The organism is Halalkalibacter nanhaiisediminis (assembly GCF_007830185.1).
In the GTDB taxonomy this organism is placed as follows: domain Bacteria; phylum Bacillota; class Bacilli; order Bacillales; family Bacillaceae_D; genus Halalkalibacter; species Halalkalibacter nanhaiisediminis.
In genome coordinates this window covers 251,619-308,128 of sequence record NZ_VLKZ01000005.1, presented here as the reverse complement: position 1 = coordinate 308,128, position 56,510 = coordinate 251,619, and the positions used below count along the sequence as shown (strand labels likewise).

General features: G+C 37.2%; 64 protein-coding genes, 5 pseudogenes and 1 riboswitch (2 of these 70 cut by a window edge). Of the genes and pseudogenes, 28 read left to right on the top strand and 41 right to left on the bottom strand.

Features of this window, described 5'->3' with window-relative positions; genetic code table 11:
- The 3 genes from IQ10_RS11130 to gpr all read right to left on the bottom strand — a co-directional run.
- Positions 1-112 carry the beginning of a DUF3679 domain-containing protein gene (locus IQ10_RS11130; RefSeq protein WP_144450580.1) on the bottom strand. The gene continues 233 nt to the left of window position 1, outside the view, so the window shows 112 of its 345 coding nt (coding positions 1-112); it begins with the start codon at positions 110-112; its stop codon lies off the left edge, out of view.
- A gap of 1 nt (position 113) precedes the next feature.
- A complete protein-coding gene (spoIIP, locus tag IQ10_RS11125; RefSeq protein WP_144450579.1) occupies positions 114-1,301 on the bottom strand; it encodes a stage II sporulation protein P in 1,188 nt (395 codons plus the stop codon).
- 192 nt (positions 1,302-1,493) lie between these two features.
- Positions 1,494-2,609, bottom strand: a complete 1,116-nt coding sequence (gene gpr, locus IQ10_RS11120; RefSeq protein ID WP_144450578.1) for a GPR endopeptidase — start codon at positions 2,607-2,609, stop codon at positions 1,494-1,496.
- A 221-nt stretch (positions 2,610-2,830) separates the two neighbouring features.
- Between gpr and rpsT the strand changes: the two genes are divergently transcribed.
- Positions 2,831-3,097 (top strand): 30S ribosomal protein S20, encoded by a 267-nt coding sequence (gene rpsT, locus IQ10_RS11115; protein WP_144450577.1) that lies wholly within the window; start codon positions 2,831-2,833, stop codon positions 3,095-3,097.
- A gap of 47 nt (positions 3,098-3,144) precedes the next feature.
- Here the strand turns inward: rpsT and holA are convergent, their stop codons facing one another.
- Positions 3,145-4,173 (bottom strand): DNA polymerase III subunit delta, encoded by a 1,029-nt coding sequence (gene holA / locus IQ10_RS11110; RefSeq protein ID WP_144450576.1) that lies wholly within the window; start codon positions 4,171-4,173, stop codon positions 3,145-3,147.
- A 402-nt stretch (positions 4,174-4,575) separates the two neighbouring features.
- Here holA and IQ10_RS11105 point away from each other — a divergent pair, with 402 nt between their 5' ends.
- On the top strand, positions 4,576-4,713 hold the full coding sequence (locus IQ10_RS11105) for a YqzM family protein (RefSeq protein WP_144450575.1): 138 nt from the start codon (positions 4,576-4,578) through the stop codon (positions 4,711-4,713).
- Positions 4,714-4,860: 147 nt separating this feature from the next.
- On the opposite strand, the gene IQ10_RS11100 is transcribed toward IQ10_RS11105, so the two are convergent.
- The 5 genes and pseudogenes from IQ10_RS11100 to IQ10_RS11080 form a co-directional block, all read right to left on the bottom strand.
- Positions 4,861-7,167 carry a DNA internalization-related competence protein ComEC/Rec2 gene (locus tag IQ10_RS11100; RefSeq protein WP_158640036.1) on the bottom strand — a complete coding sequence of 769 codons (2,307 nt, stop codon included), beginning with the start codon at positions 7,165-7,167 and terminating at the stop codon, positions 4,861-4,863.
- A gap of 4 nt (positions 7,168-7,171) precedes the next feature.
- A complete protein-coding gene (locus tag IQ10_RS11095; protein ID WP_144450573.1) occupies positions 7,172-7,750 on the bottom strand; it encodes a ComE operon protein 2 in 579 nt (192 codons plus the stop codon).
- 154 nt (positions 7,751-7,904) lie between these two features.
- Positions 7,905-8,129: pseudogene (locus tag IQ10_RS11090) on the bottom strand (PLP-dependent transferase); the annotation flags it as partial.
- Positions 8,129-8,322, bottom strand: a pseudogene (locus IQ10_RS11085) (PLP-dependent transferase); the annotation flags it as partial. The pseudogenes IQ10_RS11090 and IQ10_RS11085, both read right to left, overlap by 1 nt.
- An 84-nt stretch (positions 8,323-8,406) precedes the next feature.
- Positions 8,407-9,018 (bottom strand): helix-hairpin-helix domain-containing protein, encoded by a 612-nt coding sequence (locus IQ10_RS11080; protein ID WP_144450571.1) that lies wholly within the window; start codon positions 9,016-9,018, stop codon positions 8,407-8,409.
- 103 nt (positions 9,019-9,121) lie between these two features.
- Between IQ10_RS11080 and IQ10_RS11075 the strand changes: the two genes are divergently transcribed.
- Together IQ10_RS11075 and comER are read left to right on the top strand one after the other, a co-directional pair.
- Positions 9,122-9,373: a DUF2533 family protein gene (locus IQ10_RS11075; RefSeq protein WP_144450570.1), complete on the top strand. Its 252-nt coding sequence runs from the start codon at positions 9,122-9,124 to the stop codon at positions 9,371-9,373.
- A 117-nt stretch (positions 9,374-9,490) separates the two neighbouring features.
- On the top strand, positions 9,491-10,318 hold the full coding sequence (gene comER, locus IQ10_RS11070; protein WP_144450569.1) for a late competence protein ComER: 828 nt from the start codon (positions 9,491-9,493) through the stop codon (positions 10,316-10,318).
- Between the two features lie 47 nt (positions 10,319-10,365).
- On the opposite strand, the gene IQ10_RS11065 is transcribed toward comER, so the two are convergent.
- From IQ10_RS11065 to IQ10_RS11025, 9 genes are read right to left on the bottom strand one after another with little or no spacing between them, the layout of a single operon-like run.
- Positions 10,366-11,124, bottom strand: coding sequence for a class I SAM-dependent DNA methyltransferase (locus tag IQ10_RS11065; RefSeq protein ID WP_144450568.1), 759 nt, complete (start codon positions 11,122-11,124; stop codon positions 10,366-10,368).
- Positions 11,121-11,981, bottom strand: a complete 861-nt coding sequence (locus IQ10_RS11060; protein WP_144450567.1) for a CvfB family protein — start codon at positions 11,979-11,981, stop codon at positions 11,121-11,123. Before IQ10_RS11060 ends, IQ10_RS11065 begins: the two co-directional genes overlap by 4 nt.
- Positions 11,981-12,334: a ribosome silencing factor gene (gene rsfS, locus IQ10_RS11055; protein WP_144450566.1), complete on the bottom strand. Its 354-nt coding sequence runs from the start codon at positions 12,332-12,334 to the stop codon at positions 11,981-11,983. The genes IQ10_RS11060 and rsfS overlap by 1 nt, the downstream gene beginning before the upstream one ends.
- 4 nt (positions 12,335-12,338) lie before the next feature.
- Complete coding sequence (yqeK, locus tag IQ10_RS11050; protein ID WP_144450565.1) at positions 12,339-12,911, bottom strand: bis(5'-nucleosyl)-tetraphosphatase (symmetrical) YqeK; 573 nt, start codon at positions 12,909-12,911, stop codon at positions 12,339-12,341.
- Entirely contained in the window at positions 12,880-13,476 is a 597-nt protein-coding gene (locus tag IQ10_RS11045; protein ID WP_144450564.1) for a nicotinate-nucleotide adenylyltransferase, read from the bottom strand. The genes yqeK and IQ10_RS11045 overlap by 32 nt, the downstream gene beginning before the upstream one ends.
- A 24-nt stretch (positions 13,477-13,500) precedes the next feature.
- Complete coding sequence (gene yhbY, locus IQ10_RS11040; RefSeq protein ID WP_144450563.1) at positions 13,501-13,794, bottom strand: ribosome assembly RNA-binding protein YhbY; 294 nt, start codon at positions 13,792-13,794, stop codon at positions 13,501-13,503.
- Complete coding sequence (gene aroE, locus IQ10_RS11035; RefSeq protein ID WP_144450562.1) at positions 13,788-14,633, bottom strand: shikimate dehydrogenase; 846 nt, start codon at positions 14,631-14,633, stop codon at positions 13,788-13,790. The genes yhbY and aroE overlap by 7 nt, the downstream gene beginning before the upstream one ends.
- A gap of 42 nt (positions 14,634-14,675) precedes the next feature.
- Complete coding sequence (yqeH, locus tag IQ10_RS11030; RefSeq protein ID WP_144450561.1) at positions 14,676-15,785, bottom strand: ribosome biogenesis GTPase YqeH; 1,110 nt, start codon at positions 15,783-15,785, stop codon at positions 14,676-14,678.
- A gap of 2 nt (positions 15,786-15,787) precedes the next feature.
- Positions 15,788-16,303 carry a YqeG family HAD IIIA-type phosphatase gene (locus IQ10_RS11025; protein WP_144450560.1) on the bottom strand — a complete coding sequence of 172 codons (516 nt, stop codon included), beginning with the start codon at positions 16,301-16,303 and terminating at the stop codon, positions 15,788-15,790.
- A 454-nt stretch (positions 16,304-16,757) separates the two neighbouring features.
- Here IQ10_RS11025 and IQ10_RS11020 point away from each other — a divergent pair, with 454 nt between their 5' ends.
- On the top strand, positions 16,758-16,898 hold the full coding sequence (locus IQ10_RS11020; protein WP_144450559.1) for a sporulation histidine kinase inhibitor Sda: 141 nt from the start codon (positions 16,758-16,760) through the stop codon (positions 16,896-16,898).
- Between the two features lie 54 nt (positions 16,899-16,952).
- Here the strand turns inward: IQ10_RS11020 and IQ10_RS11015 are convergent, their stop codons facing one another.
- Positions 16,953-17,183, bottom strand: coding sequence for a hypothetical protein (locus tag IQ10_RS11015; protein ID WP_144450558.1), 231 nt, complete (start codon positions 17,181-17,183; stop codon positions 16,953-16,955).
- Between the two features lie 348 nt (positions 17,184-17,531).
- Between IQ10_RS11015 and IQ10_RS11010 the strand changes: the two genes are divergently transcribed.
- The 8 genes from IQ10_RS11010 to IQ10_RS10975 all read left to right on the top strand — a co-directional run bounded on the left by IQ10_RS11010 (position 17,532) and on the right by IQ10_RS10975 (position 23,838).
- Positions 17,532-19,949: a Na+/H+ antiporter subunit A gene (locus tag IQ10_RS11010; RefSeq protein WP_144450557.1), complete on the top strand. Its 2,418-nt coding sequence runs from the start codon at positions 17,532-17,534 to the stop codon at positions 19,947-19,949.
- Entirely contained in the window at positions 19,946-20,380 is a 435-nt protein-coding gene (locus IQ10_RS11005) for a Na(+)/H(+) antiporter subunit B (protein WP_199757416.1), read from the top strand. Before IQ10_RS11010 ends, IQ10_RS11005 begins: the two co-directional genes overlap by 4 nt.
- Positions 20,380-20,718, top strand: a complete 339-nt coding sequence (locus tag IQ10_RS11000) for a Na(+)/H(+) antiporter subunit C (protein ID WP_144450556.1) — start codon at positions 20,380-20,382, stop codon at positions 20,716-20,718. The genes IQ10_RS11005 and IQ10_RS11000 overlap by 1 nt, the downstream gene beginning before the upstream one ends.
- Positions 20,711-22,192, top strand: a complete 1,482-nt coding sequence (locus IQ10_RS10995; RefSeq protein ID WP_144450555.1) for a Na+/H+ antiporter subunit D — start codon at positions 20,711-20,713, stop codon at positions 22,190-22,192. Before IQ10_RS11000 ends, IQ10_RS10995 begins: the two co-directional genes overlap by 8 nt.
- Before the next feature lie 5 nt (positions 22,193-22,197).
- The gene (locus IQ10_RS10990; RefSeq protein ID WP_144450554.1) at positions 22,198-22,674 is read left to right on the top strand and encodes a Na+/H+ antiporter subunit E; all 477 of its coding nucleotides are present in this window, start codon (positions 22,198-22,200) and stop codon (positions 22,672-22,674) included.
- Positions 22,674-22,949 carry a Na(+)/H(+) antiporter subunit F1 gene (locus IQ10_RS10985; RefSeq protein ID WP_144450553.1) on the top strand — a complete coding sequence of 92 codons (276 nt, stop codon included), beginning with the start codon at positions 22,674-22,676 and terminating at the stop codon, positions 22,947-22,949. The genes IQ10_RS10990 and IQ10_RS10985 overlap by 1 nt, the downstream gene beginning before the upstream one ends.
- A complete protein-coding gene (gene mnhG, locus IQ10_RS10980) occupies positions 22,936-23,292 on the top strand; it encodes a monovalent cation/H(+) antiporter subunit G (RefSeq protein ID WP_144450552.1) in 357 nt (118 codons plus the stop codon). Before IQ10_RS10985 ends, mnhG begins: the two co-directional genes overlap by 14 nt.
- Positions 23,293-23,379: 87 nt before the next feature.
- Positions 23,380-23,838, top strand: coding sequence for a small multi-drug export protein (locus IQ10_RS10975; RefSeq protein ID WP_144450551.1), 459 nt, complete (start codon positions 23,380-23,382; stop codon positions 23,836-23,838).
- A gap of 52 nt (positions 23,839-23,890) precedes the next feature.
- Here IQ10_RS10975 and IQ10_RS10970 read toward each other — a convergent pair whose 3' ends face one another.
- The 4 genes from IQ10_RS10970 to IQ10_RS10955 form a co-directional block, all read right to left on the bottom strand.
- Positions 23,891-25,234, bottom strand: coding sequence for a (Fe-S)-binding protein (locus tag IQ10_RS10970; RefSeq protein ID WP_144450550.1), 1,344 nt, complete (start codon positions 25,232-25,234; stop codon positions 23,891-23,893).
- Positions 25,231-26,643: a glycolate oxidase subunit GlcD gene (gene glcD / locus IQ10_RS10965; protein WP_144450549.1), complete on the bottom strand. Its 1,413-nt coding sequence runs from the start codon at positions 26,641-26,643 to the stop codon at positions 25,231-25,233. The genes IQ10_RS10970 and glcD overlap by 4 nt, the downstream gene beginning before the upstream one ends.
- A gap of 134 nt (positions 26,644-26,777) precedes the next feature.
- A complete protein-coding gene (locus tag IQ10_RS10960) occupies positions 26,778-27,908 on the bottom strand; it encodes a CdaR family transcriptional regulator (protein WP_144450548.1) in 1,131 nt (376 codons plus the stop codon).
- 28 nt (positions 27,909-27,936) lie between these two features.
- On the bottom strand, positions 27,937-28,716 hold the full coding sequence (locus tag IQ10_RS10955; RefSeq protein ID WP_144450547.1) for a phosphatidylserine decarboxylase: 780 nt from the start codon (positions 28,714-28,716) through the stop codon (positions 27,937-27,939).
- Between the two features lie 152 nt (positions 28,717-28,868).
- Here IQ10_RS10955 and pssA point away from each other — a divergent pair, with 152 nt between their 5' ends.
- The 5 genes from pssA (at position 28,869) to IQ10_RS10930 (ending at position 33,387) form a co-directional block, all read left to right on the top strand.
- The gene (gene pssA / locus IQ10_RS10950; RefSeq protein WP_144450546.1) at positions 28,869-29,408 is read left to right on the top strand and encodes a CDP-diacylglycerol--serine O-phosphatidyltransferase; all 540 of its coding nucleotides are present in this window, start codon (positions 28,869-28,871) and stop codon (positions 29,406-29,408) included.
- Between the two features lie 287 nt (positions 29,409-29,695).
- Positions 29,696-29,971: an HU family DNA-binding protein gene (locus IQ10_RS10945; protein ID WP_144450545.1), complete on the top strand. Its 276-nt coding sequence runs from the start codon at positions 29,696-29,698 to the stop codon at positions 29,969-29,971.
- A gap of 324 nt (positions 29,972-30,295) precedes the next feature.
- Entirely contained in the window at positions 30,296-31,729 is a 1,434-nt protein-coding gene (locus IQ10_RS10940) for a carbon starvation CstA family protein (protein WP_144450544.1), read from the top strand.
- Positions 31,730-31,897: 168 nt separating this feature from the next.
- Complete coding sequence (locus IQ10_RS10935; protein WP_144450543.1) at positions 31,898-32,776, top strand: SDR family oxidoreductase; 879 nt, start codon at positions 31,898-31,900, stop codon at positions 32,774-32,776.
- Positions 32,777-32,914: 138 nt separating this feature from the next.
- Positions 32,915-32,999, top strand: a riboswitch (cyclic di-GMP riboswitch).
- A 76-nt stretch (positions 33,000-33,075) separates the two neighbouring features.
- Positions 33,076-33,387, top strand: coding sequence for a hypothetical protein (locus IQ10_RS10930; protein ID WP_144450542.1), 312 nt, complete (start codon positions 33,076-33,078; stop codon positions 33,385-33,387).
- A gap of 56 nt (positions 33,388-33,443) precedes the next feature.
- Here IQ10_RS10930 and IQ10_RS10925 read toward each other — a convergent pair whose 3' ends face one another.
- Positions 33,444-34,004, bottom strand: coding sequence for an FAD-dependent oxidoreductase (locus tag IQ10_RS10925; protein WP_144450541.1), 561 nt, complete (start codon positions 34,002-34,004; stop codon positions 33,444-33,446).
- A 206-nt stretch (positions 34,005-34,210) separates the two neighbouring features.
- Between IQ10_RS10925 and IQ10_RS18040 the strand changes: the two genes are divergently transcribed.
- Positions 34,211-34,369 (top strand): hypothetical protein, encoded by a 159-nt coding sequence (locus IQ10_RS18040; protein ID WP_158640035.1) that lies wholly within the window; start codon positions 34,211-34,213, stop codon positions 34,367-34,369.
- Between the two features lie 634 nt (positions 34,370-35,003).
- Here IQ10_RS18040 and IQ10_RS18790 read toward each other — a convergent pair.
- The 3 genes and pseudogenes from IQ10_RS18790 to IQ10_RS10900 all read right to left on the bottom strand — a co-directional run bounded on the left by IQ10_RS18790 (position 35,004) and on the right by IQ10_RS10900 (position 37,663).
- Positions 35,004-35,480 (bottom strand): annotated as a pseudogene (locus IQ10_RS18790) (gamma-glutamyl-gamma-aminobutyrate hydrolase family protein).
- Positions 35,481-35,526: 46 nt separating this feature from the next.
- Positions 35,527-36,051: pseudogene (sigK, locus tag IQ10_RS10905) on the bottom strand (RNA polymerase sporulation sigma factor SigK); the annotation flags it as partial.
- Positions 36,032-37,663, bottom strand: coding sequence for a recombinase family protein (locus IQ10_RS10900; RefSeq protein WP_144450539.1), 1,632 nt, complete (start codon positions 37,661-37,663; stop codon positions 36,032-36,034). The pseudogene sigK and the gene IQ10_RS10900, both read right to left, overlap by 20 nt.
- Positions 37,664-37,865: 202 nt before the next feature.
- On the opposite strand from IQ10_RS10900, the gene IQ10_RS10895 reads away from it, so the two are divergent.
- Complete coding sequence (locus IQ10_RS10895) at positions 37,866-38,195, top strand: hypothetical protein (RefSeq protein WP_144450538.1); 330 nt, start codon at positions 37,866-37,868, stop codon at positions 38,193-38,195.
- The gene (locus IQ10_RS10890) at positions 38,185-38,529 is read left to right on the top strand and encodes a hypothetical protein (RefSeq protein ID WP_144450537.1); all 345 of its coding nucleotides are present in this window, start codon (positions 38,185-38,187) and stop codon (positions 38,527-38,529) included. The genes IQ10_RS10895 and IQ10_RS10890 overlap by 11 nt, the downstream gene beginning before the upstream one ends.
- 7 nt (positions 38,530-38,536) lie before the next feature.
- Here IQ10_RS10890 and IQ10_RS18035 read toward each other — a convergent pair whose 3' ends face one another.
- Positions 38,537-38,689 (bottom strand): hypothetical protein, encoded by a 153-nt coding sequence (locus IQ10_RS18035; protein WP_158640034.1) that lies wholly within the window; start codon positions 38,687-38,689, stop codon positions 38,537-38,539.
- 167 nt (positions 38,690-38,856) lie between these two features.
- Between IQ10_RS18035 and IQ10_RS10885 the strand changes: the two genes are divergently transcribed.
- Genes IQ10_RS10885 through IQ10_RS10875 form a run of 3 tightly spaced genes read left to right on the top strand, consistent with a single transcriptional unit; the run spans position 38,857 to position 40,328 of the window.
- A complete protein-coding gene (locus IQ10_RS10885; protein ID WP_144450536.1) occupies positions 38,857-39,804 on the top strand; it encodes a hypothetical protein in 948 nt (315 codons plus the stop codon).
- Positions 39,805-39,844: 40 nt separating this feature from the next.
- Positions 39,845-40,078: a hypothetical protein gene (locus IQ10_RS10880; RefSeq protein ID WP_144450535.1), complete on the top strand. Its 234-nt coding sequence runs from the start codon at positions 39,845-39,847 to the stop codon at positions 40,076-40,078.
- A 55-nt stretch (positions 40,079-40,133) separates the two neighbouring features.
- The gene (locus tag IQ10_RS10875; protein WP_144450534.1) at positions 40,134-40,328 is read left to right on the top strand and encodes a hypothetical protein; all 195 of its coding nucleotides are present in this window, start codon (positions 40,134-40,136) and stop codon (positions 40,326-40,328) included.
- 435 nt (positions 40,329-40,763) lie between these two features.
- Here IQ10_RS10875 and IQ10_RS10865 read toward each other — a convergent pair whose 3' ends face one another.
- The 5 genes from IQ10_RS10865 to IQ10_RS10845 all read right to left on the bottom strand — a co-directional run bounded on the left by IQ10_RS10865 (position 40,764) and on the right by IQ10_RS10845 (position 46,875).
- Positions 40,764-41,150 carry an AlwI family type II restriction endonuclease gene (locus tag IQ10_RS10865; RefSeq protein WP_144450532.1) on the bottom strand — a complete coding sequence of 129 codons (387 nt, stop codon included), beginning with the start codon at positions 41,148-41,150 and terminating at the stop codon, positions 40,764-40,766.
- A 364-nt stretch (positions 41,151-41,514) separates the two neighbouring features.
- Positions 41,515-42,441 carry a response regulator gene (locus IQ10_RS10860; RefSeq protein ID WP_158640033.1) on the bottom strand — a complete coding sequence of 309 codons (927 nt, stop codon included), beginning with the start codon at positions 42,439-42,441 and terminating at the stop codon, positions 41,515-41,517.
- Positions 42,431-44,734, bottom strand: coding sequence for an ATP-binding protein (locus IQ10_RS10855; RefSeq protein WP_144450530.1), 2,304 nt, complete (start codon positions 44,732-44,734; stop codon positions 42,431-42,433). The genes IQ10_RS10860 and IQ10_RS10855 overlap by 11 nt, the downstream gene beginning before the upstream one ends.
- Complete coding sequence (locus IQ10_RS10850; RefSeq protein ID WP_144450529.1) at positions 44,734-45,999, bottom strand: DNA cytosine methyltransferase; 1,266 nt, start codon at positions 45,997-45,999, stop codon at positions 44,734-44,736. The genes IQ10_RS10855 and IQ10_RS10850 overlap by 1 nt, the downstream gene beginning before the upstream one ends.
- A 294-nt stretch (positions 46,000-46,293) precedes the next feature.
- The gene (locus tag IQ10_RS10845; RefSeq protein WP_144450528.1) at positions 46,294-46,875 is read right to left on the bottom strand and encodes a hypothetical protein; all 582 of its coding nucleotides are present in this window, start codon (positions 46,873-46,875) and stop codon (positions 46,294-46,296) included.
- 109 nt (positions 46,876-46,984) lie between these two features.
- On the opposite strand from IQ10_RS10845, the gene IQ10_RS10840 reads away from it, so the two are divergent.
- Positions 46,985-47,371 (top strand): response regulator, encoded by a 387-nt coding sequence (locus IQ10_RS10840; protein WP_144450527.1) that lies wholly within the window; start codon positions 46,985-46,987, stop codon positions 47,369-47,371.
- 843 nt (positions 47,372-48,214) lie between these two features.
- Here IQ10_RS10840 and IQ10_RS10835 read toward each other — a convergent pair.
- Complete coding sequence (locus IQ10_RS10835; RefSeq protein ID WP_144450526.1) at positions 48,215-48,913, bottom strand: hypothetical protein; 699 nt, start codon at positions 48,911-48,913, stop codon at positions 48,215-48,217.
- Positions 48,914-49,162: 249 nt separating this feature from the next.
- Here IQ10_RS10835 and IQ10_RS10830 point away from each other — a divergent pair, with 249 nt between their 5' ends.
- From IQ10_RS10830 to IQ10_RS10820, 3 genes are all read left to right on the top strand, one after another.
- Positions 49,163-49,444 carry a hypothetical protein gene (locus IQ10_RS10830; RefSeq protein ID WP_144450525.1) on the top strand — a complete coding sequence of 94 codons (282 nt, stop codon included), beginning with the start codon at positions 49,163-49,165 and terminating at the stop codon, positions 49,442-49,444.
- 418 nt (positions 49,445-49,862) lie between these two features.
- The gene (locus tag IQ10_RS10825) at positions 49,863-50,357 is read left to right on the top strand and encodes a hypothetical protein (protein ID WP_144450524.1); all 495 of its coding nucleotides are present in this window, start codon (positions 49,863-49,865) and stop codon (positions 50,355-50,357) included.
- Positions 50,358-50,373: 16 nt separating this feature from the next.
- Positions 50,374-50,589, top strand: a complete 216-nt coding sequence (locus tag IQ10_RS10820) for a hypothetical protein (RefSeq protein ID WP_144450523.1) — start codon at positions 50,374-50,376, stop codon at positions 50,587-50,589.
- A 40-nt stretch (positions 50,590-50,629) separates the two neighbouring features.
- On the opposite strand, the gene IQ10_RS10815 is transcribed toward IQ10_RS10820, so the two are convergent.
- The 7 genes and pseudogenes from IQ10_RS10815 to IQ10_RS10785 form a co-directional block, all read right to left on the bottom strand.
- The gene (locus IQ10_RS10815; protein ID WP_144450522.1) at positions 50,630-50,926 is read right to left on the bottom strand and encodes a hypothetical protein; all 297 of its coding nucleotides are present in this window, start codon (positions 50,924-50,926) and stop codon (positions 50,630-50,632) included.
- 6 nt (positions 50,927-50,932) lie between these two features.
- A complete protein-coding gene (locus IQ10_RS10810; protein WP_144450521.1) occupies positions 50,933-53,278 on the bottom strand; it encodes a hypothetical protein in 2,346 nt (781 codons plus the stop codon).
- 307 nt (positions 53,279-53,585) lie between these two features.
- A complete protein-coding gene (locus tag IQ10_RS10805) occupies positions 53,586-53,975 on the bottom strand; it encodes a hypothetical protein (RefSeq protein ID WP_144450520.1) in 390 nt (129 codons plus the stop codon).
- The gene (locus tag IQ10_RS10800; protein WP_144450519.1) at positions 53,972-54,244 is read right to left on the bottom strand and encodes a helix-turn-helix domain-containing protein; all 273 of its coding nucleotides are present in this window, start codon (positions 54,242-54,244) and stop codon (positions 53,972-53,974) included. The genes IQ10_RS10805 and IQ10_RS10800 overlap by 4 nt, the downstream gene beginning before the upstream one ends.
- A 371-nt stretch (positions 54,245-54,615) precedes the next feature.
- A pseudogene (locus IQ10_RS10795) lies at positions 54,616-54,834 on the bottom strand (RNA polymerase subunit sigma-70); the annotation flags it as partial.
- Positions 54,835-54,933: 99 nt separating this feature from the next.
- A complete protein-coding gene (locus IQ10_RS10790; RefSeq protein ID WP_144450518.1) occupies positions 54,934-56,082 on the bottom strand; it encodes a M20 family metallopeptidase in 1,149 nt (382 codons plus the stop codon).
- A 179-nt stretch (positions 56,083-56,261) separates the two neighbouring features.
- Positions 56,262-56,510, bottom strand: the end of a protein-coding gene (locus tag IQ10_RS10785; RefSeq protein ID WP_144450517.1) for a class F sortase. Its footprint extends 315 nt past the window's final position; 249 of the gene's 564 nt are visible here — the last part of the coding sequence; its start codon lies beyond the right edge, outside the window; the stop codon is at positions 56,262-56,264.

Below are 56,510 nucleotides of genomic sequence, written 5' to 3'. Positions count from 1 at the left end.
GAGGTTCTGGTTGTGAGATTCCGAGCTCTTCATTCATATGCTGTACCCCCAATAAAGCACCTAGTAAGAATAAAACACCCATAAAAGAAGTCATCACAACCAGCTTTTTCATCTTACTCCTCCTCTCCTTCCTGACCACTAACAGCATCTGCCTGCCAGTAGTAATCTGCAAATACATCCGCTAACGCTTCTGCAGAGCGATATGTTTCTTCTAACGAATTCTCGATACCACCAACCTCAATTAAGATGGATTGCTTTGATAAATCTTGATTAAACCTGCCATTTGTCAGTGCACCTTCTTTTACAATGACCCCACGACTTAAACCAGGATAGTTCTCTTCTAATAATCGGTGAAGCTCTTCAGCTAAGTGAAGATTATGCTTATGATCATTGTGGTTACCACCTATAACAAAAAACGTACGTGCAAATTCTTCGCCATTAATTGTGACCGTTGTTCTGTCCCTAGGTAGTGAATCACGATGCAAATCAAAAAAGAATTCTAAGTCGTTCTCCTGTGCCATTGCTTCTTTGATAAATTCTCTTGAGGCATCATAGGATCTCGGATAACTCCAACCTCTTTCGCTTAAATTGGCTTGAATATCACGTCTTTCTACTTCAACGCCAATTCCTCTTTTTTCAAGCTCCTGCGATAATTTTTCTCCTACAAGCGTAATATTAATTTTGCTATGGTGTGCTTCATTTGGAACATCGGTTTCTAGTTCTGGTAAAAAAGATTCATAGTTATGGGAATGAATAATATGAACTACCTTTCTTCCATCCGTGGTTCCAGCAAGCTTTTCACCCTCTCTTTCAAGTTGTTCAAGCATCGCTAAACTTTCCTGAGTCGCTTCTCTCTCAGCCATTAACACTTCCATAGGAGGAGCTGATTCTACGGGTAGATTCGTATAGTCAGTCCCTTCTCCAGCTACAACAATCCGTCCATCAAATAAAGCAAAGCCAGGTAGTTCCCTCCCCAGTAAACTTCGTGGATCATCAGGATTAATACTTGTTGCCACACGAAATGCAAGGTTTGACACACTGAGCGGTTCACTATCTTTAGGCAATACTTGTGCAAAATAAGCATTTTCCATTCCTAACAGGTGAACAAAATGCTCCCCTTTAATATCGCTCGCCCATTCATGTACTTGATTTGATGCTAGACCATAACCTGGTTCAAATGAGGTTAACATTCCAGTAAAAACGAAGAGGGCAATAATTCCAACAATCGTTAGAGCAACAATTTTTTTAAGACTCGTCCGATTTATCTTAACCGTGAAACTATGGAACTGGTTTCTTTTCATAAATAGTTCTCTCCCTTATGCGTAGCGTGAGTAAAATGATAACGATAACTTGTCCATTGACTAATGCGTAGGAAGCTACTAATCCACTACTATGAATAATCAAAAAAGAGTAGAACAACAAAATAAAAAAGAGTCTGATCTCTTATACACATCATTACTGTGTATTGAAGAAAATCAGACCCTTTTTATCGCTTAATGTGTATAAGCTCCAACATTTTCTTGGTCAACTTGGCGATGAAGAGCTGCATTCATTCCTGCCGCTAAGACATTAGCCATATCGTCAATAAAGACATCGACTTCTTTTGGCGTTACCATCAGATTATGTCCTAATGGAGCCAGTACTTCTTGAATAAGTTGCCTTTTTTCATGTTCAGGCAAATTCCCAACCATCCCCATAATCGTCGTACGTTTCTCTTCTTCTGGCAAATCCTCATCCGTTAACTTTCTCTTCTCACCAAATGTCATCCCCGCTGGTGTAAGGGAACGAGAAGGTGCATTTCCTTCCTTCATCTCACGCCCAAAATGCTTTAAAACATAATCAATCGTATCACTCGTAATCGAAACCGCATCAACAACAGTAGGGATACCAACGGCAATCACTGGAATACCAAGCGAATCCTTACTCAATTCCTTCCGCTTATTTCCGACACCGCTGCCTGGATGAATACCTGTATCAGAAATCTGGATTGTCGTATTGACACGCTCAATCGAACGAGAAGCCAACGCATCAATCGCAATCACAAAATCAGGCTTCGTTTTCTCGATGATTCCGTAAATTACATCACTCGTTTCAATACCCGTAAGACCCATAACGCCAGGAATAATCGCACTTACTGGGCGAAACCCCTTTTGTACCTGTTCCGGCGCTAATTCAAACAAGTGACGAGTGATTAATAAGTTTTCAATTGTTAGTGGGCCTAGAGCATCAGGTGTCACATTCCAATTACCTAGTCCGACTACTAGGCATGTATCTGTTTCTTTAATCCCTAAATCAACCAAAAATGAATGAAAGGCATCCGCAAAAACACGCTCCATTTTCTCTTGTAAATCAGTATCTTTTTTGCGAATTCCTTGGGCTTCGAACGTTAAATAATTTCCAGGCTTTTTACCAAGACGCTTTGCTCCCACTTCATCAATCATGACATGTGTAATCGTGACTCCATCTATCGTTTCTTCCTTTATAGTTACACCATTTACCTCTTGATCATTTTCATTGGTTTTTCGTTGTTCTTCAAGCGCCATTTGTCTAGCCTCGACAGCTAAATCCGTCCGAACTTGATATGGATCAAGATTTAATTCCTCAGACATTTACACCATTCCTCCTCATAGATCACTAGTGAGAATAGTGTTTCCTGAACTGGATGTTTTCATTCTGCTATTGCATTTTTGTGTAGTTTTTGATAGAATGCAATTTGTTGTATGAATGATGTTACGTGCATCTTCAAGGCCTTGAATAAAGGAATCGAAACCGTTCATAATAGATGGACTGGTGACAAACGAGAACAACATTTTTTCAGGAGGTGAAAGATATGCCAAATATTAAATCAGCAATTAAGCGTGTGAAAACAAACGACAAGCGTCGTGCGCAAAACATTTCTGTAAAATCTGCTCTTCGTACTGCTGTTAAGAACTTCGAAGCAAAAGTTGAAACTGGTGACGTTGCATTAGCAACAGCAGCATACACTGAAGCTAGCAAGAAGCTTGATAAAGCAGCAAACAAAGGACTTATCCATAAGAATGCAGCATCTCGTCAAAAGTCTCGTCTAGCTAAGAAGCTTAACGGTCTTTCTGCATAATAACTGGGTATACGTAAACACACGATGATCATCGTGTGTTTTTTCTTTTACCCATTTCTTAGATTCGCTAATTTCATTAAAAGGAGTTCAACCGCAAGTACCTTATCCATCTTTCCCGTTTTAATCGCATAATCCGTATCCGCAGCTGATTCAAGTAATCCTAATAGCTGCTGATCATCGAAACGATTAACCTGCTGGCTTGCAAGCTTTACGACGTATGGATGGATTTTTAGTTGCGTGGCCATTTGCTTTTGCGAATACGAGCGCCGACTTAATTCCTTCACCTGATAATAGATCCTTAGTTGTCTCGCAATTAAAGCAAGTAATTTAAGCGGCTCTTCTTTTTGCTTTAATAAATCATGATAAATAACCAAAGCTTCATCAATTCGTTGTTTGATGGCAAAATCAATTAAAGCAAACACATCCTGCTCAAGCGATCTTGCAACGAGAAGATCAATGACTGCCGCATCCACCTCTCCATTTTCACCAACATACAAAGCTAACTTATCCATTTCAGATGCGAGCAACAATAATTGTGGACCTACCCGCTCTAATAACCGTTCTTTTCCATCCTTTGAAAAACTAAATCCCTTTGATGTTGCCTGCTCGTCTAACCATTGCCCTGTCATTTGTTCATCAAATGGCGCGCATTCAACAGCAGTCGCTTTCTGTTTTAATGCTTTCGTTATTTTTTTCCGTTCATCCAGTTTTTCATAAGGACTTAATAGTATAAGAACAGCGTCAGGAGAGGGCCGTTCAATATATTGCTCTAATCTACTTACATCATGCTCTACTTTCCCTTCCTGCTTTTGACTTGTCACAAGAGAAAAGTCTTTGATGATGACAATTTTTTCACCACCAAAAAAAGGGATCGTTTCTACTTCCTCAACTGCTATTTCAAGGGGTGTATCTTGCAAGCTATATGTAATGATATTGGCATCATCCTGAGATCCGACTGTATGTTTAATAATACTTTGAACTAAATCCTCCATTAAAAATGATTGCGTTCCATACATAAAATAAAGACGTCTGACATCGCCACGTTCAATTTCTTTTTTTACTTGTAAATATGACATTGGTTATTCATTCCTCATTTTCCTCGCATACTTATTTTCTAATCGGGAAATCTATGCGTTAGGTTTACCCTTCTAGCTTAGACAAAGACGTCGCATATGACAAGGAAAAATGAAAAGGGGATCTAGCCCGAAGATACCAGACCCCCATTTATGATAAACGCTAAGGAACGAGGTCCCGGGAATTCTCGTCCTAAGCGATAACCATGACCGCCTTGCAGTAATTATGATATCCTATGCGACGTCAAACTATAGGTGACAACTCTTAACAAACGAGCCAATGTAAAAAGAACTTCCTTACAATTTCTTGAACAAAGTATGTTTCATTTTCTAATGGGGCAGAATCGTTCTAGCTTTTTCCTAGCTCATCCCGTATACTAAAAGTTGAATAAGGAGGGGTGCCAGATGAATCATTTTGAAAAAGACGTTCAAAGTAAACGTAATGATGCCATCGATTCTGGTGTTGCCTTTGTCGTTTCTTTCGGTTTCTTTGCGACGCTTTTCATCATCGCTTCACTTGTTGATGTATTTAGCCAATTTTAAACCATATTTTAAAACGACAGGCTTGAACCAAAGCGTCCTTTGACGCCTCAAAGAAGTTGATTCACATGTCTTGTGTCGTACGGCTTTCCTGCTTTAGGACTTGCTGTCATGACTTTTCGTGAATCAACTTCTTTTTTGTGGCCTCCGTTAATTATCCACCGTCTCTACTTCAACCTGTCCATCTTTTAACAATAATCTTACTGCACCCTCATCACTTCTCCAGATTATGATGCCCCGTTCATGTAAACGCTCTACCACTTCAAGATGTGGATGACTAAAGCGATTATTTCGACCAACCGAGATAAAAGCTGCTTTTGGATCGAGCTGCTGTAAGAAGTCTTCACTTGTAGACGTATGACTCCCATGATGACCAACCTTAAGCACATCCACTTGTAAATTCGGATAAGTCGATATGATTCTCCTCTCTCCTTCTTCCTCTAAATCCCCCGTAAATAAAAACGATATGCCTCCTAATTCAGCGTACAATACAATCGACCTTGCATTTAAGTCCACCTCAGATCCTAACGGCGAAAGAACAACAAAGTGCGATGATCCTAAACTCCATTGAACACCTTCTTCTATAAATGTTAGCTGTGCACCTTGGTTGATAAGCTCCTCTAATATTTCACGCTCTCTTTCCCCTTCCACTGGACCCTTCCCATACAAAACCTCTTCAATCTGAATCGCTTTACTAAGCTTATACGCACCTCCAATATGGTCGATGTGCCCATGGGATAAAATAAGGCGATCAATTCGACTAATCCCACGTGACTTCAGCTCTGGGACAACGATACTTGCTCCAACGTCAAAGGGACGTCTTCTCTTGCGCCACTCTTCATCAAAAAAAGAAATCGTTCCACCAGTATCAATGAGATACACTCCTTTACGATACGGGAGTTCAAGGAGATAACTATCACCCTGTCCCACATCGATCATCGTTACTTTCGCACGCGAATCAAGATACGGGGCACCCATTTGACCGAGGATGAGAACGGAAAAAATAAGTATTGGCTTGATCCACCAATTTTTACGTCCATTTTCCCAGCATAGACAGCCGTAAGTAATTGCAACGTACATACATAAGACAAGAAAAGCAGGCGGTTTTCCTACAATAAACGATGACCACTTAAATTGAGCAAGATCAGTAAGCCATTTGTGAGCGTATGGCACAACGATTTCAAGAAAAAGTAACGGAATATTTAAAGAGGATGGAACAAATGAAGAAAGCAGAAAAGAAATGGCTGACAGAGGTAGAACACATAGAGTCACAAAAGGGATATAAATAAGATTTAGTGGGATGCTTATCCACGAAAATTCATACACATGCATGAGTAATAAGGGTGTGGATAACATTTGAGATAACATCGTGACAGCAAGGAGCTGTGCAGCAGGATGATGATAACGCTGCCCAATAAGCGAAGCCGATAATATAAGAGCGAATGAAATAAGGAACGAAAGCTGAAAACCAAGCTGAAAAAGGACAAAAGGGTTTATCAACAAATAAAACATATACACAAAAATCACACCAGCAAGTGGCGGTACTCGCATTCGAATTCGTAAACAGATAAGTACAACCATCGCCATAATGGAGGCCCTAATAACAGGTGGTGCTGCTCCAGCTATAATAATGTAAATCGGCAAAAACAAGATTAATACTTCCATCGTTCTTTCTCTAGTGATCCCTATCCGAATGAGTAAGTAAAAAATAGCAGCGACAATCATCCCAACATGCAAGCCAGAAACAGCTAGTAAATGGATTACACCAAGTCGTTGATAAGCTTCTAATACATCCCCTTCCATCATCATTCTTTCACCAAATAATAATGCAATCATGATTCCTGCAAGTTCGGGATCAATCGTTTTTTCTAAGTGAGCAATCTGCGTTTGTCTAAAGCGTTGCAACTGATAATAAACACCTGTTTCTGATTGTACACAGGCAATCCCAGTTGACTCCGTGCGAAGAATCCAATAAATCTGTTGCTCCTGTAAATAACGCTTGTAATCAAATTGAGCAAAGTTTGTTCGTAAAGAAGGCTCTTGGAGTGTTCCTATTATTTGACATCGATCACCAGGGGAGAGTTGTTTTAACATTTTTTGTTCGTCTTCGAAAGTAAGAAAGGCTTGTACATGGAGAATTTCAGAGGTTTGACCTTTTAAGCGCATAGACATCGAATCGCCATCAATCACTGGGATCGTTTGAATGGTCCCTATAATGGTTTGTTCACCTGCTTCATATACTGTTACTTGCTGATGAAGTGCATGAGTGCCGACAAAATAATACAAAAGAAAGATTATGCTAATCACAAGGAAGATTTTCCGAAAAAAAGTACGATGAAAGAAGCAAAAGAGGATAAACAATAGGAAGGCTACAGCGTAGGAGAAACTTGGTCCACGAATAGCTAAAATGAGGCCGAGGCTTGCAGCTGCAGGGATAAGGGGAAGAAAACGCTGCATCCCCTTAACCTTTAAAAAGACTTTGCTTAAATAATGTATTTGCTTGATCTCGCAGTGGACGAAGCTCTTCTTCATCAACCCCTGCTCGTTCTAGCTTATCAAGAAGCTCAGTCGTAAATGTCACTTTTTCAAGGTGCTGTCGATCTAAACTCATGTCATCAAGTTCGACTTGAACAGCTTGAACACCAGCCTCCTTAAACAATTCGATTGCATAAGGATGATTTTTATAGTCGCTTCCATAATAGACTTTCTTAATCCCCGCTTGGATAAGCGCCTTTGAGCAATGGACACAAGGAAAATGCGTCACATACACTTCTGCTCCTTCTGTTGGCACACCAAATTTTGCACATTGAAGCAACGCATTGACTTCAGCATGAATGGTTCGTATACAATGATTATCGACCACATAGCAACCATCGTCGATACAATGTGCACCTCCCGAGACTGAGCCATTATAGCCGCCAGCAATGATACGCTTGTCCCTTACAATCGTTGCCCCGACCATTAGTCGCGTACACGTGCTTCGCAGTGCCAGTAAATGACTTTGAGCCATAAAATACTGATCCCAAGAAATCCTTTCCATCCTTATTCTCCTTTCTCGTCATATCATTCCTCTAGTGTAGTGAAGAAAGCTAGTCAACGTCAAGAAAACTTTTTGCCAGAATGTTAGCTCTTTTCTTTAAAAAAGAAGAAAGTGCCTATCCTCAACCAAAAGGACAGACACTGATCATTATGATTTAGTCCTGACTCTTTTGCAAAGCATGCTCAAGATCAGCTAGTATATCTTGGATTCCTTCAATTCCGATTGAAAGGCGAATGAGTTCAGGTGTAACACCCGCTGCTCTTTGATCTTCTTCACTTAGCTGTTGATGTGTTGTACTTGCTGGGTGAATAACAAGTGACTTTGCATCTCCTACATTTGCTACATGCGAGAACATCTCGAGTACATCTATGAATTTCTTTGTGTTAGGTTCATAATTCTTGTATAGATGTTGCCAATTCCTTTAAACCAAAAAGATTGGCAGCATGTTCAGTATTTTCAAATCCATAAGATGTCGTCTGGTAAATCGGAACAGCACGAGATTGTGTTGCTGGATCTACCTCTTGACCACCGTGTACAGCAATTGTGTCAATTGACCATTTCTTCTCCGTCATTTCTCCTTCGCCTCCCACTTACTTTTGCCCTCAATTATACGCTTACATTCTATCAGAAAATTCTTTCTATTCCTATCAAATGTTTTATTGGATTATTACCATTTCGCGGAACTGCTCAAGCGATTTGGGTCCAATACCCGAAACGTTAAGGAGATCATCAACCTCTTTAAAGGGACCGTGTTCGTCACGATAAGCAATAATCGCTTGTGCTTTAGCTGGGCCAATACCTGGCAATTGTTCAAGTGCTTGTGCATCTGCAGAATTAATAGCAATCCTGCCATCACTATTCCCACCATCAGCAGTATTTATATTTGTTGTATGAACCTCCTCTCCTTCAATAGGAACATAGATCATCATCTCATCATGTAATAATTCTGCTAAATTTAATTGTTTCTGATCAGCTTCTTCGAGGAAACCTCCAGCCCTTTTAATCACTTCATGAACCCTGCTTCCTTGTGCCAATTCATACACACCTGGATGTTGTACAGCTCCTTTTATATCAACGACATAAAAAGCTGGCTCAACTATTTCTTCAACTTCTTCTGTTTCATTATCTTCAAGAAATGAATTTGACCAATCCACTTGTACTTCCTCCATTTCGGCGTTGCGAAAATGAAGAAACAAGACTAAACTGACTAATAGGACTATCCCAATTAGAAATACGACATGCTTACGTTCAGGGGTTTTTATATTCATTTTAATCACGTCCTCATTTTAAAATGACTTTGCTTTTGTTACCTTATAAACGAAGCAAATAGCCTACAAAATAGTGAGCGAAGGAAAAAGGAGAGAAATACATATGTCAGTACACCTACAAATAGCGGAGCAAGTGAAGAAACACCGTCACGCTCAAAAAGAATTTCTTGCATTAGATGCTGCGAGAGAGCGCGCAATCGAGGAGACGTTAAGTCAAGCAAAAGCAGGAAAACCAATACAAACAACAGAGATTAACCGTATTACTAATGAAATGAATCAAATCGCAATGACCTTTCAATTTCCACCAAGAAAAAATGTAACGGTTGAAATGATCAAAGAGTATCTAAAGAAGTAATTTTTACATTTAGATACATGTCCTTGCATCTAGGAGGTATATCCTCACTCCTTCCTTCATACGTTTAGTCATAACGGTGTTCGTCTGCATATAAAAGAGGAAAAGGAGGGAGCTAAGATGCAAATAGGGGTAATCGGTACAGGAAGTATGGGAACAGTTTTGCTTGAGGCTTTTATTGAATCGAAAGCAATTGATCAACATCAAGTTCTCGTTACCAACCGAACAATGACTAAAGCTGAAGCGTTAAAGGATCGTTTTCCAGCTATTGAAATAGCGAGTGATTCCGTCACTGTTGCTAAAAAGGCCGATATTATATTTCTAGGTGTTAAACCACTTCAAATGCCAACCATCCTAAGACAGCTTGCACCTGTCTGTCACCCTGATAAATTACTCATTTCGATCACAAGTCCCATTTCCGTTGAACAATTGGAAACGATGGTTGATTGTAAAGTAGCTCGAGCCATTCCAAGTATTTTAAATCGTGCCTTGACAGGTTCTTCGCTTATAAGTTTCGGAGAAAGATGTTCACAAAATGATCGTCAAAGAGTTACTGAATTAATGGCTACCATTTCTGAGCCGTTACTTATTGAGGAAAATATCACTCGCGTTTCTTCCGACATTGTCAGTTGTGGCCCAGCATTTTTTAGTTATTTAATGCAACAATTTATTGATGGAGCAGTCAGACAGACGAATATTTCTAAAGAAGATGCAACAACTTTAGCAACGGATATGATGATTGGGATGGGTAAATTGCTTGAACAAGGACATTATACTTTGCCTACATTACAGCAACGCGTTTGTGTACCTGGGGGTATTACAGGAGAAGGTATTAAAGTGCTAGAAGAAGAGGTTGGTCAGATGTTTGACCACTTATTCCAGCAAACACATGCAAAGTACGAAGAAGAAAAAGCTAAAATTGCCGATGCTTTTTCTAAAAGTCAATAGAAAAAGAAGGAGCAACTACTCCTTCTTTTTTAATTCTATTCATTTCATCAAAATCCTCTATTTTTTTTACGAGCGTAGAAAAAGATTCGTTCGCTCTCTTCTGTTGGAAGTGATGTAGTAAAATCAGCTGTTATCGTGACAATTTCAAAACCTGCCGCTATTAGCCATTCTTTGTATTGTTCAATAGGGAAAGTCCGCTGTTTATGTAACTCCTCAACTTTCACATAACGACCATCATCTTCATCGCGAACAAAAAAGGAAAGCTCATGCTCCACACTAGAAGGATAAACTCCCGCAAACGATGTCCATATGTAAGCAATCTCATCAGCATCTTCAGCAAACGTTTGTCCAATGAAACCTTCTTCTATTTTCTGTATTGAATGAACATCAAATAACAGCAGACCGCCGTCTTTAAGCCGTTGATAAATGCTGCTAAACGTGTCTTGCACTTCTTTTTCCGTCTCAAGATAATTCAGCGAATCACAGAATACAGTCACAATGTCAAATGAGTCGAGCCCTTCTAGCTGAGTCATTGATTGCTCAATTAATATAGGATGAAAACCTGCCTGTTCACATTTCTTACTAGCAACAGCTAACATCTCTGCCGATAAATCAACTCCTGTGACGTTAGCTCCCTCCTGATGCAAGCGCACCAAAAGTTCACCTGTTCCACAACCAATATCAAGGATCGATACACCTGTAAAATCAGCTTTCTCTGAACATGCTTTTACAAATTGAATCCACTGATCATAAGGTGCCTCTTCCATCAGCGAATCATACAGTTTAGCAAAAGCTTGATAATTCATTGTTTCTCCTTCAAATGCGTCCAGCCATCACGTTGTTCTATTTTCTTCTCTTTCATTAGCTTGCCTAATGCACGTTTAAAAGCTGCCTTACTCATTTGAAAGCGAGCAAAAATATCTTCTGGAGGCGTCTTATCCCAGTATGGCATTGACCCACCACGTTCTAATAGAAAGGCATAGATCCGCTCTGAATCCTCCTCCTGTTGTTCAGAACGCAGCGGCCTTGTCGTTACATTCATACGCCCGTCCTCTCTCACAAAAAGGACCCTAGCGCGGATATACTCCCCATAACGCGGCTCTTGTGTCATCTCATCATTGTGTAAGAAGGCAATATACCCCTCATCAGTTAAGATAAGGACACCTTCATCAAGAAAATGATACGCATAGCCTGCCACTTCTTTGTGCACCATGATAGAATCAGCTTTTTTAGCATCTTTTTCGATCGGCTCGCCTTTAACCAATTTTCCCATTAGACGACCTTTTTTATCCCATGTAAGCGAAAGTGGTAATCTATCACCTGGTTTTGGCCAAAGCTCCCGGTCATAAGGGAGCTCATCCATTGATAAAAATAAATCTCGAGAAATCCCGTTATGAAAGAAAACCCCGTGACCTGTTTTTACACTAACCGCTTCTAACCACGCGACTTCACCAACTTGCAATAGCGGCTTTTCCATTGTCGCTGCTAGTCGCCCTTGGTGATCATGGTAAAGGAACACCTCAACCTTATCACCAACTTCAAGTTTCCCACTAGTTTCGCGTTCATGGAGCAGAATATCCACCTTACCATCACTAATAAAATATCCAAAGTCCGCTTTCCTTACGACCTCGAGTGTGACGACATATCCAGGCTTTAATTCCATTAACCTAATACTCCTTCTAATTCAACAGTTGGAGCATCTCCCCATAGCTTCTCTAAGTTGTAATAAATTCGTTCGTCCTTATGGAAGACATGGACAACAACATCACCTAAGTCAATTAATACCCAACGAGCTTGATCAAAGCCCTCTAGACGTTTAATATCATAACCTTCTTCTTGTGCCACTTTTTTAATTTCATGAGCGATTGCTTGTACTTGCTTATCTGAATTCCCGTGACAAATCACGAAATAATCGGCAATAAGCGAAACCCCTTTCATATTTAGTGCGACAATATTCTCTGCTTTTTTATCATCCATTGCTTTTACTGCTAGCGATAAAATTGGTGTTTCAGTCATTTAATCACTTCTCCTTCTTTTGTTTAACTACTAATTCATTATATGTTGCGATTGTTTCTGGATAAACTAACTGTCTGCGTTTCATCAGAAAAGATACCGTATTGTCCAATGCTTGAATGACGGCTTCATCAAGGTTTGTTTCAGATAGTTTCCTTACCTCATCAACACCTTTAAACTGACGCCCTGGCTCAATATAATCAGCAAGAAAAATCACTTTTTCAAGCAATGTCATATTTGGTCTACCTGTCGTATGATAACGAATCGCATTAAGAACTTCTTCGTCTTTAATACCAACCTCATGCTCCACATAATATGCCCCACAAGGCGCATGTAATAGTTCATCACCATACCCTAAAATCGTTTTATCCTCTATTGAGCTTTCAACAAGGGCACACATCTCCTGCTTATCACGAAATTTCGCATAATCATGAAAAATTGCTGCAAGCTCAGCTTTTTTCTTATCTGCCTGAAAGCGTTCTGCTAATTCAATCGCTGTATTCATTACACCAACCGTATGCGTATACCTGTGCTCAGTAAGATGTGGTTTAACGATTTGTAATGCTTTTTTTTGATCCATACAACCCTCTCTCCTTCACCAATGCTTCCACTTCATCTGGCACCATATAGGTGATCGGCAAACCTTCCTTTACACGGTTACGGATCACAGTTGATGAATAGTCAACCTGCACCATTTCTAGTAAATATACTCGGTCCGAATAAGCGGATGATGCGTGAGAACCTGGCCGTTTTACCCCTACGAAAGTGACCAGCTCCATTAATTCATCTATTCTTTCCCATTTTGGCAAATAATCAATCATATCTCCACCGATTAAAAAGAAGAATTCATTTTCAGGATGCTCATCTTTCAGTCGTTTAACCGTATCGATCGTATAGGATGGTCCTTCTCGTTCTAATTCAACCGTTGAAACAAAAAACTGAGGATGACGCTTTGCACATACTCTCAGCATATCAACACGATGACGATTCGACACAAGCTCGTTACTTTCTTTATGAGGAGGGATATTGACGGGAATAAACCAAATTTCATCTAGATGAAGTGCTACTTGCACTTCTTGAGCAAAGAGCATATGTCCTAAATGCGGCGGGTTGAAGGTCCCGCCAAACAGACCGATTCTTTTCATATCCGCACCCCTCCAACTTTTCAATTATGACGGGAGAACAATTTCCTTGTTTTCTTTTGATTCCTTATAAAGGACAATAGTGTGCCCAATCACTTGAACAAGCTCTGCTTTCGTAGCGCGCACAAGTGCAGCTGCTACTTCATCCTTATCCTCATCACAATTTTGTAAAATACTCACTTTGATCAACTCTCGTGCTTCAAGAGCTTCAGCAATTTGTTTACTCATATTATCATTTACTCCACCTTTTCCCACTTGGAAAATAGGGTTTAAGTGATGTGCTTTTGAACGTAAAAATCTTTTTTGTTTTCCTGTTAACATGATGTTCCTCCTAATGTTTCAACAACTAATTCTTTCATTCTTTGACGGTTCGGCTTCATTCCAGTCCAGTGCTCAAAGGAAAGAGCTGCTTGATTGACAAACATGCCGACTCCGTTTAGCGTTCTTCCTCCACGTTGAGCCGCTTCTTTTAACAACTTTGTCTCGATCGGGTTATAAATGAGATCACTGACAATCGTACCAGGTGCAAGTTTTTTAAGAGACAGTGGCGACTCATCTGTATTTGGACTCATCCCAATTGAAGTCGTATTAATAATTACATCATATTCACCGAGTTTGCTTTCAGCATCATCACGACTTATCGCTTCTGCCTCTGTATTCAACGATTTCGCAATATCCAAAAGCGCGTTTGCTTTCTCTAATGTACGGTTTGTAATCGTAAGGCGGGCAACTCCGTGGCGAGCGAGAGCTGTCACAACACCTCGCGCCGCGCCCCCCGCACCAATCACGAGTATGTTTTTATCTGCTAATGGTTCCCCTAACTCTTCTAGCAATGATTCCACATAACCACGACCATCCGTATTATACCCAATCAATCGTCCACCTTGATTCACAATCGTATTGACCGCACCTATTTGCTTCGCTTCATCATCAATCTCATCTAAAAAATCCATTACAGCTATTTTATGTGGAACTGTTACATTACAACCAGCCAATTGTAATGCTCTAATTCCTTCTACAGCTGCCTTTACCTGTTCTGGCTTCACATCAAACGCATGATATCTAGCATCCATACCAGCTGATGAGAATGCATCATTGTGAATAAGTGGTGATTTTGAATGCCCGACTGGATGACCAAGCAAACCGAAAACCTTTGTCATCATGATCTCTCCTCTCTTCACTCCAAAAATGACTACTCTCTTTTATATAATTGATTCACGAATTGTTACATTAACCCCTTTAGGAGCATAACCTTCAATTTGAATATTCGTTCCGTTTACAGTCACCCATCCAAGACCCGAAAAAACAATATCCACCTTTCTATCTTTCACTTGAAATGTATGCTTTTCAAGTGGAGGTAGCTTGTCTTTCGTTTCAGGACCAGGTGGTGCTAGTAATTCTCCTAAATGGTCTTCATACAAGGCATCGGCTTTTTCAAGCTTCGTACGGTGTATATGAAGTTCATTCGAAAAATAACACGTGAATGAAGTACTGTCGCCTCGAGTAAAGTCAAAGCGAGCCAACCCACCAAAAAATAACGTTTGTCCTTCATTCAATTGAAAAACCTTTGCCTTAATTTCTTTCTTCGGTGTAATCACCTTTAACTCTTGCTTATCAACAAAGTGAGCCATTTGATGGTGATTAATAATCCCTGGGGTATCATATAACGCCTTTCCGTCATCCAGTGGAATATCAATCATATCAAGTGTTGTTCCTGGGAAATGAGAAGTTGTAATAAGCTGTTCCGTATCACCACCAAATGCTTTGATGATTTGATTAATAAATGTCGACTTCCCAACATTTGTACAGCCAACGATATAAACGTCCTTCCCGTGCCTAATTCGATCAATCTCTGCTGCGATCTCAACGACACCTTGTCCTTTTTCTGCACTCATTAACATCACATCAACAGGCTTCAAACCAAGCTCTTTAGCAGATTTTTTCATCCAATTAATAAGTCGATTCTTCTTCAAAGATTTCGGCAGCAAATCAACCTTATTACCAACTAATAGCACATCATTCTTCCCCACAAAACGATGCAGCCCAGGTAACCAGCTTCCAGTAAAATCGAAAATATCGACAACTTTTACGATGAGGGCATCCGTTTTCCCTAATCCATTTAAAATTTTCAAGAAATCATCATCCGTTAACGAGACATCTTGTACTTCATTATAATGCTTCAAACGAAAACATCTTTGACATATGACAACGTCACGTTCTAAGGAAGATGGCGGCGCATACCCTAATGCTTTTTTATCCTCTGTTTGAATGCTTACACCACAACCAGCACAAATCACTTGTCTTTCTTCCACGTTTAATCCTCCCAACCAATCATTCCGCGCTTTTTCATCCAACCAAGTACAATTCGTTCCATTCGTCGATTCAACTGCGTAGCTAATCCGTCCGAACTAGACACTGGCACAACTAAAATTGTATGAAGGCCCGCACGATTTCCACCAAGTACATCTGTAAAAATTTGATCTCCGATAACAACAACTTCATCCTTACGCAATCCCATTTCCATACAAGCTTGACGAAATGCTCTACGCTGAGGCTTTCTCGCCCCGTGAATGAAGACGACTTCTACAGGGTCAGCAAACGCCTTTACACGTTTACTCGTATTATTTGATACAATTGTCACCTTCATCCCGTAATCCTTTAGCTGCTTTAACCATTCACGCACTTCAGGAGTCGCCTCAGGACGATCCCACTCCACTAAAGTATTATCTAGGTCAGTAATAACACCTTTAATTCCTTTGTCTCTTAATTCACTGAGGTTAATATTGTAAATACTCTTCTCATATTGATTAGGAAGTAGATTATTAAACAACCCTCACACCTCTTTTTCTATCATTGTTTACACGTACATCTAACCAAACTTTAACTATACCCTTAGTTGAAAATTTTTTCAATTAATATTAAGAACAATCCAAATAAAAACCTTAAATCCGACAACATAAAAAAAGAATATTTCCCACAATAAAAAATCTTTCGACAAATTATTATGACAATCAACAGGTGTGGATAACATTATGCACCTGATTTTCACTTATACAATATATGTTTCAAGATTTAATTAACAGGGAATTAACAGTTTATCCACTGTCAATTGTGGATAAAACGAACAGTTGTTCTATTTTCCAAGTCATGGTAGGATTAATACAACAAAGATTATACCAATTCACTTTTCTATTTACATAAATCCAATACTATTACTTTTAAATGAAAAATGGACAAACTTACACGAAGGAGGTGAACCTGTCAAAATCATTTGACAGGATCTTATGCAAAATCTTTCAAATGAACTTCTTATTGAGACTTATTACAAAGCTATTGAGCTAAAGCTTAATCAAGATTTCATTGAGTTGATCCGCTTAGAAATCATCAATCGTTCACTTGCCGACAACATTAAATTATCTTCCTAGTTCAAAAAGCAGCTACCTGCAAAATTGCGGTAGCTGCTTTTTGTTGTTCTATACTTACTCAGAAAAATGCGAAAACCGATCAGAAATTCGAATATATTCTCTCGGTTGAAATGGTTCAGTATGTCGCAAGTTTCGATCCTCTAGACTTTGAATTTCATATAAGTCCGATTGATTCATTCCTTTTTCGTGAATCATACGCTTATTCCATTCATTTGCATACCATCCACCTGAAAATAAAAAGAGAAAAATACCAACTGTGACTATACCTTTCTGTTTATTATTCATCATATCACTCCTATTTATGATGAAGTTTCGCTTCAAATGTTTTTATTTAGCTTGTCGCATGATGTAACAAAATATACATGTATCTCTGCATTTTTTTATTTAGATTGAGTAAAAATTGCTCTTCACCAAAAAAAATATTCTTTATTTCGTCTTCTTTCTACTTATTTAATAAGAAGTAGAAATATAGGTGATCCTTAGAGTACGAAGGATGCATGTCTATTAAAATTAGGTTATAATTTGTATTAGTCTGAGAATTATTAGCTTTTCAAGTCCACATTCGAGGGAGAATTTGACAAGATAAGTTTTGTACATCACTCAGCGATAAGATTAGAGAAGGAGGTATGTCATTTGACGGTCCTACATTGGGCTACAATTTCACCATTTTTGTTAGCCATTTTGATTCCGTTTTTGTATAAGTACGCAAGAGCTATACATACAGGATGGTTTGTTTTAGTATTACCGCTTGTGTTGTTCATTTATTTCATTCAACAATTGCCAGTGACATCTAATGGTGATGTTATTTCTCATAGCGTCCCATGGGTACCATCACTTGGAATTCATTTTAATGTGTATTTAGATGGACTTAGTGTGTTATTTGCTCTTCTTATAACTGGTATTGGAACACTTGTTGTTCTTTATTCCATTTACTATTTATCTAAAACGAAAGAGAAGTTAAATAATTTCTACGTCTATTTGTTAATGTTCATGGGGGCAATGCTTGGTGTTGTCTTATCAGATAACCTCATTGTGCTTTATGTTTTTTGGGAATTAACAAGTCTTGCATCTTCTTTGTTAATTAGTTATTGGTACTATCGCAAACAATCTATTTACGGTGCACAAAAATCAATGTTGATTACTGTATTTGGTGGTTTTGCCATGCTTGGTGGTTTCTCATTGCTGTATGTCGTGACTGGTACATTTAGCATTCGTGAAATTATTGCTAATGTGGATTTGGTTACAGCAAGTAGTTTATTTTTACCAGCAATGCTTCTTATATTACTAGGAGCATTTACAAAATCAGCTCAATTTCCTTTCCATATTTGGTTACCAGATGCTATGGAAGCTCCAACTCCTGTTAGCGCTTACCTTCACTCAGCAACAATGGTTAAAGCAGGTATTTACCTTGTTGCTCGGTTGACTCCAGTCTTTGGTGGGGCAGCAGAGTGGTTCTGGCTTCTTTCTGGATTTGGTATCTTGACTCTCTGTTGGGGTTCAATTTCCGCCATTCGACAAAAGGACTTAAAAGCCATTCTGGCTTATTCTACGATTAGTCAGCTTGGGTTAATTATGTGTTTACTTGGCCTTGGTTCAGCTTCCCTTTATTACGGATCAGGAACAGATACAACTATGTATTCAATTGCCGTCCTTGCAGCTATCTTCCATCTGATTAATCATGCGACTTTTAAAGGAAGCCTATTTATGACTGCTGGGATTATTGATCATGAAACAGGTACTCGTGATATTCGTAAGCTTGGTGGCTTGATGACAATCATGCCAATTACTTTTACGATTTCCTTAATTGGACTAGCTTCGATGGCAGGATTACCTCCATTTAATGGCTTCTTGAGTAAAGAAATGTTTTTTACTGGTGTGTTAAATGCATCCACACTTGGGATTTTTAATATGCCAACATGGGGTATTCTTTTCCCAATCTTAGCTTGGGTCGCAAGTATTTTCACTTTTGCTTATTGTGCAATTATGTTTTTCAAAACATTTACCGGGAAATTCAAACCCGAGAATTATGATGTAAAAGTGCATGAAGCACCAATCGGGATGCTTATTAGTCCGATTATCCTTGGCTCACTTGTCATCATTTTCGGTTTATTCCCGAATCTACTTGCCTATTCGCTGATTAATCCAGCAATGACTGCCATTCTTCCAAGCCTATTGGAAGAGGGACAAACATTTGATGTTTATATATCTCACTGGCATGGTTTCAACTTAGAACTGTTAATGACAATCGGAGTCGTTCTTTTCGGAACACTAATCTATTTAATGATGAATAAATGGTCAAAGACAGCCTTCTATTTAAAAGAACGCGATCCATTAAACTGGTTTTATGATAACGGGCTTGATGGTGTCATCAAAGGATCACAAGTCGTTACACGTATGCAAATGACAGGGTTACTGCGTGACTACTTTGTCTACATGTGTGTCTTTATGATTCTTTTGCTTGGCTATACAATGTTCCGATATGATGCATTTGCTATTGATACGTCTAATGTCACACCTATTCCCATTTACATATGGATTTTGGCTATTTTACTTATAGCATCGACAATCACCATTCCATTTTTAAATAACCGAATTACGACAATCATTGTCGTTGGGGTCGTAGGTTTCCTACTAGCGCTATTCTTTGTTGTCTTCCGTGCACCAGACTTAGCGTTGACGCAGTTACTGGTGGAAACAGTATCAGTTGTTCTCTTCATGCTTGCGTTTTATCATTTACCTGAGTTACGCAAGGAATCTTTTAAACCACGTTTTAACATTGTTAATCTACTCATTTCGATTGGCGTCGGTGGTTTTGTCATTGCAATGGGCTTAAGTTCTCTTGCATTAGGGAACGATGCAAAGTTTGCATCCATTTCAGAGTACTACATTGAGAATTCTAAAGAGCTTGCTGGTGGATATAACATGGTTAACGTTATACTTGTAGATTTTCGAGGTCTTGATACTTTACTTGAAATTCTTGTTCTCGGAATCGCAGCACTTGGTGTCGTTGCACTGATCAAGCTCCGTTTCACAGGGAGGGAAGATGTGTGAAAAAAATCAAATCGAATGATGTGATGCTTCAAACTATGACACGCCTTCTCGCTTTCGTCATTCTCGCTTTCTCCGTCTATATATTCTTCGCCGGTCATAATAACCCAGGCGGAGGATTTATCGGAGGGTTAATGACAGCTAGTGCTTTTCTACTCATGTATTTAGTGTTTGATATGAAAAGTATGAAGAAAGTTATACCATTTAACTTCACTTCTATCATTGCAGTTGGCCTTTTGATCGCAATTGGAACAGGCGTTTCTACTATGCTACTCGGTTATCCTTTTCTTACTCATTTCTTTGAGTATATTCCAACTCCTTTTTTAGGAGAAGTTGGACTGACAACAACTTTACCATTTGACCTTGGTGTATACCTTGTTGTTGCTGGTATTGCGTTAACAATTATTCTAACGATTGCGGAGGATGATAAGTAATGGAAATATTAATGACCATCACTATTGGGGTCCTCTTCATGGTTGGGACTTACTTGCTTTTGTCTAAAAGCTTATTGCGAGTCATCCTGAGCCTTGTCATATTGTCACATGCCGTTCACTTGCTTCTTTTGACAATGGGAGGCCTTCAAAGAGGGACTGCACCACTGCTAAGCATAGGAGCTGAGGCCTATACAGATCCGCTGCCACAAGCTCTTATTCTAACAGCCATTGTTATTAGTTTCGGGGTCACATCTTTCTTACTCGTACTTGGATACCGCACATATAAAGTACATAAGACCGATGATTTAGACAAATTAAGGGGATCTGCTGATGAATAATTTAGTCATACTACCGGTCCTTATCCCACTTATTGTTGGATCGCTACTTATTCTGTTTGCCAAGAATCATACTCTCCAGCGTGTAATTAGCGGATTTACTGCTGTTGGGATGCTCTTAATCGCTTTCTATTTAGCAGGATATGTTTACCAAGAAGGAATTATTGTTCTTGAAATGGGGAACTGGACAGCTCCTTTCGGCATTGTTTTCGTTGCTGATATGTTTGCAACAATGATGGTGATATTAGCAAGTATCGTCGGAGTCGTTTGCTTATTCTTTGCTTTTCAAACGATTTCTCCTGAACGTGAGAAATTCTTTTTCTATCCGTTCTACTTCTTCTTACTAGCAGGAGTTAACGGGGCTTTTCTTACAGGCGATTTATTCAACTTGTTTGTATTCTTTGAAGTTATGCTGATTGCTTCTTATATTCTGATCGTTCATGGAGGTACGAAATATCAACTTCGTGAATCGTTTAAGTATGTTGTTATTAACGTCTTCGCTTCGATTCTCTTCTTGGCGGCAGTCGCTTATATTTACTCAGTAACTGGTACTTTAAATATGGCCCATCTTGCTGAGCGAGTAGGAGAGCTTGAACAGACAGGCGTGTTAAATGCTATTGCTATTCTCTTTTTGATCGTATTTGCGATGAAAGGCGGATTGTTCCCACTTTATTTCTGGCTTCCTCGTTCTTATTACGGTCCACCTGCTGCGGTTGCAGCCTTGTTCGGTGGCTTATTAACAAAAGTTGGAATTTATGCGATTATACGTACGTTTACGTTAATCTTTACACACGATCCTGACTTTACTCATACGATCATTCTCGTTTTAGCAGGTTTTACAATGTTATTTGGTGTTCTTGGAGCCGTTTCTCAGTTTGATTTCAAACGTATCCTTTCATACCATATTATTAGTCAGGTTGGATACATGGTTATGGGGCTCGGGATTTATACACAGCTTGCTATTGCAGGTGCAATCTATTACATTGCCCATCATATTATTGTTAAATCAGCCTTATTCCTTTTTGCTGGTGCAACCCAGCGAATAACAGGAACAACGGATTTAAAGCAAATGGGTGGTTTGCTTAAGACTCATCCATATTTAGCATGGCTGTTCTTTATTACAGCAATTTCTCTTGCGGGTATTCCACCTTTAAGTGGTTTCTTTAGTAAATTTCCAATTATTTTAGCTGGTTTTGAAGAAGGAAACTATATTATTGCAGCTGTTGCCCTCGCTGTAGGTCTCTTAACCCTATTCTCTATGTTGAAGATATTCATTTATGCATTCTGGGGTGAGCAAAAACATACAGCAGAACAGGCCAAAATTCCTGTTGGTAAATTGTTATTACCTATCGTGCCACTAGTGGCCTTAACGATTGTACTTGGCTTTGCTGCAGAACCTGTTTTCGTCTATTCATTACAAGTTGCAGAACAAATCCTAGATCCATCGATTTATATCGAATCTGTTCTTAAGGAGTAGTTGCTATGGCCTTTCAAATATTAATAAACATTGTCATTGCACTTATCTGGGTTTTCCTGCTAAACAGCTTTACTGGAGCTGACTTTGTCGTTGGCTATGTCATTGGTATATTAATTCTGTTTGTTCTACGTCGTTTCTTACAATTTGATTTCTATATGCGTCGTGTGTGGGCAATCATTAAGCTAATAGTGCTCTTTTTCAAAGAATTGATATTAGCAAACATTGATGTAATGAAAATTGTTCTTAGCCCTAAGCTGGATATTGAGCCTGGCATTATTGCCCTGCCAACAAATCTTAAATCTGATTGGGAATTAACATTGCTTGCATCTCTTATTACCTTGACTCCTGGTACACTGTCGATGGATTTCTCAGATGATAGTAAATACATTTATATTCACGCCATTAATGTACCTGATAAAGAAGAAATGATTCGCCAAATCCATAATACTTTTGAGCGTGCGATTATGGAGGTGACGAAATAATGTTCCAAACCATTTTAATTGTTGTTCTTGTCGTTATGGCTCTTTCATTATTCGTCTGCTTTATTCGTACAGTCATTGGACCAACTATGTCTGATCGAATTGTTGCACTTGATGCGTTTGGCATTAACTTAATTGGCTTTATCGGGCTCGTCATGATCTTGCAAGAAACACTTGCTTATTCAGAGGTATTGCTTGTCATAGCGATTCTCGGATTTATTGGAACGGTTGCCTTATCTAAATTTATTGAAAGGGGTGTTGTCTTTGACCGCGACTGAAATAGTCATTAGTTTCTTCGTTGTCGCTGGTGGCTTTTTAAGCTTACTTGCATCAATTGGGCTTATACGGTTACCTGATGTTTACGGGCGAACTCATGCTGCGAGTAAAAGTACGACACTCGGTGTCATGTTCATTATGATAGCAACGTTCCTCTTCTTCTTACTCGTTCAAGGAGAATTTGTTGGGAAAATCTTATTAACCATTGTTTTCGTTTTTATAACTGCGCCAGTAGCAGGATTAATGATCGGTCGTTCTGCTTACCGGACAGGTGTGCCCCTTTGGGAGAAAAGTAAGCAAGATGATCTAAAGAAAATGTATGCAAAGAAAACAAAACAAACGTAATCATCATCAGAGGGTGTCTCAAAAGGTTAAAGAACCAACCTTTAAGGCACCCTCTTCCATTCTTAACTAACAATAGGAGATGATAAAATGTCTACTTTATGGGAGTATATTCTCATCTTTTTAGCAGCTGCAACTCCGTGGCTAGAAGCAATCGTTGTCGTTCCTATTGGCATTATCCGTGGCTTAAATCCCTTTCTCGTCTCCTTAGTAGCCTTCGTTGGAAATCTATTAACGATTCTTCTCGTCGTCATATATTACGAGAAATTTGAAGCGTGGCGGGCGAAACGAAGAGCGAAAAAAGGAATTGAGACACAAGAACAAACTAAACGTCAACAACGGGCGAAACGCGTCTGGAATAAATACGGATTACCTGGGCTGTCAATTGGTGGGCCACTTATTCTTGGGACGCACTTAACTATCCTAATGGCACTTGCTCTTGGTGCAAGTAAAAAAGCTGCTACTTGGTGGGCGACAGTCAGTCTTGCTGCATGGATCATTCTTTTTGCTGTTGGTACGTTCTATGGATTTAATTGGTTTACAAATTAATCACGAGACTAAAAAGGGGAAGTGGCATGGTCTGCCTCTTCCCCTTTTATCCTTAATTATTTACAGCAACATCCTTTTCTCCTTCACGGACTGCCTCTGCTAATAAATCAACAATATGGACTGCTTGAACCGTATCTGATAATCCTTCACGCTCTACACCGACTTTCATCTGTAAAAGACAACCAGGATTAGCTGTGACAATCGTCGTCGCTTTCGTAGCCTGTGCATGCACCATTTTATGATCAAGAATTTGTGTCGACATTTCAGGCTGGAGAATATTATAGATACCAGCTGAACCACAGCACCTATCTGATTCCTTCATTTCCACATACGTGACTCCCTCAATCATTTGTAACAACACCCGAGGCGGCATTCCTGCATTCATCACGTTTCGTAAGTGACATGAATCTTGATAAGTTACAATTTGTTCAGGTAGTTTCATAGCTGGCAAACCAACTTCAAGTAAAATTTCAGAAATGTCCTTCACTTTGCGCGCGAAGTTTTTCGCACGCTCATGCCACTCAGGCTCATCCTTTAATAAATGATCATATTCAACAAGTAACGCTCCGCAACCGCCCGCATTTGAAATAATATAATCAACATTCTCTTCTTCAAATGCCACAATATTTTTCTTAGCAAGCTCGCGTGCCTTATTTTTCTCACCTGAATGAGCATGCAGTGCTCCGCAACAGTTTTGCGTTTGCGGAATCACAATCTCACATCCTGCTTTCTCAAGTAAAAACAAGGTTGAATCATTCGTCTTCATAAACATTGTATCCATTAAACAACCTGAGAAAAAGGCTACTCTCGCTTTTACTTCACCCTTTGGTTTAATATGATGTGGACGATTTTTCAGTTCTTTTGGCGAGGATATTTCTGGTAACACTTTCTCCATTGTCGCCATTTGACCAGGCATGACTTTCAAAATATTTGTTCCTCGAACGATTTTTTGCAGACCTGACTTTTGATAAAGCCACAGCATCTGATTCAATGAACGCATTCGTTTTTGATGAGGGAATAATCCGTCAAAGACTGCTCGGCGAATCACTTTTACTGGTAAACTATGCTTTTTATGCTCATTTAAAATATCTCGTGCTTCCTCTAATAAATGTCCATATTTGACGCCTGAAGGACAAGCAGGTTCACAAGCACGACAGCCTAGGCAAAGATTCAATTGTCTCTCAAAGTCCTCATCAGGGGTTTTCTTGCCATCCACAACAGCCTTCATAAGCGCGATACGGCCCCGTGGTGAGGCTGCTTCATTTTGATCTGTTTCACCGTATGTTGGACAAGACGGCAAGCAGAAGCCGCAACGCATACAGTTCATAAGCTCATCGTAGTCCATACGGTCTTTAAAATCTTGAATGGTTTTTTCCTGTTGCTTTGTCGCTGTCATTTCTGAACCACCACCCGTTTTTTCGTTTCTTTTGCAAAGATTTTACCTGGATTCATAATGTTGTTAGGATCAAAGGCAAATTTGAGTGTTTTCATCGCGTTGACGCCTTCTTCTCCAAGCTTCCAGGCTAAATATGGTGACTTCATTACTCCCACACCATGTTCTCCCGTAATCGTTCCGCCAAGTTCAATGGCTTTCGCAAATATATCGGCAAATGCTTGTTCAACTCGGTGCATTTCCTCTTCGTTTCGTGCATCCGTCATACAGGTTGGATGAAGGTTTCCATCGCCTGCGTGACCAAATGTACAGATTTCAACATTATGCTCCTTGGCAATCTTATTAATCTCTCGAACCATCTCAGCGACCTTTGAACGTGGAACAGTCGCATCCTCAAGGATTGTTGTAGGCTTCTTTCTAGCAAGAGCAGATAATGCTGAACGCCGAGCTGTTGTCAACGCAAGGCCTTCTTCAGGCGATTGGGCAACTTGAACAGATATCGCTTCTGATTCCTCACAAATTTTTACGATTTTTTCAATATCTCGATCTACTACCTCCATTGGCCCATCCTGCTCAATTAACAGCACGGCTCCTACATTGGTCGGCAATCCAATTTTGGCAAAATCCTCTACAACTTCAAGTGTGCCTTGATCTAAAAATTCCAAAGTTGCTGGGATAATTTTATTCGCAATGATCGCAGAAACGGCTTGTCCTGCTCCCTCTAAGCTATCAAATAAAGCAAGCATCGTTTTTTTTGTTTCAGGAATTGGAATAAGCTTCAGCATTGCTTCAGTAATAATGCCAAGCGTCCCTTCTGAACCAACCATTAAACGTGTAAAGTCGTAACCTGCAACGTCTTTGGCCAATTTGCCACCAGTGCGAATGACTTCACCATTTGGCAAAACAACCTCAAGTGCCATCACGTAATCACGGGTAACTCCATATTTGAGTCCCCTTAACCCACCTGAGTTCTCATTGATGTTTCCACCAATTGTTGATATTTTCATAGAGCTTGGATCTGGTGGATAAAATAGACCCTTTGCTTCTACAGCTTGAATGAGCTCTAGAGTAATAATACCTGGTTGAACAGTAACCGTTAAATTATCCTCATCAATTTCTAGAATTTGATTCATATAGGTAAATAAGAGCACAATTCCACCCTCAAGCGGACACGTCCCTGCACATAAATTCGTTCCAGACCCACGTGGCACGATTGGCACTTTGTATTCGTTGCAAATTTTCACAATTTCTTGTATCTCTTTTGTATTTCTTGGTTTGATCACTGCATCGGGCATTGCTTGGTAATTTGGCGTAGCGTCGTATGAATAGACAACTAAGTTTTCTTCAGAATCAAGAAGATTTTTTTCCCCAACAATGCTAATCAGCTTCTGTCGTACTTCCTCTGCTAACATAGTCTCACCCCTTGTGCGAAAGCCTTAATTTTCACACTTATTATTATATTTAAGTATAAATAAAAAAAACCACTTATACTATGTATAAAGATACAAAAGTTAAGCGGTTACAAAAATATTGATTGTATAATCATCTAATTGGAGTATTCCTTATAATACCATAATGCAACATATAGCGTTACCAACTCTTTTGTTTCTTTTAATTGATAACCTGAGAGCTCTTGAATCTTTTTTAAACGGTAATGAAGAGTATTGATATGGATATGAAGTGAGGCAGCTGTCTCTTTAATGGAGAGCTGGTTACTGAAATAGGCTTGCAAGGTCTCAATTAATTCTCGTTCACTACTAATAGCTCCAAGCACCTTTTCCACAATTTTCACACGTGTCTCGGGACTAACCTCCGCTAAAGCAATTTCAAGTGTCAGCTCATCATAAAAAACTAGCTTCTTTTCTGTGCCTCTTTCCGCTAAGGCCTGCTTTGCTTCTTTATAGGCAGCATATAGAAAAGACGCTTCCTCATGCATTCGACTACTACCAGCTCCAAAGGCAATACCATGCTTCTCCTCTACCTTTTTTGACAAACGATGTAGGTCTTGATATAACTTCTGCTCGCTATGCTGTTTAGCTGATAAAAGCAAGGCAAACCTTCCTGGCCCCCATCGTACGATAACATCTTTTCGTTCATTAGGAAAAACAGCTCGAATTGTATCTAGTACATCTAACTCTACCCCAGGCTCAATTAATTCATTTTCAGCTTGATCAAGTTGAGCCAAGACACAATAACGAGGTTCATTCATATCAATACCAAGAATTTCTCCACGCTCTTGAAAATCAAGCGTCACCGATTCACTATGCAACCATTCATAAACAAATGTCTCAATTCCACGCAGCTTTGAATCTAGTCTCTCAGCTGCATATGCTTCCTCAATAATAAGCTCTGTCATCCGTTGAATCAGTTCTCCATGACGGATCGTAGCGGGTTTGGAACCCGTAATTCCGATTACCCCAATCACCCGTTGTTGAAAACGAATCGGTAAATTCAAACCAATCTTAACTCCTTGAAGGCGTTTCACTTCCTCTGCAGTAATAAATAGCTTTCGTTCTGTCGTAATCACTTCCTTACCACCTTCATGAAAGTTACCAATACGACTTGAATCACTGCCAGCAATTATATAGCCATCACGATTAATAACGATTACTTCCTCATCGATCACCTTGGTCACTTCATTAACAATCCTTTGCGCCATTTGAGCCAGTATTCTCACTAGAGTCGACCTCTTTTCACAAAAATTACTACTCGTTACACACCCCAATTTTTTGACCCATTTTAATCTCCCCACTTTTAACCAAAGTGTCAATGGAGATAAGCCCGTCCTCAGCCACTAAGACTACCGTTGATCCAAATGAGAAATAACCAATTTCCTCACCTTTTTTCAAAGTATTAAAAGGATGAGTTAATTCAATCGTGTTAATATTCATCGCTCCAACCTTTACAATAACCATGTGCTCTCCCTTCACATTTAATTCCGTTACAACGCGATAATTACGAGATAACGGACGTTTTCCAAAACGAAGACCCCAATCATTTACAGGATATGACTGGCTGCCAAGTGTCCATTGCCTCTCTATCTCTCCATCAATTGGACTATGAATGCGATGATAATGACTAGGACTTAAGTATAAAATAATGTAAACTCCATTACGATATCGCTCAGCCGCTTCAGTAGATCCGAGCATTTCAGAAATGCTATACGTTTGTCCCTTAACTTTAAATAACGTATCACTCTCGAGCTTCCCTGCTTGGGCGATCACACCATCCACTGGACTAATTATACTATTTGGACTTTGGTCAATTGGTCTTGAGCCAGGCTTTAGGTGCCGAACAAATAAGTCATGTAAATGCTCATATTCTTTGATCGATCGTCCCATTTCCTTTTCGTTTAATCCAAATGTATTTGAAAACGAGCGCACAAATCGCTTGCTTAGCTTTGACCGTGAAAAAGCTTTTAATAACCTTGATGAAAATCGGTGATTCGTTAATTCAATACATGCTCTATAAAAAACAGTTCTCAATATTCATTCCCCACCTTACTTGAAACTATGATGTGATTCGACAGGTTTACCCTATAGTAAAATTTACTATTATATGGTATGATTATTCTTTATAAGATCTAAAAAATCCCTCGTCGTGTGTCTATGCACTAAACGAATAAGGAGTCGATGTCATGTTCCTATTACATCAATTGGATCATACCGTCAAAAAGCTAAAAGGGCAAATCGCTAATGCCCTAACGATCATCAACCTTGGTTTTGGTGCTTTTGCTATTTTATTTATTTTACAAAATGAATTGCGTCTTGGTCTTCTTTTCATTATGATTGCTGCATTATGTGATCGTTTAGACGGAGCAGCAGCTAGACGTTTCAATAGTACATCGGATTTCGGAAAACAGCTAGACTCTTTAAGTGATATTATCTCATTTGGCGTTGCGCCAGCATTACTAATCTATCAAGCTGTTCTCTTTTCATTCGGCTTACCAGGAATGTTTTCGGCCATATTCTTTATCGCTTGCGGAGCCATTCGTCTCGCACGCTTTAATATTACAGAAAGTAATGGTTATTTTGTTGGACTGCCAATTACCGCTGCTGGATGTATCCTTACATTGCAATTATTTCTTGTACCTCACGTACCTAATTTCGTCTTTTTACTAACGACGCTTTTTCTTTCCGTGCTAATGATCTCAACATTTACAGTTCGAAAAATGTAAATAGAGTGTCGCCTACTTCATTTTCTTCCTTTTGATTATTGACAAAACTCGTGAAAAACGACGAAAAGTAACGAGCAATTGTCAAAAACAGTGAAAAATATGGGTGCAAATGCTTTATTTTCCGTTGAAAGTCTTGACACCATTAGGGTTTCATGAGTAAATTTAGTTGCGGCTTTTTTTAGCTTATCTAATTTAACATGATTAAGCTATAAAAATGAAGAATGAACGCTTCTCCTCAAAACGAAGGAAGTGTTTTTCAAAACAAGGTATGAAAGGGAGTTTTTTTCATGAACAAAACAGATTTAATTAACGCAGTCTCTGAGCAAGCAGACCTTTCTAAAAAGGATGCGTCAAAAGCAGTAGACGCAGTATTCGACAGCATCACAAATGCACTTGTAGAAGGTGGCAAAGTGCAACTTGTTGGCTTCGGTAGCTTCGAAGTACGTGAGCGTTCAGCTCGTAAAGGTCGCAACCCACAAACTGGACAAGAAATTGAAATTCCAGCTACAAAAAATCCAGCATTCAAGCCTGGTAAGCAATTAAAAGACGCTGTCAACGAATAAGACAGACAAAAGCGAGGAGATCCAGTCTCTTCGCTTTTTTTATTTTCCACTATATTTTCTTTCCTATTCTCTCCTCTTTATTTCCTCTCCCTTTCAGACAAATCTTGTAAAGCTAAAAGATCAGTATAATGATCATCTTTCACACCCAATATCAACTTTCCTTTGCTTGTTAATTATGTGAAAAAAGCATATTTCAATAAATGAAAACGTTTTATTCGACAGATTTATTATTTTTTTCTGAAAACATATTGATTAGATTGTTAGATATCGTTACAATACTTATCATGCTTTAGATTTTTCAGAAAAATTGGAGGATTATTTGGAATGATAACTTTTCTTTTATCAATAGTTTTACTGATTGTTGGTTACTTCACCTATTCCAAAGTTGTTGAAAGGATTTTTGGAATTAATGATGAAAACAAAACACCAGCATACACACACCAGGACGGACTTGATTATATGCCTATGCCTTGGTGGAAAGGAACATTAATCCAGCTATTAAATATCGCTGGTCTTGGTCCTATCTATGGTGCGATTGCAGGGGCATTATATGGTCCAGTTGCATTTATCTGGATTGTGGTTGGTTGTATTTTTGCCGGCGCTGTCCATGATTATTTCTCAGGAATGCTCTCCCTTCGTCACAAAGGAGCTCAATTTCCAACTCTAGTTGGTCGGTATTTAGGGAACGGTATAAAAGTAGTTGTAAATATTGTATCTATTATTTTAATGGTGCTTGTCGCAGCAGCATTCACAGCTGGACCAGCACATTTAATTTCATCGCTTGCACCGATTTCATTTTCAATGGCATTAGTACTTATATTCGCTTATTTCTTTATCGCTGCTGTGTTACCAATTAATCGTATCATCGGACGTATTTATCCGATATTTGGTGCAATTTTGATCTTTATGGCTGTCTCAATTGGTGGCGCTTTGTTGTTTATGGACAACCCTATTCCAAACCTTACACTTGAAAATTTACATCCTGGTGATTTACCTATTTGGCCATTATTAATGGTTACGATCTCTTGTGGTGCCATTTCTGGCTTCCATAGTACTCAGAGTCCTATCATCGCACGTACGCTCAAGAAAGAGTCTGAAGGACGTAAAGTATTCTACGGAGCAATGATTGGAGAAGGAATCATTGCACTAATCTGGGCTGCTGCAGGTATGACATTTTTCAATGGTACGGTTGGTCTTCAAGAAGCACTTGCAGCTGGTGGACCAGGAGAAGTTGTCAATACGATTTCTATTTCATTACTTGGAACAGTAGGTGGATTATTAGCAATCATCGGGGTTATCATCTTACCAATTACAACTGGTGATACAGCTCTACGTTCTTCTCGTATGATGTTAACTGAACTGCTTGAAAATCGCTTTAAAGTAAGTGGATCTAAAGGAATTATACTAGCAACACTTCCTGTAACACTCGCGACAATTTATCTTACAACCATTGACTATTCTTTCTTATGGCGCTATGTTGGAGCATCCAATCAAATTGTTGCAGCAATCATGCTTTGGACAGCTACAATGTATCTACTTGAGAAAGGAAAGTTCCACTGGATTTGTGGTATTCCAGCCATCTTTATGACTGGCGTTGTTACAACTTATATTTTTTATGCACCAGAAGGTTTTGCTTTAGCATATGGTACATCGTTAGCAATCGGTGCTACTCTAACACTTTTAGTAACGTTATGGTATGCATATAAGATTCGTACAGTTAAACCACAGATTGACTCAGATGCACATAAAGTAGCATAAAATAAAAAGAGGGGGCCTACTACTAAATAAAGTAGGGCTCCTCTTTAATTTCTAAAAAGAACACAAACGTCATTCTACGAGACATAAGGTTTAGTCACTATTTAAATTGGTTATTTATTCTTCTATAAGACATCCTAAGATTAAATATGGAAGAGGAGTGATGAAACCATGAAGTATCAGGTTGTTAATGCTATTCAAAAAAATGGCCAACCTGCTCAAGCACAAGATCGTCAACCTGGCTATGAAAGTGAAATGAACCCTGCACCTATCTATGATGATACGAATTACAAGGGAAGTGGAAAGCTTAAAAATAAAGTCGCTCTCATTACGGGAGGAGATAGTGGAATTGGAAGAGCCGTTGCGATTGCATTTGCAAAAGAAGGAGCTAAGCTTTCAATCGTTTATTTCAATGAGCATGAAGATGCTAAACTTACGAAGTCATTGGTTGAAAAATACGGTAGTTCATGTCTACTTATTGCTGGAGATGTAGGCGATGAGACGTTCTGCAAGCAGGCAGTTGAGCAAACCATTAATCACTACGGACAAATCGATTGCTTAATGAATAACGCCGCTGAACAACACTATCAAGAAACGATTGAAGATATCTCAACCGAACAAATGGAGCGGACATTTCAAACAAATATCTTTTCCTGCTTTCATTTCATAAAAGCCGTGATGCCTCATTTGCAACCAGGTAGCACCATTATTAACACCACTTCTATTACCGCTTATAAGGGCATGCCCGTTCTCATGGACTATGCTGCCACAAAAGGTGCGATAGTCGCGCTCACACGCTCACTCTCGCAAAACTTGATATCAAAAGGAATCAGGGTAAATGCCGTGGCCCCTGGCCCGATATGGACTCCATTAATCCCTGCCTCCTTCCCTGCTGATCAAGTTGCAAGCTTTGGAACAGATAATCCTAGCGGTCGTCCTGGACAGCCTGCTGAGCTTGCCCCAAGCTATGTCTATTTAGCTTCAGATGATTCCTCTTACGTATCTGGACAGGTGCTTCACGTTAATGGTGGAGAGATTATAAATGGTTAAACTATAAAAAGTCATATTTTCAAAAAATATGGATTTTTTTCAATCATAAAAGTAGATTTTTGTCGTAAAAAAGACTATGATAGACCCAAGAATAAAAATAGACGATATTCGACATTTTCTATCTTAATTTTAATAAATAAAGAAAAACGGCAAACTTATTGAAAAATAAGGACGCAAAGCTATAGGGACTAATGGAATCATCCGATGTCAGCCAGCTGCCTTTAAAAAAACTCCTTTACTCTTTTTACTCAGGCGAGAATTTTTTATGAGGCAGTAATAAGAGGTAAGGAGCTTTTTTTATGAATGATTATGAACTCAATGCTCTTCTTAAGAAATTCGATTCACTCCTTCATGAATACCCTGATGATCCTAGCTCATATTTTGTCTTTAAGAACTTCTTGAAAATCTTTTTAAAGATCAAAAAGACCAATGTTCTCCTACCAACATCTGAGCTCATCACAATTATTCAATATCAAAAACCAACTCTTTTTGATTTGCTAAAAAAACAAGCAACTGATAGTACCTATCTCTATTTTCTTTCTACAAAAGAAATGAGCTATGACCATGCGAAAAGAAATTTATCAAATTTACAAAGCCAACTAATATCATAAGTATTCATCAATAGTAAAAAGAAGGATTATGTCAATAGACACGATCCTTCTTTCTTTTATTTAAGGATATCATGGTCAACATAGCGCTCACCATTTAATTCACTAATCACATTAATCGCCACTTTCGCACCATCACCAGCTGTAATAATAGTATGCACACTTACTCCCGCACATGTTCCAGCAGCCCAAATTCCGTTTATATTAGTTTTTCCTTGGTGATCAACTTGGACAATTTTTTTAATTCTTGGCTCTGTTCCATCAGTCGTCTCAACACCGCTTTTTTCAGCTAATTCAACTAAAGCACCAGTTGCTATAATAACATGCTTACTTTCAAAGACCCCATCGTCCGTTTCGACTTTAAAGCCATCACCGTCTTGTTGAATTGATTCCACTTTACACTTTTTGATTTCCGCACCAAACTTCTCCGCTTGCTTCTTGCCAATATCGACAAGATCTGGACCCGTTATTTCTGATACACCATAGTGATTTTCAACCCATGCACGTTTTGTCATACTCTGATCACTATCTAGCACTACTGTTTTCTTTCCTGCCTTTGCTGAAAATAAAGCAGCACTAGCCCCAGCTGGTCCAGCTCCTATAATGGTAACATCATACATCTCATATACCTCCTTTAATATGTAAATCATTCTAATCATACCAATAAAATTAGAATTTTAAAAATAATCACACTCAGAACTGCGCATTCATCTATCTAAATTAGAATAAGCAAAAAATGAATGAATCATTTATGTAAGACGAGCGAATATCTATATTTTTTTCACAAATACTTAGCATATAGACGATTTTGGGAGGAATCAACGTAATGGACGTACTATTAGTTATTTTCTTTTTAGTGCTCTTAGCATTAGGTGTTGGCATATACAAGCCCAGCCTATTCAAAATGGATAACCGTCTGACCGTTGCAAAAGTGTTAGGATCCATTAGCTTTGTCTTATTTATCATTGTGATGTTCGCCCTTTAATACTTGATATATTTGAAAAAGCAACGACTGTGGTCGTTGCTTTTAATATGGGAATCGAATTGACTAAGATGCTCTTTCTCTATGCGTTTTTTCGAGCTTTTCCTGTCGTCGCACGCTTACGTGGTGCTGCCTTTTTCTTTTTCGTCTTATCAAGTGAAGCTTGGAGCGCTGACATGCAAAAAACGTAAGTCCTACACTGTGAAATATTAAAAGAAGAGCATCGCCGAATATGGATGCTCTCCTACATGTTTTAATATTAACCTCCAAAAATATAAGAAAATACTACCTTTTCAACATCACTAGAAGCGTTTTTACAGGTATACGCTGGTTTGTTTTAAACCAACCAGCACCAAACTAATTTGCATAAATTTCAATAAACATACACATTAATAAACACAAAACTAATTGCGAGGTGGTTCATATATGTTTTCTTCAATGTCTACTTTACTCATTATTTCAATCGGCCTTTTACTTATAACATGTCTCGCTTTAATTTTATGGGCACGGAAGAATTATAAATCAAAATGAAATATTGAACTCCTTCATTCTTGTGCATTCATTTACAAACTTTTTTTAATATCTTCAAGACTATTTTATTTTCCATAGCCATCTCTTCCGGATGCCATTGCACACCTCATATCATTAGTTGCTGCCTGTCTATACCCTCTACCGCTTCTACTACTCCATCTGGTGCATGAGCCACGCTTTTAAGGGAAGGAGCGATTTTCCCAAGAGCTTGATGATGCATACTATTGACTTGAGTTTTAGCGCTCCCCACGATCTCACACAACAGGCTATCTTCGGATATTGAAATATCATGAGTGGCATTTGATCTTGCTGCTGTTTGATAATGTTTTATCGGTTCCTTTCATTCTGTTTCTATATCTTGAATGACTGTTCCACCTAAAGCCGCATTTAACATGGCTATTCCCCTACAAATTGCTAATATAGGCTTTTTTTCTCTACTAGCATTTTCTATGAGGCTTAATTCAGTTGTGTCCCGTTGTCTAATTGTTTTTCTCAAACCTGGTTCCGGGTCAACAGTTAAGAAAGTCCACGGGAAAAACTCATGGACTTTCTTTTTCAAGTGCCTGTTAAATACAATGTTCATTTTTTAATAACTATGAGCAACGAGCAATTTCATTAATTCTGCACTTTCACCCCGCTCCCTTCCCCTGACTCTGCTTGTAAAACTCATGGAACAACTTCATTAAAGCACGCTTTTCAATACGCGAGACATAACTTCGTGAAATGCCAAGCTCTTTAGCAATTTCACGTTGCGTTCGCTCTTCTTCTAAATTCAAGCCAAACCGACCAACGATTACTTCTTTTTCGCGTTCATCTAAAACATGAATATACTCATAAATTTGCTTTTTCTCCATTTTCGTTTGAATAACATCCACAATATCTTCCGCTTCTTCCTGAAGGACATCTATTAGTGTAATTTCATTGCCTTCCTTATCCGTTCCAATCGGGTCATGAAGCGAGACGTCTTTCTTTACTTTTTTCAGCGCTCTTAAATGCATGAGGATTTCATTTTCGATACATCTGGCAGCATACGTTGCTAGCTTCGTTCCTTTTCCCTCAGAATAACTTTCAATCGCTTTAATGAGTCCAATCGTTCCAATTGAAATTAAATCTTCGGTGTCCTCTCTTGTGTTTTCAAATTTCTTGAGGTTGTGTACTCAACTCGATGTCAACTTCATCAAAAATATCGAGCGTGTTCAATACGCCTATAATCTTTACTTCTAACTCTTTTTCCTCATTATAATGGATGACAATCTCGTCAATCAGCTTATGAAGGATGAACTGTTTCTCCTCGAAGCTGAGTCCATCTTTTTGAAGTAAGCCTTGTGTCGCTTTGATAATCTCCTGTTTGGTCTCCAAGGTCAATTGATTCTTCTCATGAACCGATATGATGTTCTCATATTTCTGCAACTCGTTGTTTAGGATCGTGAGTTCACTCTTAATTTTTTCCATATCTTTTTTTAACTCTTCTTGCGTAATCAAATCATCTAAATATAAATTTTTTAATTTTTCCTTCTGCTTTTCTTTTTGCGAAATCTGTTTATTCTTATTTTTTATCTCGTTTAGAACATCATCCAATGCCTCATTGGATTCTCCCTCTAATACCTTTTGATAATCTCGTGGGTTTGAGAAGCTTTGCACCACTAAGTTCCAAATGTACTCTTCAAATACACTTGCCCTTATGGAAGGGACTTCACACTTTTGAATTTCAGGTCCATACTTTTTCGGTGCGAGATTCGGACAGCGGTACACGTTGTATTTTTTCTTTTCTCCTGTTTCCTTATCAGCTCTCCCGTTATAGGTGGTGCTTTGCCAGATGCGTCCGCAAGTGTCACATCGGATAAGTCCCTTTAACAGGTATTCATTTTTCACATTCCCTGACTTTTTCGTATTCTTGACTTTCTGCGTCTGTGCTAGTTCAAACAACACTTCATCAACAATGGCATCCACTTCAACGAGTATCCAATCTTCCTCGTCTCTCATTTCAAGTTTTTTCTTCGGATTTCCCCCAGCGGTGACAGAACCTTTTACTTTCTGTGATTTACGGCGGTTGTAATAATACTTCCCGATATAAATTTCACTCGATAAAATTCGGCGGATCGAAGAGGCACTCCAATTACGGCTTTCTTTACGTTTCGGTATCGCTCCAAGTTCATAGAGTTTTTCACCAATCTCACGAAGGGTGAGGTGATCATGGACATACCAGTGATAAATCTTTCGGACAAACTCGGCTTCTTCTGTATTAATGCTTAATTTCCCGTCTACGAGGTCATACCCGTATGGAGCTGTTCTCATCGGCATGATCTTTTTGTCCTTTTCAACCGCTCGTAAACGCCCTCTCACGGTACGTTTCTTGATAAGCGCCAACTCATAGGCGGCAATCGCACTGATAATATTAAAGAAAAGAATGCCCTCAGGAGTTTTGGTAAACTCCGTGTCCGTGAAAATGAGCTCTGAGCCGTTTTTCTCAAGCTCTCGGCATATGATCAGTTTATCTGTCATATCACGGGAAAGACGGTCAGGATGTTGGACAATGACGTGTTTAATGATCCCTGATGCGACATCTTCCCTTAGTTTGGTCATCGCAGGACGAATGTCAATGTCTTCTCCTGAATAGCCTTCTTCACGGTAAATCTTGATTTGGCTGTCGGTGTAGCCTAAACTTTTCGCTTTTTCCAGACAAAGCTTCGTTTGTCCATCTAAGCTCGTTCCGTCGGTGACTTGCAGTCCTGTGGACACCCTGGGATAGATGGCACAATAATACATGTTTGGTTTCACAACCTTTCGTGTTTCGTCTTAATATACTTTATTGTAAACACAAAGCTTACAGACTATCAACGCACAGTTTATTCCAAGTTTATCCTATTGACTTTCTTTTTGTAATTGTTATAAAGAGAAAAAGGATGTAGCAATTTTCCGATAAAAAATCTTTACATGCTATACTATTAGATAAGGAAGGTGATGTAGAATGGAACCAGTTAAAAAAGGCAAGATTCATGATTTTGTAAAAGAAATGCTAAAAGAGAACTCATTGGATGCCGTTGAGGAGTTTGTTACTGTCATCAACAAGGAACTGGAACACACTAATTATTCCGTCATCAATTTAAGCAGCGGTGAGAAAGATGATTTTTCAGTTGCTCAAAAAGCTAGGATGACAAAAGCTGTTTTTGAAAACGAGGAGGTATTAAGACAACTCCGCCAAGCAAGAGCTAATCGAGATTCTGACTTATCATCATATAGTGATGATGAAGAAGATTTTGACCGATTGGTGGACGAGGTTAACTTAGATGCCAAATGATAAAATACCATTTAACGTAAAGTGGGATCGTGAAGCAAGATTATCTTTAGCGGATATGGTGAAATACAAAGTAGATTCCAAACGTGTTTTTAGACAATCCAAATTATTATTATCTGAAAATCCTCGTAAAAATTCTTGGGGTACTGCCGATTATCCAGGATTTGAATTCAACGGGTACGATTGGATTAAAATAGGGAATGCCATTTGTGTGTATGAGATATTAGAAGAGCAGAACCTCGTGTTAGTGGATGCTTGTTTCTACGCTAGTACAGGATGGGCGTTAAAAGTCTTTTTCGGCGAGAATGATCCATACGATGAATATGATTCTAATTAAGAAAAGCCTAATCATGTGACTGATTAGGCTTTTCGTTATCCATCACTTTTCGGAGGAGAAAGGTGAGTATTTCTTGTTTCACCTGTTCTGCCCGCTCTTTCTCCTCGTCACTTGCGATGTGAGGTACTAGCCGAAACACAGGTGGCTTTTTATGATTCACCATGACTCACCTCTGTACATCCTATGCGAGTCGTGCTTGTCTCATGGGTGAATTTCGTCCAGTAATTCTGACATTTCACTGTAATTTTAATTGGAAAAATTTTTAATTTGAACTAAATTATGAACAACCTACATGATATAATGAAAAAAAAATAAGGGGAACTCTTTATGAACTCGTTTTGGACAGGCTTTCTCATAGGAGGAGCTATAATTGGGACGCTTTTTTTTGTTGGAAACCAAGCCATCAATAAATACATAAAAAAGAAGAACAGCAAGTACTTTAAATATGTCGTTCCCTCCATACTTTTGTGTATCGCATTAATCATTCTTTTTGTGAATCTAGAGGCAATTGCGAAACCTAATCCTATTGGTGATCAAACGGTACTTCAATATGTACTAACTAATAAAGCCATACTCCATTTATTAATTTATGTGGGTACTTTATCAATGGTTGGAGTCATTTGGATACTAGCAACTTTTCCATTTTCGTTTGATGGTATTAAGAAGTTTTCTGTATTCGGAGTAAGTGCAGAGTTTAATGAAAAAGTACAGGAAGCAGTGGATAACATGATACTTCTTAACGAAGTATCATCTATACGTGAAAACATCATGAAAGTGATTATATCTGAGAAATATTATGAAGAAACATTGACTTCTGTAATCGTATTAAATGATGGAAAATATTCCATTGACACTAGCGCTCTGTTAATTGCCACGTTAGACACAATCAAATCAGCCTATGCCTCAAGCGAATCAAAAATTGCTTTGAAATTTCACTTAGAAGATGTTAAAAGCAATGACGTTAATGAAGCTAAACAAAATGTAAGTGAGTTACAAAATGAAATGAAAGAAGCCTGTTTGAATGTCATTCGAGATGGAAAAAGTTATGTTTGGAAAGGCACAATAGCGTTTGCTACTGCTCCTTTTGATATTGATAGCCAACGAAATGCCTTTTATATCCTTTGTATTCATTCAGATGACATTGAGTTCACAGAGAAAGACATTGATTTTATGCAAACAGTAATTAATCTAATGGAAAAACTAGTAGATTTACAATGGTATGAAAACATTGTGTTATCAGATGATGAAGAAACTGAGGATTCAGTTGTTTCGTAAAGGCAGTACGTGGTAAAATAAAGTAAGGAGGTCGAATGCTATGTCTGATACTATATTAATTAGTCGTCCAATGCCAAAAAAGAAACGCAAATATGCTAGGGCAGTCACAGTGGGAATCGACCAAAAGACAAATATCTCCAACGCTAATCGAGCTGATGGCATAAAAAAAATGGTAGAAGAACAAATGAAAATTAGCGGATACAAAAGGGATGAAGATCCACTCTTAAAAGAAATTAAAAAAATTGCACACAAATATCACGCTAAAATGTCATAAAGCAAAAAAGGAATTCATAAAAATGGACAAGATATACTCTAAAGGAGTGATTATCTTGTCCATTATTTATTTTCCGAGAAGAATGATGAAAAAAGTTAAGGTCAATACGAAAGATAAGATTATTATGCAATCGAACGCTAAGCCTTTTGTTAATCACCAATATATTCAAGAAGTAATGAACGAACATGGTTATAAAAGAGAAAACGATGTGCTATTACAAACATTAAAGAAGTTTGGAATTAAAGTGTAACCAAGAGAACCTTCGATCTCTCTTGGTTACACTTTTTGATAGATAGAAAAAATAAGTTATATTTTTTTCATTTTTCCTTTTACAGCATTAATGGTTTTTCCGAAATCGTAAGGTTGTGAATAAACTATTTTGCCGCATTTCAAACATTCGACATCACAGACGCGGTCGTAAATTAACTTTTGCTCTTTCGTTAAATGGTCAGGCGGTTCTTCCACTGCAATAACGTTCAGCATTCCTCCGCATTCACAGTTCATGGAATTCACCTCTATTTCGAAGACTCTTTCAGTTCTTTATCTAATTCCAATTGCTTTCCTGCTGCTTTTTCCTTGCGCTTTTTAATGTTCTTTTCCAATACTTCTTGAATAGCACCCTTCCATTTTGGCTCTATATAGTCGTATGGAACCTTTTCAAAAGATTTTAATACGGCTTCCACGATTACTTGTTATCAGAGCCTTGAGATAACCTCTCATCCAACAGCAGTCGAATCAAAAATCGAAATGGTCGTATTTTAAAACGCTCATTGATCTGAACTCGGCTTCGAAGGGAGCAGGGCGACGGATATTGAAACTGCATAAGCTGTTTGGTCATAAGAGGAACAGGAGGTTCTCCGTTTACCAATGCCTCGCCAACCATGGTTAAACGGGTCTTTTTGCTGTCTGTTTCCTCAAATATCAGCCCTAAAGAGTGCACCCATGCTTCGTATGTTTTGGCTCCTCCGCCCCGCTGATCACGCCTTGTTCCTTTTCGTTTTAATCCCTTTTCCTCCAGCATTTCTTCAAAGTCCAACTGCCGATTTAAGTCTTTTACCCAAATGTCGCCCAAGTTCTGCTAGGAAAAAGCCGATAGGGAAGGAACAATCGGATATAATTTTCGTTTATTTCTCGGTACGTGCCAATTATTAATCAATAAAAACACCTACTAAACTAACAAATTTTATAAATTAATCATATCATTTCTCATTTTAAAATATATTTTTAAAACTAATATCAAAAAACTACGTTTAATTACTAACATTTAGGTTAATTAATATAGAAGGAGGATTTTTAATGATTAAAACTATTAGCTCAAAATGTCCAAATTGCAAAAAGATGAACGCTTTTAATGTTCCGATTGGTATAGGAAATGTAGAGGAAATTAATGTTCCTTGGTTCCAATGTTCATTTTGCTTTATAAAGAACAAAAAGAATTATTGGTTATAGCTAAGAACCTTCACTTTCATATCTTCAAGATTATTTCTGTGCTTTCTAATATTTTTTCTCATTAAATTACAAGAATGATCATCAAAGTTAATCTCGGCACCACTAAAAGTACTAACTACTTTTTTTATGCCACCTTCATTTATCTCTCTAGCATGAGCAAGTGTGTTTCTAACTTTAATTATATCCTCATTATAATCATTTAATATGTGCTTATTTTCATTAAATATATTATTTTCAAAACTCTGATGCACAAATTTTATTAATCTATTAATAGAAGAAATTCTATCTGAAGACTCTAGTCGTTCTATCAACGGAGCAATGTCCTCCTCAATATTTGTTGCTTCAATTTGTTTCAATCTACTATTCCTGTTTTGAACCACTTTTGTTATTAACTCCTGTTTTTTAACCATCCTATCCTCTTGGGCAAAACTTTCAAAAAAAGATACAATGATTTCTGTCATTTTCAAATCTAATTCACTAGTTTCTGCCATAAACAAGCCTCTAACTGAATTTACTTCTTGTAACTTCTTTAAAGTTAAAGACATGACTTGAGTCACCTTATCAAGAAGATTTTCAATACCTACACAAAAAGATACTCTTTCAAAAGATTCTTCTCTCATAACTTCATTAATACCAGTTTCATTACCTGAATAAAACAATACTTCAGTATATATTTGCCTTTTCCTAATTTCTCTAATTATTTGATTACCTGTTTCGTCTTCAGCAAGGTTAATATCAGATAAAATCAAATCAAAATCCTGATTTAACACACTTTCGATATTACTACTATCTTCGAGATGTGTTTCAATTAACGAGAAACCTTTTTCTTCCAGAAAATTTCTGATTTCAGGTAAGTTGTCTTCTAAAACGTCAATGTTGTCCTCAAACCATAAAACCTTATAATCAAGCCCCATTCTTAACCCCCACAATAAATTCAACACCATTTTCGACTTTATTATTTATATCTAAATAACCATTCATTTTTTGCAATATCTGATCTATATGATAAAGACCAAGTCCTGTTCCATTAGTAGTTGTAAATCCAAAATCTAGAACTTTATCTAATAAGTCATCACTTATTCCTATTCCATCATCTTTATATACCATTTCAATATAATTTCCCTTAGCTAGCCTCCAGTCAATATTTACATTTGAAGCTCTAGCTTTTAAGGAATTATTCAGCAGGTTATCGATAATTATTATTATTTCTAAAGGTCTAAATTTTAGCAAATTTTTAAGTTTACTTGAGTTCATTACATTAACATACAGATTTTGATTATTAATCTTAAGGTGTTTGTACTCTTTATATACATTTTCTATATATTCAGAAACAAATTCGACCAAATCAGTTGAAATCGCACTTGCCGTTAAACTAAAATTAGCTTTTGTAACGAATTTTGCAATAGTAGATATTTTATTGTTTTCCAAGCTGATCACTTCTATATATCGATTTAACTCCTCTTTTGTGGCATTCCTTTCAATTGCATTTTTAAGACGATCAATATTTCTATTAATTCTAACTGTTCCATGATTAATGTGATGTTGTAAACTAATTAATTCCTTAGTATCAGTAGTTGAAACAGACTTTAAGAATAAATTTTGACTTGTAGTTAACTCTAATTCTTTTTCTTTTATCTTTAACTCTTCATTGGTTTTTTCTCTTTCTAATTCAATCTCTTTTCGCTCGGTTAAGAGTTCATTAAACTTCTTTCCAACCTTCTCAATTTCCTTATGAATTTCAGGGTTATCAACGGTTTCAAATGCCTTCTTAGCTAAATTTGAAATGACATTTGTTGCACTCTTTTCTTTACTTTGTTCTATTAAATTTAAAAAATCATTATTATATTCAATACTTATTACTTTGTTTTTTGCATTTGATAATCTCTTTATATATTCGATTATTTCTTTTCTAACATCCTCAGGATTGAGAGCTGGACGCTTCTCGTCTTCACCATTAACGTCAAATGGCTCTCCCCACTTAATAATTGTAACAACATATTTTTCTAAAATTTTTAATGCCTTTTCATAAAAAAACTCTACAAGCTGATGATAACTGTTGTTCTTTATAAATCCTCCATCCCGACTTGTAGTTTCAATTAAATTATTCTCTTCACCTTGTATTTCAATTCTTCCTATTAATTCACGGGTACCCAAATGGCGACTGTGACCTTGAGCTTTTCTTCTATCTAAATTTAGAGGATCTTCTCCTTCTTCCCCATAAGGATATATCCGAAATCCATTTTTATACATAAATACTGACCCATAAGAAACCGATCTTATTCCCATTAAATTACTAAAATTTAATTTGGCTATCCTATTTAAATAAAACAGGTTTATATCAATATTAGAAAGGTTATATGGATTTTTCTCAGTTATTTTATAAATATATTTACCTCTATCATAGAGTGTCGTTACTATCTGTGACCCATCTTTAGTTATTTGTGTCACAACATGTGTGGTTTTTAAATCTAATTTTTCAAATAATGTATTCCTAATGGATCCATTTACAACGTTCCACTCATTCTTTTCTTTTTTATCCTTCTCAAACTCGTCTTTCGCTATCAATTCAATCGAAAAACCATTAGAATCCTGATTTGGGTTTATTAACTTTTCCAAAGATTTTTTTAATTTTAAAAGTTTACCACGATTCCACTCATCCCTTAATCCTTTGATTTCAAGAATCGTACCATGATCAATATTATATTTGTTTTCTTTTAACTTATTATGATTTATTCCTATTTCAATAAATTCATTTAAAGTGTCTTTCTCAAAGTCCATCCAATTAACGTTTATTGATTCTATTTCTGCATTTTTTTCCTTTTTTAGTGTAACTAAATTTAATTCTTTACCTAGACGGTCGCAAGAAAATCGACCTACACCTTTTGCACCTGCAAAAACTCTTTTTGGTTGAATTTTATCACGATAATCTAACAAATCGTTATCTTCAGTACCATCTTTCTTAGCAGAATATGCTACAAATAACCACTTATTTTCAATATCATCTAGGTTCATACCTTTACCGTTATCAATGATAGTTATTTGGGAGTCTTCACTATATATATTTTCAAAAACAACTTTTACTTTAGTAGCATGTGCATCAAAAGAGTTTTTTACTAATTCGAATATAGCAATATACTCATCTGTGATAAGTTCTTTTCCAATCAGATTTTTCAAACCAGAGCTAATTTTAAATTTCAACTGATCCACTAATTTTCACCACCAATTAGTTGATTTTTATACATTTTCTCTGTCTCAATTAACGCCTTCATAACCTCCATCGCAATTGCTTTAGCAAACAAAGGTGGTACCGCATTACCTACTTGAGTATACTGAGGAGTTTCATATTTCCGTCTCTCCCCCCCAGTTGTTCTTTTGCCATAAAATATGAAACTATCATCAAAAGATTGTAATCTTGCTAACTCCCTTACTGAAAGTATTCTAGAATTTTTCGGATCATAATGAACAATATCATCAGGTAAGGTCAACACGGTCGGAGAAACTTCTTTTCGATGTAATTTTGTACAACGATATTTTTTTGTCGAGTATACTACTTTCAAATCATCTGATAGTCTAAAGAGAAGCTCACCAATCGTTTCCCCTGGTTTTAGTATCTTAAATCTGTTAGTTGTTTTTTCATTATGAAGCGATGCTTGATGATTGTGGATTATATTATACGAAAGTGTATTACCATTTGATGATGGGGTTAATCCATCTCTTAGTGACCTTTGATATCGTGATTTATTTCCAAATCTATTATCATACTTACGTTTCAACTCTCCATTTTTGAGAAAACTCAAGTCAGAAATGGCATCTTCAACTGTTACTATTTCTTTATTTCTTATTGGAAATTTAGGTGGAGTAACGACATTTTCAAATTCTCCATTCCCTCGTTTTAGAATTTTATGCCCCAAAAATATTACCCTAGGACGATTTTGAGGAACACCATAATCTTTTGCATTAAGGCATTTATACTTCACCATATAACCCATTTTATATGCTTCTTTAATAATTACTTCACTTGCATCAGTATTTTCATATTCTTCCCCATCTAAACCCTGAATTGATTTAAATCGATAAGATAATAATCCTTCGACATTCTCCATGACAAAATATTTTGGTTTAACTATGTTTATGGCTTTTAGGTATTCTAAAAACAATAAATTCCTTTCATCATCATCAGCTCTTTTACCTGATAAACTAAAACCTTGACATGGAGGTCCGCCCACTACAACATCAAATTCAGTGTCACCTAAAAGTTCATTTAGATCTTGCTTATTTCTTAATAATTCACGTATATCTCCTGTGAAAAATCTAATGTCATAGCCTAATTGTGTATGCCTGTTTATGTATGTTTCTGAAGCTTCCTTACTATAATCTGTTGCAGCAGGAACCATAAATCCTGCCTGAATAAACCCTTCCGACATCCCGCCAGCTCCAGAAAATAAATCTAGTACATAATAATTTTCTTTCATTTTCATCACCTATATTTTCCTTATACTAACAGAGTATCATATCATTATAGAAAACTAAATTCTAATATTACAAAAGACCTTTTTGAAAATATTTATTGTTCAATCATTTCCTCTGATGATTTCTATTCTTATAACTAAATGAATAGTTTTTATAGAAAATCAAATGCCACAAGAGCTTTGACTCCTTTCGGCATTTGATTGAAATTCTTTTAAGTAACATCTAATTTTTATTTTTTACTGCTAATACACATATCACACACTACAAACTTTTTTATGTTTGAGACTTAAGTAACCTTATTCCTTTACCAGCCCTCCTAAATCAATAATTATATATTTATTTTCTTCTTTAATAAAAATCGCTTCTAATCTGTCTCCTATATCAAAACCCTTTTCTTTAAACTTACAGAATACTCCATCGAGTTTATCAATAACTGGTTGGGTACAATCAGAAAGGACCATTTTTTCAAGATAATCACCGTCTATATAATCCATAATAATAAAGTCGTGCTCTGTATTATCTTCGTAGTAATAAAAGGTAGGGATGAATCCTATTAAATCAGTATGTTTTATTATCTCTTTATAATTTAAAATATCAGCCTCAACCGAATAGGTTAGTACACCTTTATTAGAGAAAACCTCATTAAAGATCTCCTGCTCTTCTTTGTTCAAGCATACTTCTTGTTGTACAGGCTTAATTGATTTTAATATTCCTATCATTGGTGATTTTACACATAACATCCTTAATTCAATATCTTTAGGTCTTAATATCACCCCATTATTCCCAAATTTTAAGTCAAATTCTTTATCAATCTCTTCTTTTATCAAAGACTCTTTAAACAATTCCTTTAATTTTTGTACTTTATTTCTAAGTAACATGATTCTCCTCCACAATATTTATTTAATCTAAAGTAACACAAATTCGCTATAAAAAAGAAAGGAAGTAACAAATAAAATAAGCAATATCCATAAAGAAGGGAGGCTTGACATGTATCAAGTTTTATTTTGCGATGACAATGAAACTTTTCGAAATCAACTTTATAATATATTGAAAAAGTCAGGCAAATTTAAAGTACTTGGATTTGAGAGCGGTGGGGAATTAATTAGATTTTATAAAACAGAACCAAAGACAATTCAAAATGAACATCTAATATTTATTGATTGTGTGATGATTGATATGAGCGGATTTGATACACTGCAAAGAATTTTAGAATTTAATCCAGAGGCAATAGTTATTATGATGACAGGCAAACATCAAAAAAATATAATTGACGGAATTAAACTAGGTGCAAAATGGTTTATATGGAAGCCGTTCGAAGAAAAGAATATTAAAGAGGCATTGGGAAAGTTTAATTTTATCCGAGAAAACTTATAAATCTGCAAATGCTTCCATTATTATTTACTAACACTTTTTATGTAGTGATAAAAAAAGCCTCTGAATTTCATTCTGGGGCTTACAATTTATTATTATTACAAATAATAATATCATATTGAAAAAAGGGTTGCCGCAATCGTTATTTTGTGACAATCATTGAATCGAATTGAGACAGACATGTTGGAAGAAAAAATATTGCCAAACAATGTTTGAATGAAGAAAAATGACTGTGCCTCACATGTTGAATCGAATTCTATATATAACAATGGATGGTGTCTTCATTTGTGTGCGAGGTGTATGCAAAATATGCTTAAGGGCAATATTCAAAAAGTTTAGCAAGGTTTTTTGCCAAACTTTTTGAAACAACTTCAAATAATTAATGGATTAATATTCCATCGAGATTTTTAATTTTATTATAAATTTTAACCTTATTATCTACTTGCCACATTTGTAAAACACGATGTTAATATAGCAATGTATCTGACCTTTACTTTTGCCAAATCAAATGACGTTTTGCCAAGGGGTATGACGGTATTGCCAAACTATGTGACGTTTTACAGGAGTCATTCAGTGTTTTGATTAAATGTCGGTTAATCAGAGCGATGTTCAACGTGTTTAGCAGATTGAAATACTGAAATTTAATCGTTGCTTGAAAATCAATCGACACATTGACCATCTCAAGCGAGTTTTCACCCGTCTTAAACCGTATTAGGAAGCGAACGGACTTGATTAAGTCGCCAAGCCTGACACGGTCTCCCACTTCATAGCTGTCCAATAAATTGTTTCCGCTGAGTCGGACAGAACGCACCTTTTTTTCTTGATTTTTATTCGCAAGCGCAACACTTAAATAGTCGTTAATTTCGTGTCCGTCCTGGTTAATGCTGCTTTCGATATAATCAAGCAGAATGATCGTTTGTTTATCGAGCTGGAATTCATTTTCAACAACCGTGCTGTTTTTCTTTCTGCTGAACGAGAAGGGAAGGGAAGGAAAGACTTAAAAATTCTCGTCACGTGTTTTTTGAAGACTCTGTGTGTCGCATTGGATTGATTACGCTCCCCACATTGTACGTAGCAAAGGTTCGTAACAGAATCGAAAACCACATCAAAGGTTATTTTGCTTTCTTGGTCTCCACGTTTTTTCGTACCGCCGAATTCCATTTCCTCTTTATATTTTTCATACATAACAGGCACTTTCAACACGTTTTGATCAACAATGGTGACATCTCCTGCCCGTTTAATATACACATAAGAATCATTGAAGGACTTTTCCTGCTCAAAAGGCAGACAGGTTTCAATCTTATCTTTTAGGTTCACCAGCGCCATGCCGTCATTCAATTCATATTCAAAGACGAAGTTAGGGTATCCTCTTGAAATTGTTTGATCCAACACGTCAAAAATTCCGATAAGCAGATCCGTATCGATATCATTTGTCCGAAGGTAATTGGCTAAATCCTCCACACTGCCAATGGACGTTGAAACCTCATGATGCATCAGGAGGTACAATCGAACCACTTCCAGCTTTTTATCGGTTTCCTTATCCAACAAACTCTTGATTCGTTCAATTTCTGTCTCTATATTTAAAATTTACGTGGATGTTTCCACTGTTTCTTCTGCTGTTAATGTATCCATTTTTTTGCCCCCTGTCCGATAGGTGATGTCCTATAATTTTACCATATTATTATTTTAATAATATCAAATTTTGTAAAAATTATGGATATCACGGTACTTTATGACTATACATAGAAAAATTTGGACATAATAATACTAGACTACCAGAATAGAGGGATAAACGTGGAACTATTCAGCAAGCATAAAATCACACCATTTGAGAGCTTTTCGGAGTTAATGCTGCTTTGTGGATACATTAGAAATTCACTTGATGAAATGGCGGAAATCACAAGAATGGGAATGATGGTTTTCAGCAGGGAGGAGAAAATCTATATATTGAAAGCCAATTATGCAGATAATGAATTTTACATTTACAAAGAGGAAGATATGATGAATATCAAGCGTTTTCTTAGCTTAGATGAAGCAAAGGAATTTATTACTGATGGTTGTATTTATACGGATTAGAGGTCGCAAAAAGCAACTTCTAGCTCCCAAACATCAATATATTATGTAACATTAACTTCGCTTTTCCATCGTTTTAGCCCAAAAGGAATATTAAGAGTATTTTGCAATACACTAATATATCCAATATTATTTTTAGAAACGGTGGGCTAATTATGAGGTTTAAGAACTTCTATAAATTCAAACCCTATCTGTCTTTAAATGAAATGAATGAACTTTATCAATTGTATGAAACCATTCAATCATCAAACACCCCAATTTCCATCAAAACAAGATGTTATAACCATTACTCTCAGATAATTGAAACTTTAAAGATCAGAATTAAACATAATGAAAAAAATTTTGTACAGAATCCCTCAAATAACATTGTACCTATATGGTATAATAAAGGTAAATAATAACCATATTGAGGTAATGTAACGTGAACGCTTTAGATTATCTAGCATTATTTTTTAACAACAGCCTCGTCCTTTTATTTCTAACTATCCTGTTAACAGGCGTTCTAGCTGCTGAAGCCAGGGTAGCATTGGAAGTATTACATGTCCATCAAAAATTCAATTTGAACATTCTTGACGATGAATCAAAAAAATGGGTTCTAGGCAACAACCTTCGATTTAAAAGATATATCATTGGAATCACAACCGCTTTTATTGCTATCATCACATTAGCTAGAGAAATGGATCCCTTAAATCAAGCTGTTATAGGTTTGATAGCTGCGCTAAGCGGGAATACATTTATATTAAAGCAAATTGATGGAAACTTAGAATCAGCACTTGACTCACACTTAAAAGATAAGGCGAGCAGTGCTCTATTCGAACTAGAAAAAGTACTCGATGAACTTGCTAACCTTCCACCAGAAGATGAAATTCCTGAAACAGAAGAAGTACATGAAGAACCTAAACCAAAAACTGGTTGATGAGGGGTGCTAGAATATGAACAATAATTTAAACTTATTACAAAAAAATGCAAAGGTATATTTAACTGAAGCTGAATACCAACAGTTTGTAAAATTACTTCAGGATAGGCATAGTGATAACATTTCCATTCGCATGTATGCAAATGCTGAATTGTCTAAAATGGCAAGAATCCTGATGAAACAAGTCCGTTCTCAACGCAATAAAAGACCAAGAGAAATGTCACATGCATAAAAAAGCTAACCACCATGGGTTAGCTTTTTTTGATGTAACATTAGTATTTTTTTCCACCATTAAATCTCGTCATAATTTCCTTTTTAAACTCATTGTATAAGGCTTCTTTCACATCAATACCTTGAGATATCCAAGGATTTTTGCTCTTTGCCTTTATGTAACCATTAGAAAACCATCTTCTAATGGTTCGATCACTTTTGGATACATAATAGGCAATATCTTCTGTGGTGTATTCCGCTTGATCATCAATTTCTTCGAAAGCTAACTGTGGCATTAAATAATCAAGCGGTTCTCTCCCTTGCAACAAACATGTTACTAAAAACTCTTTATAAGTCATTCCTTATCATTCCCCAGCTATAATTTCTTTTTTTCTTCTTTCTAAATCTGTGATTTTACGATTTGTCTCCTCAATTTGTTCCCTTCTCTGTCCACCGCTAATGCCTTGTTTTTTAGCTTTTGATGGGATACGTAACACAGAGAGGTAACTTTCTAGTTTTGTTAGATTTTCCTCTATTTCTCCAAGAATTTCTCGTTCTTCGGCAGTTAGCTCTTTCTCCACTTTCTTTTCTTCTTGAATTATTGTTTTTTCTACTAAAACAGTTTCAATCGGATCATCTTCGAAAGCATCCAAATCACTCGCAACAGGATTAAATTGTTTTTCGTATTCTTTTAGTGCATTTTTCTCAAACGGAAAATTAAGTGCTGAATCAATCACATTGTAATACATCCATAAAGGAACAACATCTTGATAATGTTCTTCGTTTACCTTTCCTCTTGCTTGAATAAACGAATCATCAGCTTCTTGAATGGAATGTCTTGAATGAGTTTCAGCGACACGAAGTTTCCACTCATTCATCTTAGGGTTATCAATCCAAGTACGATTGACAATTAAATTGTTGACTGTATGTCTTGTTTCGTAAAAGGTGAAGTTATTCATCTGCTCTTCTGTTAGAAAGTCAAATGTATCACGGACTCTGAAGATCCATCGAAATAGCCCTTTTGGTGAGGCATAAGGTACGTCTGGATTGTATGAACTCCCCCTAAATAAATATCCTGTACCAATTCGATCACTTGCAGTTTTTTTGTAGAGCATCTTCAAATAGTTGTTGACCACTTCTACTAAAATAGGAACTGCCAATGTTCCGTAATGGGGAGAAGGAGAGTAATTACCTTTACTAATTTCTTCAGAAATGAGAATACGTCCCCATCCTTCTAAATCATTGACACTTGTTCGTTCAAAGTATGCTTCTCCATCTTTATTCAGTTTTATCTTGTATTTTTTCATCAACCCGAATTCTGAATGAGTTGGTTCTTTTTCAATATCCAAATGTTCGTCGATTTTCATTTGCCACATTTCGACTGGTCGAATACCAGCCATAAAGCCAATCAGAAGTTGAGCAGCGTATTTTGCTTGATCCTGTAATGTCCCAGGACGATTTTTAATTACACCTTGAAACATTTTTACAACTTGATCTCTTCTTGCGAAGACTTTCAATTTTTTATTTTCCTTTTTCACCTTAGGTGGTTTCTTCGGCAACTCTTTTAATGCACTTTCAAAACGAATTTTCATCAATTTTAATTTTGTCCACTCATCTTGGGCATTAAATGTAATTGAAGGATCAGATAAACTCCGTTCAAGCAGTTCATTATATTTTTCTTCTTCTTTCATTAGAATAAAATATAAGAAGGGAAGCAGAGCTCTCCGATAATTAAAACTTCCATTTCCCATGCCTGATATGACAGCCTTCATGTCTTCTTTCGTAAAACTTCGAACGTCAAGTTTTAGTTTCATAACCTTTTCACGTTCTTCTGGAGTTAACTGCCTGAGCATCAAAGTGCTTTTATTATACTCGTCAAAACCAACAATTCCAGCCCGATGACATTTCACTCGATAAAGTGCTCTTTGAATTATCTTTTTTTGTTCTTTAGCTGAATTGTCTTTTGTAAACTTGGCTTTCACGTAATCGACACCATCAAATGAAATGAAGTCATAACTTAAACGGTGTTGAATATAAGCATCTAATGAAATGACAACCTCATCATCCAGATACTCTACATAATCAGCTTTGGTTTCTTTTTGGACTTTTTTTCGTTCCAAAAGTTCATAGTAATTGTCTAACACCCATTTTTTATTCCAGCGATATCGAGTTAGCTTTACTTCTAACCATTCTTCTTCTGTAAGTTTATTAGTTAGTTGCTTATGAAGAGTGTTTACCGTTAATCCCTCTATGTTCAAAGCATCCTTAACTTCTGGTAGGGTCGAGTCATATTTCTGTAATAGATTTTCTATTTCCGATTCAATGAAAAGATATTTAACGCTTATTTTACTGGGCTCAAAATCTTTGCCCGCAACTATATAAGCAAACTTGGGAATCAAACCGCTTTGGATTGAACCCTCTATATCTTTAAAAGGTATTCCAGTTATCAAAGAAACTTCCTGTTGGCTAAGGAGTTTATACCCCTGCTTCTTTTCCAAATCGTTTTTTGTTGGTAAGAAGAATTCTTCCATCTTTCTTTTTATTGGATCTAAGGTGGCTCTTGGAATGTCTGTGTATCTCGCAAGACCAGACGTACCTTTTGTCCTGTAAGCTTCAACTAATTGTTGTACAGTATTGATTTTTTTTGACTGTAATCTAAGAATAGTCTTTTCGGAAAGATAGGATAATTCTTCTATTTTCATTTCTCCCATACAATCACCTCAGTACTAGTATGCTCAGACACTACGGACACTATACCAAGTTCTACGGTTCAAGTTCTCACAAACTTGTACCTTCTGACTTGTCATTATGTCCGCAGTGTCCGAGGCTTATAAAATAATATCCCCGCAATATTTTACTTACAGGGATTGAAGTTTTTCGATTATTCGGCTTCCTAATGATACGGCGCTTTATCAAAAAATTCCAATGGTAATTTCATGCAACGCTAAAAAGACACACCTCTTGGATGTGTCTTTTATTTCTCACTTTTAGATTTATGTCCTTCAAATAATGAACCCATTATGACGTTTGCTTTCTTAGTAGATAATCTATCAATATGTCAATTTCACTTCGAAGCTTTGTTAATTCCTTTAGTTGTTGCTCGTTTGACAATTTCATAAGACGCTCAAACGATTGATTTATTTCTCTTCTTGCTATTGAGGGCTTGTACACCTTTTTGGTTAATTCAAAAGTCTTTTTGTTTTTTTCTAACATGCTGATTAGTGTGGTGAGTTTTCCATAAGTAGAACAATAATTGCATTCCCAATTAGTTGTTGTTACATCCATTGCAATCTCAGTATCACAACTAAAGCAAGAGAAGATAATGGACCTTTGATCAAAGTAGTAATCGATTTTTTCACTTTTAAAAAATGAAAGAGCTAGAAGCCCCAACCCTTTTTTATGTTTCATTGCAACATATCTCTCACATTTGTCGGTCGAACAAAAGACTGCAACATAAAGTCTTTAAAATCACTTCCGTACACAACGTACTTACGATTATAGTTAAACGCTCTTATTTTTCCACTTTCGCAATATCTTCTCACCGACCGAACCGATACCCCCATTAATTCAGCCAAATCTTCAGGCATTAACGGCTCATCATCAGCAATGTTAGCAAGGTGCTTGGGCAATGATGGGTAGATACCTAGCATTTGTTCTTTATCCGTATTTAATTCCATGCAAACCTTCCTTTCTTTCCGTTTATGCTTATATGGCTATTATGTCCTTAAAAATTTTTATTTATACATCACTGAAATTATAAAGCTTTATATAGTAGAAACTCGTACAAAAATTATATTTTTATATTTTTAAATTAATAGAGTAGGAGTAAAAATATATTTTTACTTATTTTTTGATAAAAAATAGGTCACTAAAAGATGACTTGCTCAAACATTTATTTTCTATATGTATCATAATAAATGTAAAGTATGATTGCCTCGATGTTCAATGGCTTTCTCATAATGTAATCTCCTTCGTATGATGATAAAACTCGCTAATATTAGGAATCCAACCTCTGCTTTTTGACATCGCGTTGTGTTTATAATGTGTTAACAATGTGTGCTACAAGCCTCAAGTTATGTTCAATAAGCAGGTTACGGGCTTCCTCATCTCCCTCCTGCATGAGCATTAAGTATTTACGTTCATCTTCTCTTTTGAGTGGCTGCGGAAACGCATTGTTTTTGACATAAGAGACAAAGACAATGACTTCCTTCACGAAATACGAAATCGCCGCAAGGAATCCTGACACGAAATCACCCCCAATATTCATTACTTCATACTTATGTCGAATTGGGCTTGGTCGTGTCTGTACATGTGGAAAAGATTTAAATGGTTCTGTTATAGAGGGCACAAAAAAACCTGCACATTACTATGCAAGTTTCTTCTCTTTATCCTTCACAAGCTTTTCAATTACTTTTGCAAGTAAGAGCGTTCGCTCGGTTAATGAAGGGATGTCTAAATATTCTTTTTCGCTATGTGCGTTTCCGCCAATAGGTCCTAGTCCGTCAATAGTTGGAATACCCATTGCTGAGGTAAAAGAAGCGTCAGAGCCGCCGCCTGTTTTTGTATCTTTGATTTCCATGCCAAGCTCGGCGCCGACTTTTTTGACGACATTAAAGAGCTTTTCTATTTTTTCATTTTTCACCATTGGTGGTCTGCTCATATCACCTGTTAACTCAATTTCAGTTCCGCTTACATCGGACTTTGCACACATTTCTTCTATTTTATGTTCCATCTCTTCTGCCTGCTCCATTGTTGCCACACGTACATCAAGATGACCAATCGCAATGGCAGATACTGTATTGACCGCATTTCCACCTTCAATGATCCCGACATTGACTGATATGCCGTGTTCATGATCATTCAATTCGTGGAGCTTTACAATCTTATGAGCAAGCTCCTCTATTGCACTACGTCCTTTTTCAGGCTCTATTCCAGAATGAGCAGCCTTTCCATGTACTTCAATTGTAAAACGTCCACTGCCTCGTCTTTCTGTCACAAGAGAACCGTCACGACGCGCTGGCTCCATCACGAGGGCATATGATTTCCCTTTTGCTTCTCTCTCAATAATTCGTCTCGAAGTTAGGGAACCAATCTCTTCATCGCTATTAAAAATGACTTGTACATGTTGGTAAGCTGTTGATCCACACTCCTTTAAATAACGAAGAGCATAAATAACAGAGACAAGACTTGCTTTCATATCAATCACACCAGGACCATATGCACGACGATCTTTTATTGTGAAGGGCCGCTTTGTAACCGTACCTTCTTCAAAAACGGTATCCATATGACCGACAATTAAAATTGATGCATGACGTTGCTTAGGATGTCTAATAATAAGATGATTTCCAACTTCCTCCTGTGGTATGACCTCAATGACATAACCGAGGTCTTGAAAATAGGGAATAAGCTCTTGACCTACTTTATTTACTCCTGCTTTGTTCTTTGAGCCACTATCGATGTTGACAAGTTTCTCAAGTAACAGAAGCATGTCTGATTCTTTTGACAAAACGTCCATCTTCCCCTTACCCTTTCTTTCTAATGGATCTCCATCTTTATTCTTTTTTTTATTATATGCGTATACTAAGCTATATTTTCTTGTATTTTTGCCTAATTTGCAAGGGGAGAAATTAGCATATCACTAAGAAAAAATAGATTTTTTAAAAAATAATGAAAACCAAAATAGACAAGCCATCGTCATGCTTGTCTATTAATAGGGTCATAAGAATGAGACTCGCCAACTCGTCTTGCTCGGACAACTAAACGATGAGAATGCGTTTGTTCCCTACGACTATAGTAGCCATCACATGTCACAAGCTGTAGATAAGATCCACTATTCATCTTAAACACTTGCTCAACCTTTGCCGCGTTTTTATTGAATGATTTCACCTCTTCTACTTCAAACATGAGAATGTTGTTATGCTTATCCACTATATAAACCATTTC

Bases quoted from the DNA above. Each gene is read 5' to 3' on its own strand.
- IQ10_RS10790 (WP_144450518.1), bottom strand. From the start codon at position 56,082: ATGGACGTTTTGTCAAAAGAATCAGACATGCTTCTGTTACTTGAGAAA.
- IQ10_RS10940 (WP_144450544.1), top strand. From the start codon at position 30,296: ATGATAACTTTTCTTTTATCAATAGTTTTACTGATTGTTGGTTACTTC.
- IQ10_RS10925 (WP_144450541.1), bottom strand. From the start codon at position 34,004: ATGTATGATGTTACCATTATAGGAGCTGGACCAGCTGGGGCTAGTGCT.
- IQ10_RS11020 (WP_144450559.1), top strand. From the start codon at position 16,758: ATGCAAAATCTTTCAAATGAACTTCTTATTGAGACTTATTACAAAGCT.
- IQ10_RS11015 (WP_144450558.1), bottom strand. From the start codon at position 17,183: ATGAATAATAAACAGAAAGGTATAGTCACAGTTGGTATTTTTCTCTTT.
- pssA (WP_144450546.1), top strand. From the start codon at position 28,869: ATGTTCCTATTACATCAATTGGATCATACCGTCAAAAAGCTAAAAGGG.
- yqeK (WP_144450565.1), bottom strand. From the start codon at position 12,911: ATGGATCAAAAAAAAGCATTACAAATCGTTAAACCACATCTTACTGAG.
- IQ10_RS11095 (WP_144450573.1), bottom strand. From the start codon at position 7,750: ATGGAAAGGATTTCTTGGGATCAGTATTTTATGGCTCAAAGTCATTTA.
- IQ10_RS10930 (WP_144450542.1), top strand. From the start codon at position 33,076: ATGAATGATTATGAACTCAATGCTCTTCTTAAGAAATTCGATTCACTC.
- spoIIP (WP_144450579.1), bottom strand. From the start codon at position 1,301: ATGAAAAGAAACCAGTTCCATAGTTTCACGGTTAAGATAAATCGGACG.
- glcD (WP_144450549.1), bottom strand. From the start codon at position 26,643: ATGTTAGCAGAGGAAGTACGACAGAAGCTGATTAGCATTGTTGGGGAA.
- IQ10_RS11080 (WP_144450571.1), bottom strand. From the start codon at position 9,018: ATGAATATAAAAACCCCTGAACGTAAGCATGTCGTATTTCTAATTGGG.
- IQ10_RS10885 (WP_144450536.1), top strand. From the start codon at position 38,857: ATGAACTCGTTTTGGACAGGCTTTCTCATAGGAGGAGCTATAATTGGG.
- IQ10_RS10945 (WP_144450545.1), top strand. From the start codon at position 29,696: ATGAACAAAACAGATTTAATTAACGCAGTCTCTGAGCAAGCAGACCTT.
- rpsT (WP_144450577.1), top strand. From the start codon at position 2,831: ATGCCAAATATTAAATCAGCAATTAAGCGTGTGAAAACAAACGACAAG.
- IQ10_RS10850 (WP_144450529.1), bottom strand. From the start codon at position 45,999: ATGAAAGAAAATTATTATGTACTAGATTTATTTTCTGGAGCTGGCGGG.
- IQ10_RS10805 (WP_144450520.1), bottom strand. From the start codon at position 53,975: ATGAAACATAAAAAAGGGTTGGGGCTTCTAGCTCTTTCATTTTTTAAA.
- IQ10_RS10895 (WP_144450538.1), top strand. From the start codon at position 37,866: ATGGAACCAGTTAAAAAAGGCAAGATTCATGATTTTGTAAAAGAAATG.
- IQ10_RS10975 (WP_144450551.1), top strand. From the start codon at position 23,380: ATGTCTACTTTATGGGAGTATATTCTCATCTTTTTAGCAGCTGCAACT.
- comER (WP_144450569.1), top strand. From the start codon at position 9,491: ATGCAAATAGGGGTAATCGGTACAGGAAGTATGGGAACAGTTTTGCTT.
- IQ10_RS10985 (WP_144450553.1), top strand. From the start codon at position 22,674: ATGTTCCAAACCATTTTAATTGTTGTTCTTGTCGTTATGGCTCTTTCA.
- IQ10_RS10935 (WP_144450543.1), top strand. From the start codon at position 31,898: ATGAAGTATCAGGTTGTTAATGCTATTCAAAAAAATGGCCAACCTGCT.
- IQ10_RS10995 (WP_144450555.1), top strand. From the start codon at position 20,711: ATGAATAATTTAGTCATACTACCGGTCCTTATCCCACTTATTGTTGGA.
- IQ10_RS11000 (WP_144450556.1), top strand. From the start codon at position 20,380: ATGGAAATATTAATGACCATCACTATTGGGGTCCTCTTCATGGTTGGG.
- IQ10_RS11075 (WP_144450570.1), top strand. From the start codon at position 9,122: ATGTCAGTACACCTACAAATAGCGGAGCAAGTGAAGAAACACCGTCAC.
- IQ10_RS10990 (WP_144450554.1), top strand. From the start codon at position 22,198: ATGGCCTTTCAAATATTAATAAACATTGTCATTGCACTTATCTGGGTT.
- IQ10_RS10880 (WP_144450535.1), top strand. From the start codon at position 39,845: ATGTCTGATACTATATTAATTAGTCGTCCAATGCCAAAAAAGAAACGC.
- IQ10_RS10840 (WP_144450527.1), top strand. From the start codon at position 46,985: ATGTATCAAGTTTTATTTTGCGATGACAATGAAACTTTTCGAAATCAA.
- IQ10_RS10815 (WP_144450522.1), bottom strand. From the start codon at position 50,926: ATGACTTATAAAGAGTTTTTAGTAACATGTTTGTTGCAAGGGAGAGAA.
- holA (WP_144450576.1), bottom strand. From the start codon at position 4,173: ATGTCATATTTACAAGTAAAAAAAGAAATTGAACGTGGCGATGTCAGA.
- aroE (WP_144450562.1), bottom strand. From the start codon at position 14,633: ATGACAAAGGTTTTCGGTTTGCTTGGTCATCCAGTCGGGCATTCAAAA.
- IQ10_RS10810 (WP_144450521.1), bottom strand. From the start codon at position 53,278: ATGGGAGAAATGAAAATAGAAGAATTATCCTATCTTTCCGAAAAGACT.
- IQ10_RS11045 (WP_144450564.1), bottom strand. From the start codon at position 13,476: ATGAAAAGAATCGGTCTGTTTGGCGGGACCTTCAACCCGCCGCATTTA.
- IQ10_RS10845 (WP_144450528.1), bottom strand. From the start codon at position 46,875: ATGTTACTTAGAAATAAAGTACAAAAATTAAAGGAATTGTTTAAAGAG.
- IQ10_RS11105 (WP_144450575.1), top strand. From the start codon at position 4,576: ATGAATCATTTTGAAAAAGACGTTCAAAGTAAACGTAATGATGCCATC.
- IQ10_RS11100 (WP_158640036.1), bottom strand. From the start codon at position 7,167: ATGCAGCGTTTTCTTCCCCTTATCCCTGCAGCTGCAAGCCTCGGCCTC.
- IQ10_RS11060 (WP_144450567.1), bottom strand. From the start codon at position 11,981: ATGGAATTAAAGCCTGGATATGTCGTCACACTCGAGGTCGTAAGGAAA.
- IQ10_RS11065 (WP_144450568.1), bottom strand. From the start codon at position 11,124: ATGAATTATCAAGCTTTTGCTAAACTGTATGATTCGCTGATGGAAGAG.
- IQ10_RS18040 (WP_158640035.1), top strand. From the start codon at position 34,211: ATGGACGTACTATTAGTTATTTTCTTTTTAGTGCTCTTAGCATTAGGT.
- yhbY (WP_144450563.1), bottom strand. From the start codon at position 13,794: ATGTTAACAGGAAAACAAAAAAGATTTTTACGTTCAAAAGCACATCAC.
- IQ10_RS10800 (WP_144450519.1), bottom strand. From the start codon at position 54,244: ATGGAATTAAATACGGATAAAGAACAAATGCTAGGTATCTACCCATCA.
- IQ10_RS10820 (WP_144450523.1), top strand. From the start codon at position 50,374: ATGAACAATAATTTAAACTTATTACAAAAAAATGCAAAGGTATATTTA.
- gpr (WP_144450578.1), bottom strand. From the start codon at position 2,609: ATGTCTGAGGAATTAAATCTTGATCCATATCAAGTTCGGACGGATTTA.
- IQ10_RS10890 (WP_144450537.1), top strand. From the start codon at position 38,185: ATGCCAAATGATAAAATACCATTTAACGTAAAGTGGGATCGTGAAGCA.
- rsfS (WP_144450566.1), bottom strand. From the start codon at position 12,334: ATGACTGAAACACCAATTTTATCGCTAGCAGTAAAAGCAATGGATGAT.
- IQ10_RS10970 (WP_144450550.1), bottom strand. From the start codon at position 25,234: ATGACAGCGACAAAGCAACAGGAAAAAACCATTCAAGATTTTAAAGAC.
- IQ10_RS10860 (WP_158640033.1), bottom strand. From the start codon at position 42,441: ATGGGGCTTGATTATAAGGTTTTATGGTTTGAGGACAACATTGACGTT.
- IQ10_RS10900 (WP_144450539.1), bottom strand. From the start codon at position 37,663: ATGTATTATTGTGCCATCTATCCCAGGGTGTCCACAGGACTGCAAGTC.